The 54771-nt window shown below is 62.1% G+C and carries 57 protein-coding genes (1 of these 57 only partly in view); 35 read left to right on the forward strand and 22 right to left on the reverse strand.

The genetic code is table 11. The features are described from left to right. The first annotated feature begins 237 nt into the window (after nt 1-237). On the forward strand, nt 238-414 hold the full coding sequence (locus RYZ20_RS11740; protein ID WP_317673694.1) for a hypothetical protein: 177 nt from the start codon (nt 238-240) through the stop codon (nt 412-414). Between the two features lie 84 nt (nt 415-498). Here the strand turns inward: RYZ20_RS11740 and cysN are convergent, their stop codons facing one another. Next, the gene (gene cysN, locus RYZ20_RS11745) at nt 499-2415 is read right to left on the reverse strand and encodes a sulfate adenylyltransferase subunit CysN (protein ID WP_317673696.1); all 1917 of its coding nucleotides are present in this window, start codon (nt 2413-2415) and stop codon (nt 499-501) included. Continuing rightward, nucleotides 2415-3341: a sulfate adenylyltransferase subunit CysD gene (cysD, locus tag RYZ20_RS11750; protein WP_317673698.1), complete on the reverse strand. Its 927-nt coding sequence runs from the start codon at nt 3339-3341 to the stop codon at nt 2415-2417. Before cysD ends, cysN begins: the two co-directional genes overlap by 1 nt. 357 nt (nt 3342-3698) lie before the next feature. Here cysD and RYZ20_RS15870 point away from each other — a divergent pair, with 357 nt between their 5' ends. Both RYZ20_RS15870 and RYZ20_RS11755 read left to right on the forward strand, forming a co-directional pair. Further along, a complete protein-coding gene (locus RYZ20_RS15870) occupies nt 3699-4079 on the forward strand; it encodes a transposase (protein WP_411572352.1) in 381 nt (126 codons plus the stop codon). A gap of 58 nt (nt 4080-4137) precedes the next feature. After that, the gene (locus tag RYZ20_RS11755; protein ID WP_317673700.1) at nt 4138-4521 is read left to right on the forward strand and encodes a hypothetical protein; all 384 of its coding nucleotides are present in this window, start codon (nt 4138-4140) and stop codon (nt 4519-4521) included. A 57-nt stretch (nt 4522-4578) separates the two neighbouring features. Here RYZ20_RS11755 and RYZ20_RS11760 read toward each other — a convergent pair whose 3' ends face one another. Further along, nucleotides 4579-5919 carry an NAD(P)H-dependent oxidoreductase gene (locus RYZ20_RS11760; protein WP_317673702.1) on the reverse strand — a complete coding sequence of 447 codons (1341 nt, stop codon included), beginning with the start codon at nt 5917-5919 and terminating at the stop codon, nt 4579-4581. Between the two features lie 264 nt (nt 5920-6183). Here RYZ20_RS11760 and RYZ20_RS11765 point away from each other — a divergent pair, with 264 nt between their 5' ends. Genes RYZ20_RS11765 through RYZ20_RS11780 form a run of 4 tightly spaced genes read left to right on the forward strand, consistent with a single transcriptional unit; the run spans nt 6184 to nt 9681 of the window. Next, entirely contained in the window at nt 6184-6954 is a 771-nt protein-coding gene (locus RYZ20_RS11765) for a transketolase (protein ID WP_317674134.1), read from the forward strand. Continuing rightward, nucleotides 6951-8003: a transketolase family protein gene (locus RYZ20_RS11770; RefSeq protein WP_317673704.1), complete on the forward strand. Its 1053-nt coding sequence runs from the start codon at nt 6951-6953 to the stop codon at nt 8001-8003. Before RYZ20_RS11765 ends, RYZ20_RS11770 begins: the two co-directional genes overlap by 4 nt. Before the next feature lie 2 nt (nt 8004-8005). Continuing rightward, the gene (locus RYZ20_RS11775) at nt 8006-8896 is read left to right on the forward strand and encodes an NAD(P)-dependent oxidoreductase (protein ID WP_317673706.1); all 891 of its coding nucleotides are present in this window, start codon (nt 8006-8008) and stop codon (nt 8894-8896) included. Between the two features lie 32 nt (nt 8897-8928). Beyond that, nucleotides 8929-9681 (forward strand): SDR family NAD(P)-dependent oxidoreductase, encoded by a 753-nt coding sequence (locus RYZ20_RS11780; RefSeq protein ID WP_317673708.1) that lies wholly within the window; start codon nt 8929-8931, stop codon nt 9679-9681. A 31-nt stretch (nt 9682-9712) separates the two neighbouring features. On the opposite strand, the gene RYZ20_RS11785 is transcribed toward RYZ20_RS11780, so the two are convergent. From RYZ20_RS11785 to RYZ20_RS11795, 3 genes are read right to left on the reverse strand one after another with little or no spacing between them, the layout of a single operon-like run. Beyond that, nucleotides 9713-10693 (reverse strand): LysR substrate-binding domain-containing protein, encoded by a 981-nt coding sequence (locus tag RYZ20_RS11785; RefSeq protein ID WP_317673710.1) that lies wholly within the window; start codon nt 10691-10693, stop codon nt 9713-9715. A gap of 51 nt (nt 10694-10744) precedes the next feature. After that, complete coding sequence (locus RYZ20_RS11790) at nt 10745-11590, reverse strand: fumarylacetoacetate hydrolase family protein (protein ID WP_317673712.1); 846 nt, start codon at nt 11588-11590, stop codon at nt 10745-10747. Beyond that, complete coding sequence (locus RYZ20_RS11795) at nt 11587-12276, reverse strand: GntR family transcriptional regulator (protein WP_317673714.1); 690 nt, start codon at nt 12274-12276, stop codon at nt 11587-11589. The genes RYZ20_RS11790 and RYZ20_RS11795 overlap by 4 nt, the downstream gene beginning before the upstream one ends. A gap of 217 nt (nt 12277-12493) precedes the next feature. Here RYZ20_RS11795 and RYZ20_RS11800 point away from each other — a divergent pair, with 217 nt between their 5' ends. The 7 genes from RYZ20_RS11800 to RYZ20_RS11830 all read left to right on the forward strand — a co-directional run bounded on the left by RYZ20_RS11800 (nt 12494) and on the right by RYZ20_RS11830 (nt 20180). Next, nucleotides 12494-13507: a TRAP transporter substrate-binding protein gene (locus RYZ20_RS11800; protein ID WP_317673716.1), complete on the forward strand. Its 1014-nt coding sequence runs from the start codon at nt 12494-12496 to the stop codon at nt 13505-13507. Between the two features lie 98 nt (nt 13508-13605). Beyond that, nucleotides 13606-14409, forward strand: coding sequence for a TRAP transporter small permease subunit (locus RYZ20_RS11805; RefSeq protein WP_317673718.1), 804 nt, complete (start codon nt 13606-13608; stop codon nt 14407-14409). Between the two features lies 1 nt (nt 14410). Next, the gene (locus RYZ20_RS11810) at nt 14411-16039 is read left to right on the forward strand and encodes a TRAP transporter large permease (RefSeq protein WP_317673720.1); all 1629 of its coding nucleotides are present in this window, start codon (nt 14411-14413) and stop codon (nt 16037-16039) included. 75 nt (nt 16040-16114) lie between these two features. Then, nucleotides 16115-17605: a UxaA family hydrolase gene (locus tag RYZ20_RS11815; RefSeq protein WP_317673722.1), complete on the forward strand. Its 1491-nt coding sequence runs from the start codon at nt 16115-16117 to the stop codon at nt 17603-17605. A 73-nt stretch (nt 17606-17678) separates the two neighbouring features. Then, entirely contained in the window at nt 17679-18572 is an 894-nt protein-coding gene (locus tag RYZ20_RS11820) for an NAD(P)-dependent oxidoreductase (protein WP_317673724.1), read from the forward strand. Then, nucleotides 18569-19291, forward strand: a complete 723-nt coding sequence (locus RYZ20_RS11825) for an SDR family oxidoreductase (protein WP_317673726.1) — start codon at nt 18569-18571, stop codon at nt 19289-19291. The genes RYZ20_RS11820 and RYZ20_RS11825 overlap by 4 nt, the downstream gene beginning before the upstream one ends. Nucleotides 19292-19301: 10 nt before the next feature. Beyond that, nucleotides 19302-20180 (forward strand): DMT family transporter, encoded by an 879-nt coding sequence (locus tag RYZ20_RS11830; RefSeq protein ID WP_317673728.1) that lies wholly within the window; start codon nt 19302-19304, stop codon nt 20178-20180. 45 nt (nt 20181-20225) lie between these two features. On the opposite strand, the gene RYZ20_RS11835 is transcribed toward RYZ20_RS11830, so the two are convergent. Further along, nucleotides 20226-20963, reverse strand: coding sequence for an SDR family oxidoreductase (locus tag RYZ20_RS11835; RefSeq protein WP_317673730.1), 738 nt, complete (start codon nt 20961-20963; stop codon nt 20226-20228). 36 nt (nt 20964-20999) lie between these two features. Beyond that, nucleotides 21000-22781, reverse strand: a complete 1782-nt coding sequence (locus tag RYZ20_RS11840; protein ID WP_317673732.1) for an IlvD/Edd family dehydratase — start codon at nt 22779-22781, stop codon at nt 21000-21002. A 153-nt stretch (nt 22782-22934) separates the two neighbouring features. On the opposite strand from RYZ20_RS11840, the gene RYZ20_RS11845 reads away from it, so the two are divergent. The 5 genes from RYZ20_RS11845 to RYZ20_RS11865 are packed head-to-tail and all read left to right on the forward strand — an operon-like array spanning nt 22935 to nt 25928. After that, nucleotides 22935-23378, forward strand: coding sequence for a hypothetical protein (locus RYZ20_RS11845; RefSeq protein WP_317673734.1), 444 nt, complete (start codon nt 22935-22937; stop codon nt 23376-23378). Continuing rightward, nucleotides 23375-24088 carry an AzlC family ABC transporter permease gene (locus tag RYZ20_RS11850; protein ID WP_317673736.1) on the forward strand — a complete coding sequence of 238 codons (714 nt, stop codon included), beginning with the start codon at nt 23375-23377 and terminating at the stop codon, nt 24086-24088. Before RYZ20_RS11845 ends, RYZ20_RS11850 begins: the two co-directional genes overlap by 4 nt. Next, complete coding sequence (locus tag RYZ20_RS11855; protein ID WP_317673738.1) at nt 24085-24414, forward strand: AzlD domain-containing protein; 330 nt, start codon at nt 24085-24087, stop codon at nt 24412-24414. The genes RYZ20_RS11850 and RYZ20_RS11855 overlap by 4 nt, the downstream gene beginning before the upstream one ends. Before the next feature lie 14 nt (nt 24415-24428). Further along, nucleotides 24429-25130, forward strand: a complete 702-nt coding sequence (locus tag RYZ20_RS11860; protein WP_317673740.1) for an RraA family protein — start codon at nt 24429-24431, stop codon at nt 25128-25130. Between the two features lie 33 nt (nt 25131-25163). Continuing rightward, nucleotides 25164-25928 carry an SDR family NAD(P)-dependent oxidoreductase gene (locus RYZ20_RS11865; RefSeq protein WP_317673742.1) on the forward strand — a complete coding sequence of 255 codons (765 nt, stop codon included), beginning with the start codon at nt 25164-25166 and terminating at the stop codon, nt 25926-25928. 75 nt (nt 25929-26003) lie between these two features. Here RYZ20_RS11865 and RYZ20_RS11870 read toward each other — a convergent pair whose 3' ends face one another. After that, complete coding sequence (locus RYZ20_RS11870) at nt 26004-26927, reverse strand: NAD(P)-dependent oxidoreductase (protein WP_317673744.1); 924 nt, start codon at nt 26925-26927, stop codon at nt 26004-26006. A gap of 10 nt (nt 26928-26937) precedes the next feature. After that, a complete protein-coding gene (locus RYZ20_RS11875) occupies nt 26938-27699 on the reverse strand; it encodes an SDR family oxidoreductase (protein ID WP_317673746.1) in 762 nt (253 codons plus the stop codon). 87 nt (nt 27700-27786) lie between these two features. On the opposite strand from RYZ20_RS11875, the gene RYZ20_RS11880 reads away from it, so the two are divergent. The 8 genes from RYZ20_RS11880 to denD are packed head-to-tail and all read left to right on the forward strand — an operon-like array spanning nt 27787 to nt 35982. Further along, nucleotides 27787-28857, forward strand: coding sequence for an L-idonate 5-dehydrogenase (locus tag RYZ20_RS11880; RefSeq protein ID WP_317673748.1), 1071 nt, complete (start codon nt 27787-27789; stop codon nt 28855-28857). Then, nucleotides 28851-29453, forward strand: coding sequence for a LysE family translocator (locus tag RYZ20_RS11885; RefSeq protein ID WP_317673750.1), 603 nt, complete (start codon nt 28851-28853; stop codon nt 29451-29453). Before RYZ20_RS11880 ends, RYZ20_RS11885 begins: the two co-directional genes overlap by 7 nt. Then, nucleotides 29450-30652 (forward strand): mandelate racemase/muconate lactonizing enzyme family protein, encoded by a 1203-nt coding sequence (locus RYZ20_RS11890; protein WP_317673752.1) that lies wholly within the window; start codon nt 29450-29452, stop codon nt 30650-30652. The genes RYZ20_RS11885 and RYZ20_RS11890 overlap by 4 nt, the downstream gene beginning before the upstream one ends. After that, nucleotides 30637-31566 (forward strand): dihydrodipicolinate synthase family protein, encoded by a 930-nt coding sequence (locus tag RYZ20_RS11895; protein ID WP_317673754.1) that lies wholly within the window; start codon nt 30637-30639, stop codon nt 31564-31566. Before RYZ20_RS11890 ends, RYZ20_RS11895 begins: the two co-directional genes overlap by 16 nt. Continuing rightward, complete coding sequence (locus RYZ20_RS11900) at nt 31566-32942, forward strand: FAD-binding oxidoreductase (protein ID WP_317673756.1); 1377 nt, start codon at nt 31566-31568, stop codon at nt 32940-32942. The genes RYZ20_RS11895 and RYZ20_RS11900 overlap by 1 nt, the downstream gene beginning before the upstream one ends. 9 nt (nt 32943-32951) lie before the next feature. Beyond that, entirely contained in the window at nt 32952-34103 is a 1152-nt protein-coding gene (locus tag RYZ20_RS11905; RefSeq protein WP_317673760.1) for a fumarylacetoacetate hydrolase family protein, read from the forward strand. Beyond that, nucleotides 34100-35017 (forward strand): sugar kinase, encoded by a 918-nt coding sequence (locus RYZ20_RS11910; RefSeq protein WP_317673762.1) that lies wholly within the window; start codon nt 34100-34102, stop codon nt 35015-35017. Before RYZ20_RS11905 ends, RYZ20_RS11910 begins: the two co-directional genes overlap by 4 nt. Then, entirely contained in the window at nt 35014-35982 is a 969-nt protein-coding gene (gene denD / locus RYZ20_RS11915) for a D-erythronate dehydrogenase (RefSeq protein WP_317673764.1), read from the forward strand. The genes RYZ20_RS11910 and denD overlap by 4 nt, the downstream gene beginning before the upstream one ends. Nucleotides 35983-36037: 55 nt before the next feature. Here denD and RYZ20_RS11920 read toward each other — a convergent pair whose 3' ends face one another. The 8 genes from RYZ20_RS11920 to ltnD all read right to left on the reverse strand — a co-directional run bounded on the left by RYZ20_RS11920 (nt 36038) and on the right by ltnD (nt 43695). After that, nucleotides 36038-36976: a 2-hydroxyacid dehydrogenase gene (locus RYZ20_RS11920; RefSeq protein WP_317673766.1), complete on the reverse strand. Its 939-nt coding sequence runs from the start codon at nt 36974-36976 to the stop codon at nt 36038-36040. A gap of 147 nt (nt 36977-37123) precedes the next feature. Then, nucleotides 37124-37963: a phosphogluconate dehydrogenase C-terminal domain-containing protein gene (locus RYZ20_RS11925; protein WP_317673768.1), complete on the reverse strand. Its 840-nt coding sequence runs from the start codon at nt 37961-37963 to the stop codon at nt 37124-37126. A 3-nt stretch (nt 37964-37966) separates the two neighbouring features. Further along, nucleotides 37967-39337, reverse strand: a complete 1371-nt coding sequence (locus RYZ20_RS11930) for a four-carbon acid sugar kinase family protein (protein ID WP_317673770.1) — start codon at nt 39335-39337, stop codon at nt 37967-37969. Then, complete coding sequence (gene nanR, locus RYZ20_RS11935) at nt 39334-40047, reverse strand: transcriptional regulator NanR (RefSeq protein ID WP_317673772.1); 714 nt, start codon at nt 40045-40047, stop codon at nt 39334-39336. The genes RYZ20_RS11930 and nanR overlap by 4 nt, the downstream gene beginning before the upstream one ends. Nucleotides 40048-40110: 63 nt before the next feature. Continuing rightward, nucleotides 40111-40872, reverse strand: coding sequence for a hydroxypyruvate isomerase family protein (locus RYZ20_RS11940; RefSeq protein ID WP_317673774.1), 762 nt, complete (start codon nt 40870-40872; stop codon nt 40111-40113). Further along, a complete protein-coding gene (gene otnC / locus RYZ20_RS11945; protein ID WP_317673775.1) occupies nt 40872-41519 on the reverse strand; it encodes a 3-oxo-tetronate 4-phosphate decarboxylase in 648 nt (215 codons plus the stop codon). Before otnC ends, RYZ20_RS11940 begins: the two co-directional genes overlap by 1 nt. Next, nucleotides 41516-42787 carry a 3-oxo-tetronate kinase gene (gene otnK / locus RYZ20_RS11950; protein WP_317673777.1) on the reverse strand — a complete coding sequence of 424 codons (1272 nt, stop codon included), beginning with the start codon at nt 42785-42787 and terminating at the stop codon, nt 41516-41518. Before otnK ends, otnC begins: the two co-directional genes overlap by 4 nt. Then, nucleotides 42787-43695, reverse strand: a complete 909-nt coding sequence (ltnD, locus tag RYZ20_RS11955; protein ID WP_317673779.1) for an L-threonate dehydrogenase — start codon at nt 43693-43695, stop codon at nt 42787-42789. Before ltnD ends, otnK begins: the two co-directional genes overlap by 1 nt. Before the next feature lie 147 nt (nt 43696-43842). Between ltnD and RYZ20_RS11960 the strand changes: the two genes are divergently transcribed. Beyond that, entirely contained in the window at nt 43843-45012 is a 1170-nt protein-coding gene (locus RYZ20_RS11960) for a pyridoxal phosphate-dependent aminotransferase (RefSeq protein ID WP_317673781.1), read from the forward strand. A 7-nt stretch (nt 45013-45019) separates the two neighbouring features. Here the strand turns inward: RYZ20_RS11960 and RYZ20_RS11965 are convergent, their stop codons facing one another. Next, nucleotides 45020-46075 (reverse strand): Ldh family oxidoreductase, encoded by a 1056-nt coding sequence (locus RYZ20_RS11965; protein ID WP_317673783.1) that lies wholly within the window; start codon nt 46073-46075, stop codon nt 45020-45022. 138 nt (nt 46076-46213) lie between these two features. On the opposite strand from RYZ20_RS11965, the gene oiaX reads away from it, so the two are divergent. Next, on the forward strand, nt 46214-47461 hold the full coding sequence (gene oiaX, locus RYZ20_RS11970) for a 3-oxo-isoapionate-4-phosphate decarboxylase OiaX (RefSeq protein ID WP_317673785.1): 1248 nt from the start codon (nt 46214-46216) through the stop codon (nt 47459-47461). Here the strand turns inward: oiaX and RYZ20_RS11975 are convergent. Then, nucleotides 47458-48261 (reverse strand): IclR family transcriptional regulator, encoded by an 804-nt coding sequence (locus RYZ20_RS11975; protein WP_317673787.1) that lies wholly within the window; start codon nt 48259-48261, stop codon nt 47458-47460. The genes oiaX and RYZ20_RS11975 overlap by 4 nt on opposite strands. A 120-nt stretch (nt 48262-48381) precedes the next feature. Between RYZ20_RS11975 and RYZ20_RS11980 the strand changes: the two genes are divergently transcribed. From RYZ20_RS11980 to RYZ20_RS12005, 6 genes are all read left to right on the forward strand, one after another. Further along, entirely contained in the window at nt 48382-49032 is a 651-nt protein-coding gene (locus RYZ20_RS11980; RefSeq protein WP_317673789.1) for an RraA family protein, read from the forward strand. Beyond that, the gene (locus tag RYZ20_RS11985) at nt 49032-49364 is read left to right on the forward strand and encodes a UxaA family hydrolase (protein ID WP_317673791.1); all 333 of its coding nucleotides are present in this window, start codon (nt 49032-49034) and stop codon (nt 49362-49364) included. The genes RYZ20_RS11980 and RYZ20_RS11985 overlap by 1 nt, the downstream gene beginning before the upstream one ends. Next, nucleotides 49357-50544 (forward strand): UxaA family hydrolase, encoded by a 1188-nt coding sequence (locus tag RYZ20_RS11990; protein WP_317673793.1) that lies wholly within the window; start codon nt 49357-49359, stop codon nt 50542-50544. Before RYZ20_RS11985 ends, RYZ20_RS11990 begins: the two co-directional genes overlap by 8 nt. Before the next feature lie 90 nt (nt 50545-50634). After that, entirely contained in the window at nt 50635-51612 is a 978-nt protein-coding gene (locus RYZ20_RS11995) for a sialic acid TRAP transporter substrate-binding protein SiaP (RefSeq protein WP_317673795.1), read from the forward strand. Nucleotides 51613-51666: 54 nt separating this feature from the next. Beyond that, nucleotides 51667-52149, forward strand: coding sequence for a TRAP transporter small permease (locus RYZ20_RS12000; protein ID WP_317673797.1), 483 nt, complete (start codon nt 51667-51669; stop codon nt 52147-52149). A gap of 12 nt (nt 52150-52161) precedes the next feature. Continuing rightward, on the forward strand, nt 52162-53442 hold the full coding sequence (locus tag RYZ20_RS12005) for a TRAP transporter large permease (protein WP_317673799.1): 1281 nt from the start codon (nt 52162-52164) through the stop codon (nt 53440-53442). Here RYZ20_RS12005 and kynU read toward each other — a convergent pair. Continuing rightward, nucleotides 53439-54632 carry a kynureninase gene (gene kynU, locus RYZ20_RS12010; RefSeq protein ID WP_317673801.1) on the reverse strand — a complete coding sequence of 398 codons (1194 nt, stop codon included), beginning with the start codon at nt 54630-54632 and terminating at the stop codon, nt 53439-53441. The two genes, RYZ20_RS12005 and kynU, sit on opposite strands and share 4 nt — an antisense overlap. A 22-nt stretch (nt 54633-54654) precedes the next feature. Then, nucleotides 54655-54771, reverse strand: partial view of a hypothetical protein gene (locus RYZ20_RS12015; RefSeq protein ID WP_317673803.1) — the 3' portion only. Its footprint extends 141 nt past the window's final position; 117 of the gene's 258 nt are visible here — the last part of the coding sequence; its start codon lies beyond the right edge, outside the window; the stop codon is at nt 54655-54657.

Genomic DNA, 54771 nt, shown 5'->3' on the forward strand with positions numbered 1-54771 from the left:
TGGTGCTCCTTCAGGATGCCAATGATTTGCACTTCGCTGAAACGGCTTCTCTTCATCGTCTGTCTCCTCAGTTGGAGAACAGCCTAACCTCAAATCGAGGACTTTTCAGGGGAGCACGTCAGGAACAAGAAGCCTGGGAAGCGTGAATACGAGGTGCTCAGAGAGGCGTTTTCTCACATTCTCGGGGGAAGCCCAGTCACCACGAGAGACATTCAAGATCTCTATGAGGACACAAAGGTGACAACACCTGCTGGCTTTCAAAAGTTAGTTGGTGGAATCAAAACTCATCACAGCGAGCAGGCAGTCATGTTTGCTACAGTTTGCCGTAAGCTCGTGAAGGTGAAAGCTAACCCAAATTTTGCTGATGAAGCAGCCTTGAGCTATGTGTTGAGCAAGATCCCATTGAAGGATTGAGTTAGCTTCGAATGTTGATGCCCACCGAAAGGATGGGCATCAACATTTATCACTAGGGGCTTGGGAAATTCCCGCCCCTTTTTATTAGCGCACCAGAAGCGCCGCGACGATCTTATCCGCCGCTTCTTCCGCCGTCAGATCGACCGTATTGACCGTGATCTCCGGCTCTTCGGGCGCCTCATAGGGGCTGTCGATGCCGGTAAAGTTCTTCAACTGACCCGCGCGAGCCTTCTTATAAAGCCCCTTCACGTCGCGCTCTTCGGCAACTTCCAGAGGCGTATTGACGAAGACTTCGATGAACTCGCCATCCGCGATCAGCTCGCGCACCATGCGGCGCTCGGAGCGGAAGGGCGAGATGAAGGCCGTCAGCACGATCAGGCCCGCATCCGTCATCAGCTTGGCGACCTCGCCCACGCGGCGGATGTTCTCCACCCGGTCGGCATCGGTAAAGCCAAGGTCACGGTTCAGGCCGTGGCGCACGTTATCCCCATCCAGCAGGAAGGTGTGCTTGCCCATCGCGTGCAGCTTCTTCTCGACAAGGTTCGCAATCGTTGATTTTCCCGAACCGGAAAGGCCGGTGAACCAGACGACTGCGGCCTTCTGGTGCTTCAGCTCGGCATGGGCCTCGCGGTTCACATCGACGGCCTGCCAATGGATGTTCTGGCTACGACGCAGCGCAAAGTGGATCATGCCAGCCGCGACAGTCGCGTTGCTCAGGCGGTCGATCAGGATGAAACCACCCAGATCGGGGTTCTGGGCATAAGCCTCGAACGGGATCGGCCGGTCGGTCGAGATATTCACTACGCCGATTGCATTCAGCCCCAGCGTCTTGGAGGCCGAATGCTCCAGCGTATTGACGTTCACCTCGTATTTCGGCTCGGTCACGGTGGCTGTAACGGTCTGCGTCCCGATCTTGAGCAGATAGGGGCGGCCCGGCAGCATCTCTTGCTCGGCCATCCAGACGAGGGTCGCCTCGAACTGGTCGGCAACCTCGCAGGGGCTATCGGCGGTGACGATCACATCGCCTCGCGAACAGTCGATCTCATCCGCGAAGGTCAGCGTGACCGATTGGCCCGCGACCGCCTCGGGCAGGTCGCCGTCAAAGCTGACAATGGATTTGACCGTCGTCGTCCGTCCCGAGGGCAGAACGCGGATCGCATCACCCGGACGCACCGTGCCCGACCCGATCTGCCCCGCAAACCCGCGGAAATCGAGGTTCGGACGGTTTACCCACTGCACCGGCATACGGAAATCACGCTCTTGCATCCGGGTCGAGTTGACCGGTGCATCTTCCAGATGCGCCAGCAGCGACGGCCCCTGATACCACGACATATTCGGGCTGTGGCTGACGATATTGTCGCCTTGCAGCCCCGAGATCGGAATCGGCAAGAAGCTGTCCATGCCGATCTGCTGCGCGAAATGCGAGTAATCCTTGACGATCTCGTAGAACCGCTCGGCCGAATAGCCGACCAGATCCATCTTGTTGATCGCCAGAACCACGTTCTTGATGCCCAGCAGGTTCACCAGATACGAGTGGCGCCGCGTCTGCGTCAGAACGCCCTGGCGCGCGTCGATCAGGATCACCGCAAGGTCAGCCGTCGAAGCGCCCGTCACCATGTTGCGGGTGTATTGCTCGTGTCCCGGCGTATCGGCCACGATGAACTTGCGCTTGTCGGTCGCGAAGAAGCGGTAAGCAACGTCGATGGTGATGCCCTGCTCGCGCTCGGCGGCGAGGCCATCAACCAAGAGCGCAAAGTCGATCTCGCCCGCCTGCGTGCCGACGGATTTCGAATCCCGCTCAAGGCTGGCAAGCTGATCTTCGAAGATCATCTTCGAGTCATACAACAGCCGCCCGATCAGGGTCGATTTGCCATCGTCCACCGAGCCGCAGGTGATGAAGCGCAGCATGGTCTTGTGCTGGTGCTTAAGAAGGTAGGCGTCGATGTCATCCGCGATAAGCTGATCGGTGACGTAGACGGGATCTTTGATTTCGCTGGTCATCAGAAATACCCCTCCTGCTTTTTCTTCTCCATGCTGGCTGACTGATCGTGGTCAATCGCGCGGCCTTGCCGTTCCGATGTGGTGGTCAAGAGCATCTCCTGAATCACCTCGGGCAGCGTTTTCGCCTCGGATTCAACGGCGCCGGTCAGCGGGTAGCAGCCAAGCGTGCGGAACCGGATCGAGCGCATCTGCGGCACCTCACCGGGGTTCAGCGGGAAACGGTCATCATCGACCATCAGCAGCAGGCCATCGCGTTCGACAACCGGACGCTGCTCGCTGAAATACAAAGGCACGATCTCGATGTTCTCAAGATGGATGTATTGCCAGATGTCCAGCTCGGTCCAGTTCGACAGCGGGAACACACGGATGCTTTCGCCCTTGGCCTTGCGGGTGTTGTATTGCTTCCACAACTCGGGGCGCTGGTTTTTCGGATCCCAGCGATGGTTGGCCGAGCGGAACGAGAACACACGCTCTTTCGCGCGCGATTTCTCTTCGTCGCGGCGCGCGCCACCAAAGGCCACATCGAAATTATACTTGCTCAGCGCCTGTTTCAGCCCCTCGGTCTTCCACATATCGGTGTGCAGCGAGCCGTGGTCGAACGGGTTGATACCCTGCGCCATCGCCTCGGGGTTATGATAGACGATCAGGTCCATGCCCGCGTCTTTCGCCGCCTTGTCGCGCAGGTCATACATCGCGCGGAACTTCCACGTCGTATCGACATGCAACAGCGGGAAGGGCGGCGGCGCCGGATAGAACGCCTTTTTCGCCAGATGCAGCATACAGGCCGAGTCTTTCCCCACCGAATAAAGCATCACCGGATTTTCCGCATTCGCCACCACTTCACGCATGATGTGGATGCTTTCTGCCTCGAGACGCTGCAAATGCGTCAGGTTCACCGGTGGAGGAAACTGTTCTGAATTTGTCATCTTGCTCTACTCTGCGTCGATCGTCCAATCCTGCGCCTGCAATTGCAGATTTTGCCATATGATCCAATTCGAATCGCACAAATCAGCAAATAAAGGATGTCTTTTCACGTCAGTGATCCCCGAAAGACGCATCCCTCGCCCTTGGGCGCGCATCACAAATTTCATCCGCCACCACCCCTTCTAAACGGGAAAATTTCCTGCCGAAGCATCCTGCGGGTGTTGTCACATTAACGGGTCAAAGATTGGCGGTGTAGTGAAGTCGGCATAGGTGGTGCTGATGAAAATTCAGAACATCAGTTACAAGGTAAGCCTGCGCGAAAGGCCGTCTGGCGGCTGCTGTTGGCGAAGGTTTATCGAGTGTCCTTATGGACGCACACGAGGACCCCCCCCCGCATTCAGGTATTGTTGGTCTGTGATACCGGTCGTCGCCGCCGCTGGACGGATGACGAGAAACTTCGGATTATTGAGGAAAGCTATGGCGACGGCGTAACGTTGGCCGAAGTGGCGCGCCGCCATAGTGTTTCACGGTCCCAGCTTTACGATTGGCGCTATCGGCATAAGCATGGGCTGCTTGGTTCTGCCCCGCAGTTTTCGCGCGTTCTCCCGCCCGAGGATGCATCTGGCGGCTCCGATGACGCACCTGCATCGACCGCGCCAGTATTGACAATTGGGATGACGGAGAAACCGGAACAGCCGAGCCTGTTCTGCCTTTGCAAGCCGGAGCCCAGATGGGGATGACCTTCCAAGCCGGAAAATACTCGACAGCCTTTCGGTTGTGTTATTTTCTCTACGTCGCTTGGAGCTTGCTTTTGGTCGTCACATTCTTGCTTCGGGATGCGGGCCAGATGCACGGATCACCGGACTTCCAGTTGGTGTTGTCAAACGCCGTATTCAGTCGGGATCAGATCTTCACGGCGATTGCCGCAAGTTTCACGACGATACTTCTGTTTTGCACAAACCTTTTCTGGGGAAATGGCTGCTTTTCGTCGCGGCATGGATGTGGGCGGTTTATCTGGATGATTTTCTGGCGCTGGACCGGGTTCTTGCTGTGCCTGATGGCGATGGGCCTCATACGGTTATGGCCGCCCGCCCGATGGTTTTGCTGGCGGTAAGCTGGATGGCATTCGAGGCGTTTTCCCGTTGCCGCGCGCAGCGCTCTCCGACGCCTTCATTCGCATAAACAATAGCTTGCGGGCAGAGACCCTTTGGCCTCGCCCACAAGTCGTTTTGCGCGCCCTTACCCTTCGACGAGGCGCTTTTGCTCGGCGCGCATGGCGAAGATGTCCTGATCTGCTGCTATCTCGACATCATCCAGCGAGATCACCTGATCGCGCTTCACGGGGCGCTTGAGCTTGATGTGATGGGCCAGCCCGATGGGCAGCGCGTCAATCGCGGCAGCCTTGGTGGCGGGGATCGCCTTTGCCCAGACCTTGAAGCCGCCTTCGCCGTCCAGATAGTCTCCGGCTGCGAAATCACCTTTGGCGGTGGCGACCGCATCGGCGCGGTAGCGGGTGGAGGACCCTGTCGGCTCGCCGCGCAACACAGCGGACAGCACCGAGACCGAGGTCTCCAGCCCGATCAGGTGGAAGGGCCGCCACATCGAACCATACCACCCCGATGTATCCGTCAGCAGGCCGTATTGTTGAAAACAGGCGCGGGTATATTCGTCGGGCGCACGGAAGGTCACGAACATGCCGTATTGGATGTTGTTCAGCACGACGCGCCCGTCGGGCTCGCGGCTGGCGGCAATATCGACAAGCCCCGCGCGCGCCAGTTGCCCGCCCTCGGATTGCGGCTTGAAGACATTGGCAAGGTCTTGCAGCCCCGAAGGGTGGAACGCCAGCCCGTCATCAGGGCAATCCAGCCCCGTCGCATTGGCAACGGCGGCCATCTCGATCGCGGCCTTGGTGCCATCGGTGAAGGAGTTATACATCTTCGGGTTAAAGTCGCCCGCGCGGACCTCTTCTTCGCTCCAGCCGAAGAAGCCCCAGACGGTATCGGGCGTGGAATAGCGGTAATGCGGGCAAAAGTTCATACCCTTGCCCGCCGCGACAAGCTCAAACCCGCTGGCCTGGACCCAATCGACAAGCTCGCAAATCGCGGCGGGCTGGTCGCCATAGGCCATCGAATAGACGACGCCCTTTTCGCGCGCCTTCTGGGCCAGCCAGGCGCCGCACAGAACATCCGCCTCGACGTTGACCATAATGACGTGCTTGCCCGCCTCGATCGCGGCAAGGGCGTGGCGGATACCGGCAATCGGGTGGCCCGTCGCCTCGATCACACATTCGATCCCGTCAAAGGCAAACAGCTCGGCCGCGTCGTCTGTGATATAGGTCGTGCCCGAGGCATAGGCGTCAGAGACCGATTTCGCCGCGAAACGTTCGTCCTCCCAATGCACGCGCTTAAAGGACTCGCGCGCTTTGGCGGGGTTCAGATCGGCGACGCCGACAACATGATAGCCCGCGATATGCTTGGCTTGCGCAAGGATCATCGACCCGAATTTTCCCGCGCCGATCAGCCCCACACGAACGGGTTTGTTCTGGGCATTGCGGGCGGCAAGCATGGAAGAAAGGTTCATCGCGGCGTTCCTTTTGGCCAGTGGATAAAGCCGACCCTAGCTAGCGCGCGGCCCGAAACTATCATCTTTTTTAACATTACCTTTCTGTTTTACTTAAACGTTGTGCACGAATTGACGCTTGTTCCGGTGCCGCCTGCGCGGGCAATTTATGGCCTGATTTGGCATAGGAAACAGGAGCTGGGGTTGAGCACATTACCCGACAAACCCGGATCGAACGTCAGCCTTGAGGGGCGCGCCTGGGCTATCCGCCGCAATGCGCTGTTGATGGGCGAGGTGCAGGGGCAAGGCTATATCGGGCAGGCGCTTGGCGTGGCCGATGTGCTGGCCGTGTCCTATTTCCACGCGATGACCTACCGCCCCGATGATACCGAATGGGAGGGGCGCGACCGCTTTTACCTGTCCATCGGGCATTACGCGATTGCGCTTTATGCGGCGCTGATCGAAGCGGGAATTCTGCCCGAGGACGAGATCGGCACCTACGGCATGGACGACAGCCGGATGCCGATGTCGGGCATGGCGGCCTATACGCCGGGGATGGAGATTACCGGCGGCTCGCTGGGTCATGGTCTGGGGATCGCGGTCGGTGCGGCGCTTGGCCTGAAGCGCAAGAAGAACCCCGCGTTTGTCTATAACATGCTCTCGGATGGCGAGTTGGGCGAAGGCTCGACCTGGGAGGCGGTGATGTCCGCGGTCCAGTGGAAGCTGGATAACCTGATCGCCATCGTCGATTTCAACAACCAGCAGGCCGATGGCCCGACGCGTGATGCGTTGGCGGTGGGGGCAGAGGCTCCGAAATGGGCGGCCTTTGGCTGGTATGCGCAAGAGGTGGACGGCAACGATCTGGCCGCTTTGGTCGAGGCGTTCGACAATGCGCGCAACCATACAGGCGCGCAGCCCCGCGTCATCATCTGCAATACCAAGATGTGTAAGGGCATCCCCTTCCTTGAAGCGCGCGAGAGCACGCATTTCATCCGCGTCGAAGCCGACGAATGGGCCAAGGCGCTGGCAATTCTTGATGAGGACAAACCGCTATGACCATTCCCGCGATGTCCCGCCGCAAATCCAAATTCACCCCGCGCAGCGTGCCTGTGGCCGAGAATGGCGAGCGCCTGACGACCTCTGCGATGATTGCGTCCCTTGATGCCGAGGGGCGTCAGACGATTGCAGCGCCCTTCGGGAACGCGCTGATTGATCTGGCCTGCACGCGCGATGATATTGTCGGCCTGTCGGCGGATCTGTCGAAATACACCGACCTGCATGTGTTCGCCAAAGCGCACCCTGATCGCTTTTATCAGATGGGCATGGCCGAGGGGCTTCTGATGTCAGCCGCCGCTGGCATGGCGCGCGAGGGGTTCACGCCGTTTGCGACGACCTATGCGGTGTTTGCCGCGCGCCGCGCCTATGACTTTATTGCCATGGCGATCGCCGAGGAAAACCTGCCGGTGAAAATCGTCTGCGCTTTGCCGGGCCTGACCACGGGCTACGGCCCAAGCCATCAGGCGACCGAGGATCTGGCGATCATGCGCGGTATGCCGAACCTGACGGTGATCGACCCCTGTGACGCGGTCGAGACGGATCAGGCGACGCGGGTTATCGCGGACACGCCCGGCCCGGTCTATATGCGGCTTCTGCGCGGGCAGGTGCCCGACGTTCTGGGCGAGTATGGCTATCGCTTTGAACTGGGTAAGGCCAAGGTTTTGCGCGATGGGGCGGATGTTCTGTTTATCTCGTCGGGGATCATGACGATGCGCGCGCTGGATGCGGCGGCGCGGCTGGCGAAAGATGGTGTGTCTTGCGCGGTTCTGCACTCGCCCACCATCAAGCCGCTGGACGCCGAAACCATCGTGGCCGAGGCCGCGAAGGGCGGGCGGCTTGTCGTCACCGCCGAGAACCACTCGGTCACGGGAGGTCTGGGCGAGGCGGTCGCAGGGGCGCTGATGCGGGCGAATGTGCATGTGCCGTTCCGCCAGATCGGCCTGCCGGACGAGTTTCTGGACGCAGGCGCGCTGCCCACGCTGCACGACCAATACGGGATTACCGTTGATCGGATGACCGCGCAGGTCAAAGCCTGGCTGGAGGACTAATCATGGGAAAGACCGCCATTATCGGTTTGGGCATGATGGGGCAGGGCATGGCCCGCAACATCATCGCCGCCGGAATTGATCTTCATGGGTTCGACCTGTCCGAGGCCGCGCGTGCGGGATTTGCGCAGGCGGGTGGCAAGGTCGCGGCATCGGCGGCCGAAGCCGCTGCCGGTGCCGATCTTCTGCTGGTGATGGTGCAGACCCCCGCGCAGGCGCATGCGGTTCTGTTTGGCGCGGGCGTGGCCGATGCGCTGGCGCCGCGCGCGACGGTTATGCTGTGCTCGACCGTGGCGCCCTCTGATGCGCGCGCGCTGGCGGCGGCCTTGGCCGAGGCGGGGCATATCATGCTTGATGCGCCGGTTTCGGGTGGTCAGACGGGTGCGGACGCAGGCACGCTGACGATCATGGCGGCGGGGCCGGAGGCGGCCTTTGCCCGTGCCGAGGGTGTTCTGGCGGCGATCTCGAAAAAGGTGCACCGCTTGGGCAATGAGGCGGGCATGGGTGCGACCTATAAGGTCGTTCACCAGCTTGCGGCGGGTGTCCATCTGGTTGCCGCAGCCGAGCTGATGGCGCTTGGCGTCAAGGCGGGCTGCGATCCGCGCGCGCTTTATGACATCGTGTCGAATTCGGCGGGGCAAAGCTGGTTCTTCGATGACCGCGCCCCGCGCATGATGGAGGCGGACCCTGCGCGGACCTCCTCGGTCGATATTTTCATTAAGGACGTCGGGCTGGTTTTGCAGACCGGCAAGGAAAACAACGTGCCTCTGCCGCTGGCGGCCGCGGCGCACCAGATGCTTCTGGCCTCTGCCGCGCTTGGCAATGGCCCCGAGGACGATAGCACAGTGGTCAGAGCCTATGAGGCGCTGATCGGTCTGAAAATACACGAGAGTTAACGCGGGGACTTCCCGTTTATATCGGAGCTGACATGGGACTTCTTAAAGGACAAACCGCCATCATCACCGGCGCAGCAAGCCCGCGCGGGCTTGGCAAGGCGACGGCGAAACTCTTTGCCGAGCATGGCGCACGCATCGCGATCCTCGACCTGAACGCGGATCACGCCGCCGAGGCCGCCGCCGATCTGGGCGAAGGTCATATCGGCCTTGCCTGCGACGTGACGCGCAAAGCCGATTGCGACGCAGCCGTCGCGGTGGTGCTGGAGGCATTCGGCCAGATCGACATTCTGGTGAATAACGCGGGCATCACGCAGCCGCTGAAGATCATGGACATTTCGCATGAGAACTATGACGCGGTGCTGGATGTGAACCTGCTTGGCACGCTGAACATGAGCCAGGCCGTGATCCCGCATATGCGCGGGCGCAAGACCGGCAAGCTGGTGAATATGTCGTCGGTTTCCGCGCAGCGCGGCGGCGGTATCTTTGGCGGGCCGCATTACTCGGCTGCGAAGGCCGGTGTGCTGGGTCTGACCAAGGCGATGGCGCGCGAGCTGGCGCCCGATGGTATCCGCTCGAACGCGATCTGCCCGGGCTTCATCGCAACCGACATCACGCAGGGCAAGCTGACGCCCGAGATGAAGGTGCAGATCCTTGAGGGTATCCCGATGGGTCGCGCCGGTGAGGCGTCTGACGTGGCGGGCTGTGCGCTGTTCCTTGCCTCCGATCTGTCGGCCTATGTGACGGGGTCCGAAGTGGACGTGAACGGCGGGTCGCTGATCCACTAAGCGTTGAAAGGTGCGTCCCTTCGGGGGCGCACTACCTGTCGCGATGCAGAAAATGCGCGTCGAGTTTGATTTCGGTCTCGCGTAGCCCGTGGGTTTTATAAATCGCGGCGACATCGGTCTCGTAATTGCGCGATTGTTCCTCAAGCCAGCTTAGGAAAAGCTGCACGGCGCGGCGTTTCAGATACCGTGGCGGACAAATTGCCCAATAGGACGGAAATTTCAGCACCGGAATTTCGGGCAGCACTGGCACCAGCTTGCCCTCGGCAATCTCGGGCATTGCCAGCGCCATCGAATCCAGCACGATCCCCACACCGTCCACCGCCAGTTGCAGCGCCATCGACGAGCGGTCCATCAGGATCGACATGTTGCGTAGCTTCAGGTCGATGTTGTTATGGATCAGCCAGTGGTCCCATTGGCACAGCGCGCGCGGCGTGCCGATCAGCCGCGCTTGTGCCAGAAAATCGCTGACGCTTGGCTTGGCCTCAAGCGAGGCAAGATAGGCAGGGCTGCAAAGCGGCAGCACCCGATCTTCGAACACAGGCTCATTATGATGCCCCGGCCAGTTGCCAAAGCCGTAACGGATGTCCAGCTCCATCATCTCGCGGTCGAAATCGGTCGGGTCGGGGGCGGCATCAATGCGCAGATCCCAGTTCGGGTGACGATTGACGAAATCCGACAGGCGCGGGCCAAGCCAGCGCACTCCGAAACTGGGCGTTACGCGCATATTCAGCTGATAGGTCTCGCGGGTTTTGCCGAACTGGCGCTGCGCATCGCGCAGCATCCGAAGCGCGGTGTTCGAGGTCTGGAAAAGCTGCTCGCCCTCAAGCGTGAGGCTTAGCAAACGCCCCTGCCGACGAAACAGTTTGACCCCAAGCTGTTGTTCAAGCCGCTTGATCTGCTGACTGACGCCCGAGGGCGAAACCGACAATTCCTCGGCGGCGCGGGACACCGATCCCCGCCGCGCGACGGTTTCAAAATACAGAAAGCCGTTCAGGTTCGGGGTGCGTGTCATCGGGGTCTGCCCTGAAAGGAAACGGGCGCGCCAAAGCGCGCCCGAGGGTGTTTATTCAGCGGCAACAGCGATCTGGCGCTGATTGCCCAGACCCTCGATGCCAAGTTCCATCACATCGCCCGGACGCAGGAATCGCTGCGGCTTCATGCCCATGCCGACGCCCGAGGGCGTGCCGGTGGCGATGATGTCGCCGGGCAGCAGCTTCATGAAGCGGCTCATATACGAGACGATTTTCGCAACGCCGAAGATCATGTCATCGGTATTCGAATCCTGCACAACCTCGTCGTTGAGCGACAGGCTCAGGCGCAGGTTTTGCGGGTTCGGAACCTCGTCAGCAGTGACCATCCACGGGCCGATCGGGCCGAAGGTCGGGGCAGATTTGCCCTTGATCCACTGGCCGCCCATCTCGATCTGGAAGGCGCGTTCCGACACGTCGTTGATCGTGCAATAGCCCGCAACGTGGTCAAGCGCGTCCTCTTCGCTGACATAGAGCGTCTCGCGCCCGATAATCACGCCAAGTTCGACCTCCCAGTCGGTCTTGAGCGATTCGCGCGGGATGATGACCGGATCGTTCGGACCCGATACAACCGAGGTGCTTTTCGAGAAGATGATCGGCTCTTTCGGCGGCTCGGCGCCGGTCTCGGCGGCGTGCTTGGCGTAGTTCAGGCCGATGCAATAGAAGTTCGGCACCGAGGCGAGGCACGAGCCGATGCGGCCCGGATTCGCCACAACCGGCAGGCTGTTGACGTCAATTGCGCGAATCTGGTCAAGCGCTGCGAGAGACACGCCCGCGCCTGCGAAATCGGCCACTTTGCCCGACAGGTCGCGGACGTTCCCCTCGGCATCAAGGATGCCCGGCTTTTCTTCGCCTACAGGCCCGAAGCGCAACAGTTTCATGAATGTTCTCCCGTGGTTTCCATCGCAGACGATTCTGCGTCTTGTTGGTCTTTGATGAGCGCGCGGATGTCCTCGGCCAGATGCCAGAGGTGCTGGTCGATGGCATTTCGTGCCGCCTCGACGTCATGCGCGCGCATCGCGTTCAGAATATGCGTGTGTTCGGTTACGACCCGCTGGCGATTCCTGCGCTGGCTGGCGGCAAGGTAGCGCGCGTGCCAAAGCCGCTGAAGGAAGCTCTGGTGGGTCTCGGCCAGCGCATCGTTATGCGAGGCTTTGGCGATGGCCGTATGGAAGGACATGTCGATCTCGAACATATCAAGGGGGTCGGTCTCATAGAATTTCTCTTCCATGAAATCGACGATCTCGCCGATATGCTTCAGATCCTCCTCGGTAGCGTATTTGCACGCCAGTTCGGCCGAAAGTTTCTCAAGCGCGATAAGGACTTCGGCCTGATCGGAGATTTCCTTGAAATCCAGCGGAGCGACAATCGGACTGCGCGAGGGGCGCAGGTGAATCAGCCCTTCTTTTGCAAGAATCCGGATCGCCTCGCGCATTGGCGTGCGGCTGACGCCCATCTCGGCGGCATTGTCACGCTCTTTAATAGACGTGCCGGGAGGAAGCTGCCCGCGCAGGATGTTCCGCCGCAGTTGATTGGCGATATTTTCGGCTAAAGTATCATCCGCCATAAGTTTTTGTTCCGTTTTTGCCCAATATCTAGAGGTATTGCGCCTTCGCCACCGATTGCAATCAGAAAATTTCGGATTTGGTATACCAAAATGTGTTGATTGTCGAGTAACGACTCTGTAGCGTCTCCCTGGATGGTATACCATCTGCCACGGCGCATGTTGAGGAGTGCGCCATAATGAGGCGGCGGTGTTTACGCATCGCCAAGGGAGGAATAAAATGAAACTTACATCCTTTATGATTGCTGCTGGCGCGACCGCCCTGATGGCGACGACCGCTCTTGCAGACCCGGTCCACCTGCGCATCCAGACGCACTACGCGACCGAGCACCCCACGGGGAAAATGCTCGCGCAGTGGGTTGATGACGTGCAAACCATGTCGGGCGGCGAAATCTCGATCGAGATGTTCTACTCGTCCTCGGTTGTTGCCACGACCGAAACCTTCGACGCCGCGATCAACGGTATTCTGGATTGCGACGCGACCGGCGGCGCCTACCAGACCGGCAAGAACCCGGCGTTCCAGTTCGTCGGCGACATCATGGGTGGCTATGACACCCCGTGGCAGCAGTATTCGTGGCTTTACTACGGTGACGGCTATGCCGCCGCACAAGAGCTGTATAACGCCCAGAACATGCAGCTGATCGGCTGGTCGATCTACGGTCAGGAATCGCTGTCGTCCTCCAAGCCGATCCGTGGCTTCGAAGACCTCAAGGGCTGGAAGTTCCGCTCCCCGCCCGGCATGGAGACCGAAATCTTCCAGGAACTCGGCGCTTCGCCGATCGTGATGGACTTCACCGAGATCTTCACCGCACTTGAAACCGGCATCATCGACGGCGCCGACGCTTCGGGTCTGGCGAACAACGTGGGTCTGGGCCTTTATGACATCGTGAAGCACGCATCCTATCCGGGCTTCCACTCGATGCCGTCTGACCACCTCGCGTGTAACCTTGATGTGTGGAACGGCCTGAGCGATCAGCAGCGTCGCATCATCGACACCGCATGGCAGAAGCTCTCGTTCCAGATTGCTCTGTCGAACGAAAAGGCAAACGCAGAAGCCGCAGCCAAGCTGCAAGCCGAAGGCGTGACCCTGTATGACTGGTCGGCTGAAGACCGCGCTGCCTTCCGTAAGGCTGCTCAGGTTGCATGGGCTGACTGGGGCACCCGTTCGCCCGAGGCTGGCAAGATCCTTGAGAGCCACAAGACCTACCTCAAGGCTCTTGGCCTGATTAACTAAACCCGTTCGCCTTACGGCTTTAGCGTAAGTGACTACAGGCGGGCCCGCCCAGGGCCCGCCATTCCGGGCTAAAGCAAAGTTTCCTTGGGAGGATGGGCATGGAAAACGAAAGTGTTTGGCTAGGGTCCATGCGTGGGCCGGTCAAAATGGCGATGATCGGCTTTTGCGCGATTACCGGCCTTATTTATCTCTGGCTGATCCTGGGCCAATTCATCTTTGATGATGCAATCGGGATGCACGAAATGATCCGCCCCGCAGGGCGTCCGATCGTTTCGGTTATGCTGTATTCAATGCTGGGCGCACTGGTCGCGGCGGGGGTTTACCTCTCCGATTCAATCGGTGCGATCGAGCAACGTCCCGATGGGGTTTTCGACACGCTCTCGCTTGTGACCTCGCGGATCGCGATGATCCTGACGGCTGTCACTGTTTTGGTAATGTTCTATGAAGTCGTGTCGCGCTACGTCTTTTCGCGCCCGACGCTTTGGGCGAACGAATTGTCGCTCTGGATTGCGGCTTTTGTGTTCCTGTTCGCGGGGCAATACGCCATGCAACAGCGCAGCCACATCCGGATCTACGTGATCTATGACATGATGCCGCGCTGGATGCAGAAGGCGGCCGATGTGATCTCGTTGCTTCTGCTGCTTGGCTTCACCTTCTCTCTGGTCTGGGGCGGCTATGCCGATGCCAAGACGCGCCTCCTGCGGATGGAGACCTTTGGCACCGCGTGGGACCCGCCAATTCCGGGCATCGTCAAACCGGCGATCCTTCTGATTATCGTGCTGGTTGCGATTCAGGCGGTCTCGAACCTGATTGCTGACTGGAACAAGCTGCCAGAGCATCACGGCCACGACGATATCGACGAGACCGAGATCGAAAACATCCGCCGGACGCTGGAGAACTGATATGGAATTCCTTGAACTCTTTGCGTGGATGAAGGTCTCGGACGTTGCCACGCTTAGTATTGTGCTGCTTCTCGGGATGTTTGCGCTTTTGGCAATTGGCATGCCGCTTGGCTTTGCTTCGGCCTTCTTGGCGGTGGCTGTGCTGGTGATGAAATTCGGCCCCGAACTGCTGTATGGCAACTTCGGGAAAGGGCCGCTGTCTGTGCTCGGGCAGGCGGTCTACCGACAGATGACGAACTATGTTCTGATATCGGTGCCACTCTTTATCTTTATGGCGTCACTGCTGGAGCGTTCGGGTATCGCGCGCGATATGTATAGCTCGCTCAACCGCTGGCTCAGCGGCGTGCGCGGCGGGATCGCGATTGTTACCTCGGTGATGGCGGTGATTATGGCGGCGATGTCGGGCATCATCGGGGGCGAGGTTGTGCTTCTGGGCCTGATCGCGCTGCCGCAGATGTTGCGCCTTGGATATAACCAGAACCTCGCTATCGGCACGATCTGTGCGTCCGGTTCGCTTGGCACCATGATCCCGCCGTCGATCGTTCTGATCTTCTACGGGCTTGTGACCGAGACCTCGATCAAGGCGCTGTTTACCGCCTCGTTCCTGCCGGGCTTCATGCTGGCGTCGTTCTTCATCCTCTACATCATCATCCGGACCAACCTGAACCCGTCGATGGCGCCACTGCCCGAGGTTGACCCCTCGGAACCGCAGGGCCGCGAGAAGTTCCTGCGCTTTGTGGGCTTCGTGTCGCGCTTTACGCTGTGGATCACCGGCGCGCTGCTGATCCGTGCGGTGTTCTTCACCATCACCGGCGATAACAAAGTCGTCGAAGGGGTCGATCCGATTGCTCTCGGGATGGTTTCGGACATTCCCTATATCATTGGCGCGGGCGTGGTTGCGGCTGTTCTGATCCAGTTCGTCGTCGGGCGCGAGCGCACCGCCGAAGGCTGGGAGATGGGCAAAGGCCTGATTGCGCCGACCATCGTGATCGGTGTGGTTCTTGGCTCGATCTACATGGGCATCACCGGCATCACCGAAGCGGCGGGCATGGGTGTTGTTGCGGTGTTCACCATCGGCCTGATCCGTCGCGAGATGACCTTCGACATCGTCTGGGATAGCCTGATGCGCACCCTCAAATCGACCGGCACCATCATCTGGGTGACGATCGGTGCGGCGGCACTGGCGGCGGCCTATACCCTTGCGGGTGGCCCGACCTATGTGGCGAATATGATCGTTGCATCCGAACTGCCGACGATGGGCGTCATTCTGGTGATGATGGTGATCTTCCTCATCATGGGGATGTTCATGGACTGGGTCGGCATTGTGCTGCTGATTATGCCGGTGTTCCTGCCGATCGTGCTTAAGCTGCCGGTCGAGGAGATTGGCTTCCTTGGCGGGCTTGAGCCGAAACACGTCGCGATCTGGTTCGGTGTGGTGTTCTGTATGAACATGCAGGTGAGCTTCCTTTCACCGCCGTTCGGCCCTGCGGCCTTCTACCTGAAGTCCGTGGCGCCGCCGCAGATCTCGCTGACCGCAATCTTCCGTGGGTTCCTGCCGTTCATCGCACTCCAGTTGCTCGCCCTGTCGGTTCTTCTGATCTATCCGCCGATTGTGACGATGTTCCTCTGAGAGAGGCGAACTCCCTGAGCGGGGCGGCTTGCCCGCCCCGTTCCTCTTTTCCGAACATTCATGGACAGTCTTTCGATGAGCACCTTGCGTCTTTCCGATGCCGATAATGTCGTGACCGCTGTAACCGCGCTGGCCGTGGGCGACGAGGGGGCAATCCAGCCGATCCCGCGCGGCCACAAGATCGCGACGCGGTCTATCGCCAAGGGCGAGGCGGTTCTCAAATACGCGCAGATCATCGGCTATGCGGCCGAAGACATCGCCGCGGGCGAGCATGTCCACACGCATAACCTCGAGTTTCGCAATGTCGACGCCGAGTATGAATTTTCGACCAACCTGCGCCCTGTGACGCCGGTCGATGTGCCCGATACCTTCATGGGCTATCGGCGCGCGACGGGCCGCGTTGGCACGCGCAACTATATCGCCGTTCTGACCAGCGTGAATTGCTCGGCCACGGCGGCGCGGATGATTGCGCAGCATTTCACCCCCGAGATTCTGGCCGATTATCCGAACATCGACGGTGTGGTCGCCTTTGTTCACGGCACCGGCTGTGCGATGGGCGGCGACGGCACGGGGTTTGAATTCTTGCAGCGCACGCTTTGGGGCTATGCCCGCAACCCGAATGTGGGCGGTGTGCTGCTGGCCGGCCTTGGCTGCGAGATGATGCAGATCGACTGGCTGATCGAGGCTTACGGCCTGACGCCTGGCCCGCTGTTCCAGACGATGAATATTCAAGACGTCGGTGGCTTGCGCAAAACCGTTGATCTGGGGATCGCCAAGATCACGGCGATGCTGCCCGAGGTGAACAAGGCCAAGCGCGAGGAATGTCCCGCAAGCGAGCTGATGGTTGCGCTGCAATGTGGCGGCTCGGATGCGTGGTCGGGGATCACGGCAAACCCGGCTGTGGGCTATGCCTGTGACCTGCTGGTTGCGCAGGGCGGCACCGGCGTTCTGGCCGAAACTCCCGAGATTTACGGCGCCGAGCACCTGCTGACCGCGCGCGCCGCCAATCGCGAAGTGGGCGACAAGCTGGTTGATCTGATCCGCTGGTGGGAAGACTACACCGAGCGCAACCGCGGCAGCATGGACAACAACCCCTCGCCGGGGAACAAGAAGGGTGGCCTGACCACCATTCTTGAGAAATCCTTGGGCGCTGCGGCAAAGGGCGGCACGACGCCCCTGAATGGTGTGTATCGCTATGCCGAGCAGGTCACGGCCAAAGGGTTCACCTTTATGGACAGCCCCGGTTACGATCCGGCCTCGGTCACGGGGCAAATCGCGAGCGGTTGCAACCTTGTCGTGTTCACCACGGGGCGCGGCTCGGCCTTTGGGTCAAAACCTTCGCCCACGCTGAAGGTCGCCACCAACACCGAGATGTATAACCGCATGGTTGACGACATGGACGTCAACGCGGGCCGCATCCTGACCGATGGTGCCAGCGTCGAAGAGGTTGGCCGCGAGATTTATCAGGCATGGTTGCGCATGGCCTCGGGCGAGCAATCGAAATCCGAAGCGCAAGGCTTGGGCGATTATGAATTCGTTCCCTGGCAGGTCGGCGCGGTGATGTAACGGGCAGGGCCATGCGGCCTGCCCGAACCCGAAACGCGCCGTTCGGGGGCGCATGTCTGTTAGGGAGGACAGCATGGGAAAACCTGTCATCGGATTTATCGGTCTGGGCCTGATGGGCCGCGCGATGGTCGAGTGTCTGCAAAAGGCGGGCTACGATCTGATCGTCATGGGCAACCGCGATCGCTCGGGCGTTGAAGAGGCGATTGCGCGTGGCGCGCATGAGGCCGCTACCGCGCGCGACCTTGCGGCGGGGTCGGATATTGTGATGCTGTGCATGGGCACCTCGGCGCAGGTCGAGGGGCGCATCTATGGCGATGATGGCGTTCTTGCTGGCGTCAAAGCGGGGCAGGTCGTGATCGACTTTGGCACCTCTTTGCCTGCGTCTACCCTGAAAATCTGTGCCGATATAGAGGCGAAGGGCGCCAGCTATCTGGATGCGCCGCTTGGCCGGACGCCAGCCCACGCCAAGGATGGTCTGCTGAATATCATGTGCGCGGGCGACGAGGCGGCTTTCGCCAAGGTCCGCGCCGAGCTGGATGTGCTGGGGGAAAACGTGTTCCATCTTGGGCCGTCGGGCAGCGGGCATACGATCAAGCTGATCAACAACTACTTCGCCATGACCACCGCCTGCGCCATGTCCGAGGCTTTCGCCGCCGCCGATGCGGCAGGTATCGCGCGCGACAAGCTGTATAGCGTGATGGCGGCGGGGCCGCTGCGTTCGGGGATGATGGATTTCATCCGCAATTACGCGGTGGAGGGGAAAATTGATCTGGCGTTTTCCGTCGCCAATGCCTCGAAAGACGTGGGCTATTACCGCGAGATGGCGCAGGCACTTGGCCTGAGCAGCCGGATGTCGGGCGCGGCCGATGCAACGCTGCGCGAGATTAATGCAGGCGGCGACGGGGCGCTGATGGTCCCCGAAGTCGTTGATTGGATGAGCAAACATCTTGGGAGTGAACCGAAATGAGACTTCAGGGCAAACGCGCCTTTGTAACAGCGGCTGGTCAGGGGATCGGTCGTGCCAGCGCCGAGGCTCTGGCGCGTGAGGGGGCACATGTCATCGCGACCGACCTGAAGGGCGACCTTCTGGCGGGGCTGGACGTGGCGGAAACCTTTGCGCTGAACGCGCTGGATAAGGCCGCTCTGATGGAGGCCGTGACGGTCGCGCAGCCCGACATTCTGGTCAATTGCACCGGCGTTGTTCATGCCGGAACGATCATGGACGCGAATGACGCCGAGTTCGATTTCGCGATGAACCTGAATGTGCGCGCGCATTTCCACTCGATCCAGGCGGCGCTGCCGGGGATGCTGGAGCGTGGCCACGGCGCGATTGTGAATATCGCCTCGGTCTGTTCGAACCTGCGCGGGCTGCCGAACCGCTTTATCTATGGCACCTCGAAGGCCGCGACGATTGGCCTGACGAAACAGGTTGCCGCCGATTACATCACGCGCGGTATCCGCTGTAACTGCATCGCGCCGGGCACCGTTGACAGCCCCAGCCTGCATGAGCGTCTGCGCGCCACCGGTGACTATGACGCCGCGATGAAAGCCTTTGTCGCGCGTCAGCCGATGGGCCGTCTTGGCGAGGCGCAGGAGATTGCCGATCTGGTGGTCTATCTGTCCTCGGACGAGAGCCGCTACATGACGGGCCAGTGCGTCGCGATTGACGGGGGCATGACACTGTAAAGGTGGCCCAATGAGCGTCAAACCACGCGAAAACCGGACTGCGGCCGGCATCCTGATGATGCTTCTGGCCGTGGTTCTGTTCACCTGCATCGACACCTCGGCCAAATGGTTAAGCCTGTCGGGTCTGCCGGTAATCCAGATCGTGTTCGTGCGCTATGCGGGGCATCTGGTCTATTCCGCGCTGATTTATGCGCCGCAAGAGGGGCTGAGGGTGCTGCGCTCGAACGCGCCCGCCAAGCAGTTCTTGCGCTCGTTGTTCCTGTTTTCCAGCACGATCTGCAACTTTATGGCGCTGAAGTTCCTGCCGATCACGGTGACGACCTCGATCAGCTTTGCCCAACCCATCGTGATTACGCTTCTGGCGATCCCGCTTTTGGGCGAAAGGGTCGGGTTGAGGCGGATCATTGCGGTTTGTGTGGGCTTTCTGGGGGTTCTGGTCGTGGTGCAGCCGTGGGGGGCCGAGATCCACCCCGCGATGGGGTTTTCCCTTGCGGCGCTGTGCATTGCCTCGATGTATTTCATTATGACGCGGATGCTGGCGGGGATCGAAAGCAACGCAACGCAGCAGATCTGGGCAAGCGGGCTGGCGACGCTGGCGCTGGCCCCGTTCGCGGCGATGGACTGGGTCTGGCCCGAGACCACGACGCAATGGATCGTGCTTTTCGCGATTGGCGGATTTGGTGGCTTTGGCCATATCGCAGCGACGACGGCGCATCGGTGGGCAGATGCCTCGATCCTGGCGCCGATGATCTATTCGCAGATCTTTCTGGCGGCGGTGGCAGGGATTTTGGTGTTCAGCACATGGCCGACGGTGTGGACCCTTGGCGGCGGGCTGATCATCATCGGATCAGGGCTGTATATCTGGCAGCGCGAGCGCCGCGCGCAATAAAAACGGCCCCGTAACGGGGCCGTTTGGTCGCGCGATAGGGGAGGGTCAGCCGCGCCCGATAAAGGGCATATTCGTCGCCATCACCGTCATGAACTGCACATTTGCCTCAAGCGGCAGGTTCGCCATATGCAGCACCGACGAGGCAACATGCGCCACATCCATCACCGGCTCAATGGCGATCGAGCCATCGGCCTGCGGCACGCCTTGGGTCATCGCATGCGCCATATCGGTCAGCGCGTTGCCGATGTCGATCTGGCCGCAGGCGATGCTATAGGGCCGCCCGTCAAGGCTGAGCGTGCGGGTCAGCCCCGTGATCGCGTGTTTCGAGGCGGTATAGGGCGCAGACCCCCACCGCGGCACATAGGCAGACACCGAGCCGTTGTTGATGATGCGCCCGCCTTGGGGCGACTGATGGCGCATGATACCAAAGGCAGCGCGGGCGGCGATAAAGCTGCCGGTGACGTTCACGTCAATCAGGTTGCGCCAGTCCGCGACCGAAAGCTCATCGACAGGGGCACCCTTCATCGCGACGCCCGCATTGTTGAACAGCGCGTCCAGATGACCCCAGGCGGTCTTGGCCTGACCGAAGGCCTTATCGACCTGCGCTTCATCCGTCACATCACAGGGCAGGATCAGCGCGCCGTCATGGCCGCGCGCGGTCTCTTCCAGCGGCTCGGGGCGACGCCCGACCAGCCCGACGCGCCATCCCGCATCCAGAAAAGCCCGCGCGGTGGCCCGTCCGACACCGCCACCCGCGCCCGTAATGATAATCGTCTTCCCCATTCGCGTTTCCTTTCGTTCGGCTGTCCGGTGCGGGCGTTAGTGGTTGTCGCGGGGCAGGTCGCGCCCGATGCGTTGATAGGCGGTGGCCAGTTCAAGGCACGCGCCTTCGGCCAGTTGCCCGACATGCTTGCGGTAAAGCTCTTGCCACGGCGTCTGGTGGCGCAATTCGGGCGGCGTCCATGCGTCGATACGGGCCTGCCATTCGGCATCGTCCACCAGCGCATTCATCGTTGAATCGTTCAGGTCAAGCCGCACTATGTCGCCGGTTTTCAGATAGGCCAGCCCGCCGCCGACAACTGCCTCGGGCGAGGCGTTCAGGATCGAGGGGCTTTCCGATGTGCCCGACTGGCGCCCGTCGCCCACGGTCGGCAAATGGTTGATCCCCTCGCGGATAATGGCGTCCGGCGGCTGCATGTTCACCACCTCGGCCGAGCCGGGATAGCCCACCGCGCCCACGCCTCGGATAAACAGGATCGTGCGTTCGTCGATTCCAAGCGCGGGGTCGTTGATCCGGTCGTGGTAATCCTCGGGGCCTTCAAAGACCACGGCGCGGGCCTCGTAAACACCCTCGTTGCCGGGGGTCGAGAGGAACCGCTTGCGGAAGTCCTCGGAGATCACACTGGTTTTCATCAGCGCCGAGTCGAACAGGTTGCCCGACAGCACCTTGAAGCCCGCGTTTTTGCGCAAGGGCGTCTCATAGGTGGTGATGACGTCCAGATCGGTGCTGTGCCAGCCCTCGAGGTTGTCGCCCATCGTCTTGCCGGTCGCGGTCATCGCGGTTTTGTGGATGCGTCCGGCCTTCATCAGCTCTCCCATGATCGCCGGAACACCGCCTGCGCGGAAGAAGCTTTCGCCCAGATATTCGCCCGCAGGCTGCATGTTCAGCATTAGCGGGATGTCATAACCAATGGCCTCCCAATCCTTCACATCCAGCTCGACGCCAGCATGGCGCGCGATGGCCTGCAAATGCGGCGGCGCATTGGTCGAGCCGCCAATGGCGGCGTTAATAACAATTGCGTTTTCAAAGGCTTCGCGCGTCAGAATGGCCGAGGGCTTCAGGTCTTCGTAGACCATTTCAACGATCCGCTTGCCGGTTTCATAGGCCATCGCCATCCGCTCGCGGAAGGGGGCGGGGATCGCGGAATTTCCGGTCAGCGTCATGCCAAGCGCCTCGGCCATCGCGTTCATCGTCGAGGCGGTGCCCATCGTGTTGCAATGCCCCAAAGACGGCGCCGAGGAGCACACGCGATCCATGAATTCTTCGTAGTCGATGGTGCCTTCGCTATAGAGCCTGCGGCTCTCCCACAGCACCGTGCCCGAGCCTGCGCGCTTGCCCTTCCACCAGCCATCCAGCATCGGCCCGCCATTCAGCGCAATTGCGGGAATATCCATCGTTGCCGCGCCCATCAGCATCGCGGGCGTGGTCTTGTCGCAGCCGGTGGTCAGCACAACCCCGTCAATCGGATAGCCGAACAGCACTTCGACCAGCCCGAGATAGGAAAGGTTCCGGTCCAGTGCGGCGGTCGGGCGCTTGGCGTTTTCGAAAATCGGATGCACCGGAAATTCCATCGGCACGCCGCCCGCATCGCGGATACCGGCTTTGATGCGATCCATCAGGAAGACGTGGATTTTGTTGCACGGCACAAGGTCTGACCCCGTTTGCGCGATGCCGATGATCGGGCGTTCGCTTTGCAACTCTTCGCGCGTGAAGGCCTGATTCAAGTATCGCTCGACGTATAGCGCCGTCATCCCGGGGTTGTTCGGGTTGTCGAACCACTCCTGCGAGCGGAACCGCTTGTTCGCGCGGGTATCAGACATTTTTACCTCCGGTAGATCGGGCGGCCGAATTCGGTTCGCCTCTCGTGTTTATAGGTTTGCCATTTGGTATACCAAATGCAAGAGTAAACACGCAGCAAAGGGAGAGAAGGCTTCATGTTATTGCGTGGCGGCATCGTTTTTTCTGTATTTTCCGTGGCTTTTATGGCCGCGCCCGCGATGGCCGGAGTTGATCTGGCTGCGGCGGATGCGTGTATTCAGGGACGAATCGAGGCTGGAAAGCCCGTGTTGGAGTGTATCGAAGCGGCCAGCGCAGACTGTGCGGCAAATGGCCCCGAGGCCTCCTCGACCGCGGCGGTGTGCTTTCGCGAGGTGAGGGACGGCTGGTCGGCGGGGATCAAGGGGCTTCTGGATAAGGTCGGAGCGACAGGGAGCGACGACATCGCCACCATCGCTGCGATCGAGGTGAAATACGACATCCTCACGGGTCTGCTGCAATGCGACCGGATGGAGGAGCTGGCAAAGGCGGTCTCGGACCAGTCAGCCGAGGTCATCCTGCGCCAGAAATCGCAATGCGAGGCTGCGGCCTCGGGTAATGCCTATGCGCGGCTGTTCTGGCGCAGCCGTGACGTGAAATGACCCCGCGCGCCGCCTTTCTGCGTGGGTATCTGGATTGTGCGCCCTTCATCCTGATTGTGGTGCCCTATTCGACGTTGTTCGGCGTGGTGGCGCGCGACGCGGGGCTGGATCTGTTGCAAACGATGTCGATGACCGTGCTGGTTATCGCGGGGGCGTCGCAATTTACCGCTTTGGCGCTTTTGCAAGATCAAGCACCTGTTTTCATTGCGCTTCTGGCGGGGTTGGCGGTGAACCTGCGGATGGCGATGTATTCCGCCGCGCTGGTGCCACATGTCGGGCACGCGCGCTTTGGGGTGCGGGCGCTGATGGCGTATCTGATGGTCGATCAGGCCTTTGCCGTTGCAGTGCGCACCTATGAGGACAACCCCACCATGCCACCCGCGATCAAGGTGGCCTATTACTTTGGCTGCATGGCGCTGATTTGCCCGTTCTGGTATGGCTGCACGCTATTTGGCGCTTTGGTCGGGCAGGCGATCCCGCCCGAATATTCGCTCGATTTCGCGGTGCCAGTCTGCTTTATCGCGCTGACCGCGCCTTTGCTGCGCACCGCACCGCATCTGGTGGCGGCTTTGGTTTCGGTTCTGGCGGCTATCGTGTTCGCCTGGGTGCCGTGGTCCTTCGGGCTGATCCTTGCGGCGATTTGCGGGATCGTTGCAGGCGCGCAATCCGAGCTGTTTTTGGCGCGCCGCGTTGCGAGGGTGGGCGGATGATCGACGACCGCTCGTTCTGGATACTGACCGTTGCGCTTGGCATCGGCACCTATCTGATCCGGTTTTCCTTTCTGGGCCTGTTGGGCGGGCGAACCCTGCCGGACTGGGCCATTCTGCATCTGAAATATGTGGGTGTGGCGGTGTTTCCGGCGCTGTTCACCCCGCTTGTGCTTTGGCCCGAAGCGACCGGAGGCTCCCCCGATCTGCCGCGCATTCTGGCGGCGGTCGCGGCTTTCGTCGCGGGGCTTCGGCTGGGCGTAATCTGGGCCATCATCGCCGGAATGGGCACGCTTTACGCCGCCCAATATCTTGAGAAATTTATCTGACACGGAGTTGAAACATGATCGAAGAACCCCCCGTTCTGACCATCCGTCAGAACTTCCCGCGCCCGACGGCGGCGCAATTGGATGCGTTTCGCGGTGTGCCGACCGGCTTTATCTGCGACGCGATGAACGGGCAGGGCGCGCTGGCCAGCAGCATCCGCCCGCTTGGTTTCGGGCGCGACTTTGCCTCGTGCGAGATGGTCGGCGTGGCGCTGGTTGCTGACAACGGTCCGGCCGAGATTTTGGCGACGATGGCCGCGCTGCATATTCTGCAAGAAGGTGATGTTGTCGTCGCGGCAGTTCACGGGCATCGCAATTGCTCGGTCTCGGGGGATCAGTTCTGCGGGATGCTGAAAAACAAAGGCGCGGCGGGCTTTGTGACCGACGGCGAGATGCGCGATTACGAGGGCATCATCGAAACCGGTTTGCCGGTTTGGTGCGCGGGGCTTAGCCCGAATTCGCCCTATGCCAACGGTCCGGCGCGTGTGGGCTTTGGCGCGGTTGTTGGCGGGCGCCATGTTGCCAGCGGCGATATTATTGTGGCCGACCGCAACGGCGTGGTTGTTGTTCCCTATGCCGAGATCGACGCCGTTATCGCGCAGCTTCAGGTCATCAAATCGCTTGAGGATGCGCTGGAAGCCAAGGTCAAAGCGGGTTTCTGCCAGATGGGTGCAATCGCAGCGATGATCGCTGACGGGCGCGCCGTTGTGGTCGATTAAGGCCGGATTTCAGTCAGGAGGGAGGACGCCTGCATGAGTATACCGAAGAACACGATTAACCTGAACGGCCTGAGCGCAGTTGTCACGGGCGGCGCGCAGGGGATTGGCTTTGCCGTCGCCAAGCGGTTGCTTGAGTCGGGCGCGAGTGTCGCGCTTTGGGATATGAACGCCGATCTGAACCGGGCCGCGGCCAAGGCGCTGGCGCCGTTGGGCAAAGTTGTGCCTGTAAGCTGTAATATCGCTGATTGGGAGAGCGTTTGCGGCGCGCTTGCCGAAACCGAGGCCGCTTTGGACAAGGTTGATCTGCTGGTGAACAGCGCGGGTATCGCGGGGGCCAATGCCACCGTTGAAGATTATGACAACGCGGAATTCCGCCGCGTGGTCGAGATCAACCTGATGGGCACCTATTTCACCAATAAGGCGGTGGTGACGGGGATGAAGGCGCGCAATTTCGGGCGCATCGTCAATATCGCCTCGATCGCGGGGAAAGAGGGCAACCCGAACGCCAGCGCCTATAGCGCCTCAAAAGCGGCGGTGATCGGGTTTACCAAGTCGCTTGGCAAGGAACTCGCGGGCTGTGACGTGGCGGTGAATGCGGTTACGCCCGCCGCCGCGCGCACGGCGATATTCGACCAGCTTACCGAGGAGTTCATCGCCTATATGCTGTCGAAAATTCCGCGGAACCGCTTCCTGGAGGTCGAAGAGGCCGCCGCGATGATCGGCTGGCTGGTCAGCCCTGAAAACTCGTTCACGACGGGGGCGGTGTTCGATCTGTCGGGCGGGCGCGCAACCTATTAAAAGAAAAAGCCTTTGGCGTTTCTGGCGCCAAAGGCAGTTGGTCAGGCCGCAGGGAAACGGCCTTCTCAGGAAGCGTTACTTGCCGTGTTTCGCGATGACTGCGGCCATGTCCAGACCGTTCAGGCGGGCGACGTGATCGGACAGCATCGGCACGAAATCCCCTGCCGCGCCAATCGCCTCGGCATGGGTGAAATAGTGCCGCGCGGCCGAGGCCATGACATTCATCACCCCCGCATCCGTCGCCATCGCGTTCACATAGCGCAGGTCTTTTGACAGGTTCTCGATGGTGAATTTATGCGCGTTCTCGTCGCGCTCGCAGACATATTGCATGAAGGTGTTGAAGAACCCGCTACCCAAGCGACTGGGACCAATCACATCGCGGAACGTCACCGGAGAGATCCCCGACTTCGCCGCAAGGCTGGAGGCTTCGGCGTAAAGCGCGGCATAGGCGCCGCCAAGGAAGTTCATCAACAGCTTCATTTTATGGCCCGTGCCAACCGGCCCGATGCGCGAGATCGACCCCGCCCAGCAGTCGATCACCGGATGGATCGTGGCAAAAACGTCTTCGTCACAGCCGACCATCGCATCCAGCATCCCTTCCTCGGCCTCTTTCGGGGTGCGGCCCAAGGGGGCGTCAACAAAGGTTACGCCGTGCTCGGCCATCTCGGCGGCAAGCGTCATAGTCGAGGTCGGGTCGGCGGTCGTGGTGTCGATCACGATCAGCCCCTTGCGCGCGCCCGCCAGAATGCCATCCGGCCCGCGGATCACCGCTTCGACTTGCGGGGAATTCGACAGGCAGATGTGGATGATGTCGCAGTTCTCGGCCATCTCTTTGGGCGAGGCCGCCTCTTGCGCACCCATGCCGACAAGGCTGTCGATGGGGGCGCGGTTCGAGCGGCCCTTGATCCACAGCTTATAGCCGCCTTTCAAGATGTTCTTGGCCATGCCGTGACCCATATAGCCCACGCCGATAAAGCCGATAACGGGTTTCTCGCTCATGTCTCTCTCCCTAAAGACTGGTGGATATGCCGCCGTCCACAAACAGGGTGTGGCCGTTGACGAAACTGGCCGCGTCCGAGGCCAGAAAAATGCACGCGCCGACCAGCTCTTCGACCTTGCCCCAGCGGCCCGCAGGGGTGCGCTTTTCCAGCCAGGCCGAGAAATCCGCATCAGCCACAAGCGCGGCGTTCAAAGGCGTATCGAAATAGCCCGGCGCGATGGCATTGCAGTTCAGCCCGTATTTCGCCCAGTCGGTAGACATGCCTTTGGTCAGGTTCGCGATGGCGCCTTTTGAGGCGGTATAGGGCGCGATGCCGGGTCGGGCGAGGGCGCTTTGCACGCTGGCGATATTGATGATCTTGCCCGATTTGCGCGCGATCATGTGCCGCGCAACCGCTTGGCCGACATAAAACGCCGAGTTCACGTTGGTTCGCATCAGCCGGTCGAACGCTTCGACGGGGAATTCCTCCAGCGGGGTGCGGTGCTGCATTCCGGCGTTGTTCACCAGAATGTCGATGGGGCCGATGTCAGCCTCGTATCCGTCAATCGCGGCGCGCGCGCCCTTGGCGTCGGTCGCGTCAAACACCAGCGTATCGACCTGCGCGCCCTCGTCGCGCAAACGTGCGGCGCTCTCCTCCAGCCGCGCCTGATCGCGGGCGTTCAGAATGATCTTTGCCCCCGCCTGCGCCATCCCGCGCGCCAGTGCAAAGCCGATGCCCATCGAAGAGCCGGTCACAAGGGCGGTTCGGCCCGTCAGGTCGAAGAGTTGCATTTTTCCTCCGTGGATTTGCCGATTGGCAGGCTTGACAAATACGGGCAAACCCGCCTTCATTGAAAATGGTATACCATTTCTCGGGCGATGCAAGCGAAAGCCCACGGGGAGGCACAATTGACAAAAGCGCTTTATGCTCACGCGGCGAAAGACCTGCGTTTATCTGGCTGCGAGCTTGACACTCCGAAGGCCGGAGAGGTGCTGGTGCGCCTTGAGCGCGGGGGCATCTGCGGCTCGGACCTGCATTATTTCAGCCACGGCGGATTCGGCGCGGTGCGCCTGAAAGAGCCGATGATCCTTGGCCACGAGGTCGCGGGTCGCGTGGCCGAACTGGGCGAGGGGGTCAGCGGTCTGGCGGTTGGCGATCTTGTGGCGATCTCGCCGTCGCGGCCCTGCGGGACGTGCTCGGAATGTGTGCGCGGGATGCAAAACCAATGCCTGAACATGCGCTTTTACGGGTCGGCCATGCCCTTCCCGCATATTCAGGGAGCCTTCCGCGAAGCCATCGTCGCGCAGGCGCAAAACTGTATTCCTGCCGATGGGCTAAGTGCGGGCGAGGCCGCGATGGCCGAGCCTTTGGCCGTTGTGCTCCATGCGGTGCGGCAGGCGGGCGAGATGCTGGGGCGGCGCGTGCTTGTCACCGGCTGCGGCCCGATTGGAATTCTGACGATCATGGTGGCGCGGCGTGCGGGTGCCGCCGAGATTATCGCCACCGACATCGCTGATGGCGCGATGAGCTATGCGCTTGCGGCGGGTGCGGATCAGGCGCTTAACACGCTGGCGAACCCTGATGCGCTGGCGCCTTTCGCGACGGGCAAGGGCACGTTTGATGTGCAGTTCGAATGTTCGGGCGCGGCCCCTGCGCTGGCGGCGGGGATCGGCGTTTTGCGTCCGCGCGGGCGGCTGGTGCAGCTTGGCATGTCGGGCGATATGACCCTGCCGATGACCCAGATCACCGCCAAAGAGATCGCGCTGGTCGGCTCGTTCCGCTTCCACGAGGAATTCGCCATCGCCGTGCAGATGATGCAGGCGGGGCTGATCGACGTGAAGCCGTTGATCACCCACAGCTTCCCGCTGGCTGATTACGAGGCGGCCTTTGCGACCGCATTGGACCGTGCGCAGGCAATGAAAGTGCAACTGGAGTTCGGCGCGTGCTGACCTATGTCGCCGCTGTTATCTTGCTGATTATCACGCCGGGTCCCGGCGTGCTGAGCACGGCTGGCTTTGGCGCGGCCTATGGGTTCCGGCCCTCGCTACGCTATGTGCTGGGGCTGTTTCTGGGCACGAATATGGTGATGTTCGCGGTCATCTCGGGGCTGGCGGCGGTGGTGCTGTCGGTGCCGTGGCTGCGGGTTGTGCTGATGGCTGGCTCGGTCGGGTATCTGCTGTATCTCGCGTCGAAAATCGCCTTCGCGGGCACCCGCATCGCCTTTATCGAGGCGAAATCTCCGCCCGGGATCATGGGGGGGATTTTGCTTCAGGCGATCAACCCCAAAGCCTATGCGGTGAATACCTCTCTGATGACGGGGTTCAGCTTTGCGCCCGATAATCTGCTGTTCGAGATCACCTCTAAGGTGCTGATTACAAACGCGATCTGGATACCCATCCACCTTGCGTGGCTGTGGGGTGGTGTGGTGCTGCACCGGCTTGATCTGCCCGAGGCGACGCATCGTAAAATCAACTATCTGATGGCGGCATCAATGCTGGGCGTGGTGGCGCTTGCACTTTGGTCGGCTGCACGGGGGGCCGCATGAAAATCACCGCGATTGAGACCATCCGCATCGCCGAGCGCCCGAACCTTATGTGGCTTCAGGTGCATACCGACGAGGGTGTCACGGGTCTGGGCGAGACCTTTTACGGCGCACGCGCGGTCGAGGCCTATGTGCATGAGACCCTTGCGCCCCTGATGCTGGGCGAAGACCCGCGCCGGATCGAATATCTGGCGCGCAAGGCCGAAGGCTATTTGGGCTGGCGCTCGACAGGGGCGGAAACGCGGGGCAATTCGGCCTTTGATATTGCGCTTTGGGATTTGTGGGGGCGGGCGACGGGCCAGCCTGTCGCGCAGCTTTTGGGCGGGTTCACGCGCCCCGCGATCCGCGCCTATAACACCTGCGCGGGCGTTGAATATATCAAGGATGACAGCGGCCAGCAGACCGGCAATTACGGGCTTGGCAAGGGCGGCGCCTATGACGATCTGAACGGGTTTTTGCACCGCGCGGACGAGCTGGCGCAATCGCTGCTGGAAGACGGCATCACGGCGATGAAAATCTGGCCCTTCGATGCTGCCGCCGAGGCGAACGAGGGCGCCTATATCTCGGCTGACCAGCTAAAGCGCGCGCTGGAGCCGTTCGAGAAAATCCGCAACGCCGTGGGCGACCAGATGGATATTATGGTCGAGTTCCACTCGATGTGGCAGCTTTCGCCCGCGATCAAAATCGCCCGCGCGCTGGAGCCGTTTGACACCTTCTGGCATGAAGACCCGATCCGGCTTGATAGCCTCGATCTGCTCAAACGCTATGCGGCGGCAAGCAAGGCTCCGGTCTGTGCCTCGGAGACGCTTGGCGGGATCGGGGCGTTCCGTGATCTGCTGGCGACGGGGACGGCGGGCGTCGTGATGCTGGACCTAAGCTGGTGCGGGGGGCTGAGTGCGGCGCGCAAGGTCGCCGCGATGGCCGAGGCCGAAAAGTTGCCCGTGGCCCCCCATGACTGCACGGGTCCGGTGGTTCTTGCGGCCTCGACGCACCTGTCTTTGGCCGCGCCCAATGCGCTTGTGCAAGAAAGCGTGCGCGCCTTCTACCGCACTTGGTATCGCGACCTTGTAACGGCGCTGCCAAGCGTCGAACGCGGCATGATTACCGTTCCCCCCGGTCCCGGCCTCGGGCTTGAGCTGAACCCCGATCTGGACCGTGCCTTCACCACATTCCGTAATGTTTCCAAATGGAAAGACCAATGACACACGCTACCTATTCGGGCATCTGGCCCGTCGCTCCGACCCCTTTCAACCCCGATGGGACCGTTGATTATGACGGCATGAAGCGGGTGCTGGATTGCATGATCGACCAAGGCGTTGATGGCATCTGTATTCTGGCGAATTTCTCGGAGCAGTTTCTGATTTCCGACGACGAGCGCGCGGCGCTGACGCGGCTTTGTCTTGAGCATGTCGCAGGCCGCGTGCCTGTGATCGTGACGATCAGCCACTTTGCGACCCCGATCGTGGTAGAGCGCGCGCGCTTTGCCAAGGATCTGGGCGCGGCGATTGTGATGATGATGCCCCCCTATCATGGCGCTCTGCTCAAAGGCACGGCCGAGCAGACGCTGGAGCAATTCCGCGCGGTGGGCGAGGTCGGTATCCCGATCATGCTGCAAGATGCGCCCTTGTCGGGTGTTGATCTGCCGGTGCCGCTCTTGGTCAGGATGGCGAACGAGATCGAGATGCTCAAGCTGTTCAAGATCGAGTGCCCTCAGGCAGCGGCCAAGCTGCACGCGCTGATCGCCCAGGGCGGGGCGGCGATTGAAGGCCCGTTTGACGGCGAAGAGGCGATCACCCTTCTGGCGGACCTTGACGCGGGCGCGACCGGCACGATGACCTCGGCCATGATCCCCGATCTGATCGGCCCGATTGTGCGCGATTTCCATGCGGGCAAGCGGCAGGCGGCTTTCGATGGCTATGCCCGCGTGCTTCCGGCGGTGAACCACGAGAACCGCCAGTGCGGCTTCCGATCGGCCAAGGCGGCGATGGTCGAAGGGGGCGTGATCAAATCTGATTTCTGCCGCCACCCGATTGCACCGCTGCACCCCGATACCCGTTCGATGCTGTTCGAGCTGCTGCGGCCGCTTGATCCGGTCGTTCTGAAATGGGGTAAATAATGGCACATGAGGCAGCAATTGCAGAGCTTCGCGCTTTGCTGGGCGAGCGGCTGGTGACAACCCGCGCCGATCTTGATCTGCATGGCCAGAACGAGACCTACTACCCGTTCACCCCCCCCGACGCGGTGGCCTACCCCGAGACCACCGAAGAGGTCTCGGGCATTGTAAAAATCTGCAACGCGCATCGCTGCCCGATTGTTCCCTATGGCGCGGCGAGTTCTCTGGAAGGGCAGCATCTGGCGGTTCAGGGCGGCATCAGCCTTGATATGAACCGGATGAATAAGGTTCTGGCCGTGAATGGCGAAGACCTGAATGTTGTCGTGCAGCCGGGGATCACGCGGATCGCACTGAACGAGGAATTGCGCGCGACGGGGCTGTTTTTCTCGGTCGATCCGGGCGCGAATGCTTCGGTCGGCGGGATGGCGGCGACGCGCGCGAGCGGCACGACCGCGGTGCGCTATGGCACGATGCGCGACAATGTTCTGGCGCTTGAGGCGGTGATGGCGGATGGCACGGTTATTCGCTGTGGCTCGGGGGCGCGGAAATCCTCGACCGGCTATGATCTGGCGCATCTGCTGATTGGGTCCGAGGGCACGCTTGGGATCATCACCGAACTGACGTTGCGCCTGCATGGCATCCCCGAGGCCGTTGCCGCCGCGACCTGCCGTTTCCCGACTGTTGAAGATGCGGTGAATTGCGTGATCCTGACGATCCAGTCGGGGCTGCCGATGGCGCGGATCGAATTGCTTGATGAAATGATGGTGCGCGCGTTCAAATCTTACGCCAAGGCCGATCTGCCCGAGGTGCCGCATCTGTTTCTGGAGTTCCACGGTTCGGAAGCGGGCGTGGCCGAGCAGATGGAAGTCTTTGGCGAACTGGCCCGCGATTTCGGCGCAGAGGGTTGGAAAACCGCCACCAGCACCGAGGAACGCAACGCGCTATGGGCGATGCGGCACAAGTCCCATTACGCCAGCGCGGCCTTTGGGAAGGGCGGTCACACCTGGCCGACGGATGTCTGCGTGCCGATCTCGCGACTGGCCGAAGCCGTGCATCAGGCACAGCGTGATGCACAAGAGCTTGGGCTGACCTCGACGATTGTCGGCCATGTGGGTGATGGTAATTTCCATGTGGCGCTTAGCGTGAACCCCGATAATGCAGACGAGATGGAGCGGGCTGAAAAGTTCACCTCCGCCTTGGCCGAGACCGGCCTCCGGCTTGGCGGGACGGTCTCGGGTGAGCATGGCATCGGCCTTGGAAAACAGAAATTCATGGCGGCCGAGCACGGCCCCGCTTTGCACTTCATGCGGGCGATCAAAACTGCCTTCGATCCGAATAACATTCTCAATCCGGGCAAGATTTTGCCGCCGATGAACTAGGAGAACCCCATGCTGCCTTATGCAAATCCGTTTCCCGCCGCGACGTTTGTTGGTCGGGTCTGGCTGCCGGGTGTTGGCCCCGCGCTTGTGCGCCTTGACGGTGACGACGTGATCGACATCACCAGCCGCGATCTACCGACGATGCAGGCGCTTCTGGAGGCTGACGCTCCGGCGGCGGTGGCGTGCGGTGCGGATGGGCGCAAGGTCTGCACGCTGGCGGAACTGGTCGCCGCCTCGACGGAAGGTGCGGGGGCGGATGATTTGCGCCTTCTGGCTCCGCCCGATTTTCAGGCGATCAAGGCCTCGGGTGTGACCTTCGCGGAAAGCATGGTCGAGCGCGTGATCGAAGAGCGTGCCGCAGGGGACGCCGACCGCGCCGAGGAAATCCGCGCCCGTGTCAAAGCCGTGATCGGCGAAAGCCTGTCGGGGATTGAGCCGGGGTCTGAACAGGCAATGCGCGTCAAGCAGGTGCTTCAGGAAGAAGGCCTCTGGTCGCAATACCTTGAAGTCGGGATCGGCCCCGATGCCGAGGTGTTCACCAAAAGCCAGCCGATGGCGGCGGTGGGCTGGGGTGCGGCGGTGGGGATTCACCCGATCTCGAACTGGAACAACCCCGAGCCGGAGATCGTTCTGGCGATCAACTCGCGCGGGGTTATCGTCGGCGCGACGCTTGGCAATGACGTCAATCTGCGCGACGTCGAGGGGCGCTCGGCCCTTCTGCTGGGCAAGGCTAAGGACAACAACGCGTCGTGCTCGATCGGGCCGTTTGTGCGGCTGTTTGACGAGGGCTTCTCGCTGGATACGATCCGCGTGGCGGAACTGTCGATGAACGTCACCGGCGAGGACGGGTTTACCCTTGATGGCCATTCCTCGATGACCAAAATCAGCCGCGATCCGGCCTCGCTGGTCAGCCAGACAATCGGGCGTCATCACCAGTATCCCGACGGGTTCTTCCTGTTTCTCGGCACGATGTTCGCGCCGGTCAAGGACCGCGACGCCAAGGGGCAGGGCTTCACCCATCACGCGGGCGATGTGGTCACGATCTCCGAGTCCAATCTGGGCGCTCTTTGCAATACCGTGCGGCTGTCGACAGAATGCCCCGCGTGGACCTTTGGCACCACGGCCCTGATGCGCAACCTCGCGGGGCGGGGGCTGCTATGAGGCAAAGCATCCTGTGCCTTGGCGAGTGCATGATCGAGATGGCCGATGCGGGCGGTGGGCTTTATCGGCGCGGCTTTGCGGGGGACACGTTCAACACCGCCTGGTATGCGCGCCGGATGCTGCCCGCCGATTGGTCGGTGTCTTACGGCAGTTGCATCGGCACGGATGCAGCCTCGGCAGAGATGGCGGCGTTTATGGAGGGCGAGGGGGTTGATACGGCCTCGCTCCGGCGGGTCAAAGACCGGACGGTCGGGCTTTATATGATCAGCCTTGAGAACGGAGAGCGCAGCTTTTCCTACTGGCGCGGGCAATCGGCGGCAAAAACGCTGGCCGATGATCCGGCATGGCTGGAGGCTGTGCTGAAAGACCGCGCCTATATCTATTTCTCGGGGATCACGCTGGCCATTCTGGCACCCACTGCGCGTGAGGCGCTTTGCGCGGCCTTGGCGCGGGCGCGGGCGGCGGGATCGGTGATTGCGTTTGACACCAACCTGCGTCCGGCCCTTTGGGACGATCAGGACACGATGCGCAAGGGGATGCTGGCGGGGGCTGCGGTTGCCGATATTGTGCTGCCGTCCTTTGATGAAGAGGTTGTCCTGTTTGGCGACGCAACGCCGGACGAGACCATCGCGCGTTATAGCGGCCTTGGGGCCAGGATCATTCCGGTCAAGAACGGCGGCGGCGCGCTGACGCTTTGGGACGCGCAAGGCATCCGCCCATTCGCCGCCGAAGCAGTTGCAACGGTTGTCGATACCACCGCCGCCGGAGACAGCTTTGGCGCGGCCTTCCTTGCAGGGCTGGCCACAGGACAATCCACCGATACGGCCGCACAGGGCGCAATGGCGCTGGCGGCGAAAGTCATCCAGTCACGGGGCGCGCTGGTGCCCGCAATATTCGAAGGGGAAACACAATGAATATCCTGATTATCGGCGGCGGCGGCGTTGTCGGTCAAAAGCTGGCCCGCGCGCTGGTGGCTCGCGGCACGCTGCGCGGCCAGTCCATCGACAAGATCACGCTGGCCGATATCGTCGATCCGGCGCCGATAGCGGATGCGCCGATGCCGGTCGCCACGATGGCGTGCAACATCGCTGATCCGGCCTCGGTCGCGCAATGTGTGACGGCGGATGTCGATGTGATCTATCTGCTGGCCGCGATTGTGTCGGCCCATGCCGAAGAGGATTTCGACGCGGGCATGAACATCAACATGATGGGCACGCTGAATGTGCTGGAGCGCGCCCGCGCCCTTGGCACCAAGCCGGTGATGGTGTTCACCTCGTCGATCGCGGTTTACGGCGGCGAGGTTCCCGACCCGATCGTGGATCACACTTTCCTGAACCCGCAAACCTCGTATGGCGCGCAAAAGGCCATCGGTGAACTGCTGCTGAATGACTATAGCCGCAAGGGCTTTGTCGACGGGCGCGGGTTCCGGCTTCCGACGATCTCGGTCCGTCCGGGTAAGCCCAACCGCGCGGCGTCAAGCTTTATGTCCTCGATCCTGCGCGAGCCGCTGAACGGGCAAGAGGCGGTCTGCCCTGTGGATGACGACTTCCCGCATTACTATCTGTCGCCGCGCAAATGCGTGGAGAACCTGATCAAAGGGGCCGAACTCGCCGCCGAGGATCTGGGCCAGAACCGCTGCATGATGATGCCGGGCCGGATGTGGACCATTCGCCAGTTGATCGACGCAATGACCGCAGTCGCGGGGCCGGAGCCAGCCAAGCTGATCAAGTGGGAGGCGCAGCCCGACATTCAGGCGATCGTCAAAGGCTGGCGCTTTGATCTGCGCCCCGAAAAGGCGATCAAGCTGGGGCTGTCGGCGGATGACTCGTTTGAAGACAACATCCGCTATTATCTTGAGGACGACAAACCCTCGGCCTGAACGAACAAGGGCGCCCTGCGGGGCGCCCTTTGCTTTAAGGCGAGGCGGTTTTGGCTTAGTTGACCGGCGTCAGAAGCGCGCTTCCGGCCAGAAACGCCGCGACGTTGTCACGCTGCAATTGCCCCATCGCGGCACGGGTCTCGACGGTGCCCGAGCCTTGGTGCGGCTGGATCACCACGTTTTCCAGCGCGTAGAAGCGCGGGTCGATATGCGGCTCGTTGCGGAACACATCCAGACCCGCGCCGCCAAGGGTGCCTTGCTCCAGCGCATCCAGAAGGGCGGCCTCGTCCACGGTGCTCCCGCGCGAGATATTGACCAGGATGCCTCGCGGCCCGAGGGCGGCAAGCATCTCTTTTGTCACGAAATTTTCGGTGTCCGGCCCGCCGACAAGGGCAACGACCAGATAATCCACCTCTTGCGCCAGCGCGACCGGATCGGCGTGATAGGTCCAGTCGGGTGTGTCCTTTTCCGAGCGGGCGAAATAGTGGATGTCCATCTTGAATGCGGCCAGACGGTTGGCGATTTCGCGCCCGATCCGCCCCAGTCCGACGATCCCCGCTTTCGCCCCCGAGGCCTTGCGGTTCAGCCGGTATTCGCCCTTGTCCTTCCACGAGCCCGAGCGCGCCCAGGCTGACGCCTTCTCCATCTCGCGCAGTTGCATCAGCAGCATCCCGACCGCAATATCGGCAACGTCATCGTTCAGCACATCGGGGGTGTTCGTGACCTTGATCCCGCGCGCCGAGGCCGCCACGACATCAATCGCGTCATAGCCCACACCGAAATTCGCGATCAGCCCGAGCTTTGGCAGAAGGTCCATGACCGCCCCGTCAAACGGCGCATGACCCTTGAAGGCGACGGTCGTGATGCCTGCGCGCGTGGTCTCGTCCAGCGTGGCCAGATCGGCGGGGCCAGCGATGAACACCGGATCGAAAGAGGAAATCAGCGCGGCTTTGTCGGTGTCGCTATAGCTGCCGATGGCAATCGTGGCGGTCATGGGTGGCTCCTGTTCGGGCAAATGGTATACCAAAAGATGAAGCCCGCAGTCGCAACTGTCAATCATATAAAAGCGGGCAGTGACCAGCACTGCCCGCTTCACGCGGCGCGACCACCGGGAGGTCAAATCGCGCCTATCGTCAAAGGCTTAGCCTTCGCAGATTTCCTTGACCGACTTCTTCACGGCCTCAAGGCTGAACACGCGGTCAAGCCAGTCGGGCTGGAAGATCACCGATTTCGCCTTGTCGATGGCCATCAGCGCGCCATCCGAGAATTTCCCCTCGGGGAAGATGCCGAACGCGATCGCCAGTTCGATCTTGAGGTGGCCAAGCACGAAGTCATGCGCGGCGGCCTCGGGAACGCCCATCGACACGGCGCGGTCGGTTGCATCACGCAGCGCGAGCGACAGTGTCGCGGCGACGGTTTCCGACAGGGCAGGCTCCATCACGGCGATGTTTTCCAGCGTGCAGCGATGCGAGCGGGCAACCGGCGCGTAGATGATTTTCGCGATCTCTTCGCACAGCGCATAATGCTCTTCCGGGCCTTGGATCAGGGCGCAGACAATGCCCTGCGGCGCGGCGATGCCGCCGAAATAGTCGGCCTGAGCCTCTTTGGTGTCCTGCACCTCAAGGATATGCGGGTGGCACGGATGGGTGCAGAAATAGGTGACGTCGTCACGCTCGGGCATCTCGCCGGCATAGGGTGCGGCGGCGTCCAGCACGATCACAGCAGCGCCGGGTTTCAGCTTGTCGATGAAGGTATGCGCAATCTTGCCGATCAGACGGTCCGGCACGGCCATCAGCACGACATCGGCATTCGCCAGCGCGGTATCCTGATCGACCGTATCAAGGCCGGTTTCTGCCTTCAGGCGTGCGCGGCCCTCTTCGGAAATCTCGACCGGAACCACCTCGAAGGGCGACGCCTTAAGGTTGCGGGCCAGCCGGACGCCCATTTTCCCGCCTGCACCAAGCAGAGCAACTTTCGTCATGTCTTATCCTTTCTGTGCGGCGCCACCGCCGCGTTTGATCCAACTGAAGTAATCAGGGCTTCCCATTTGCCCGCCCTTCAGCGCGAGTTGCAGTCCGGCCAGCGCCGGATCATCCGAATGAGCCTCCAGCAGCGCAGCCCCCGGAGTGGCGGGGCTGAGCGCGGTAAAGGCGAACAGATCAAGCTGCCGCGAGGCATAGCCCGAGGTATCCCCCCCCGAGATCACCGCACGCCGCAGGCCGGTTTCGCGTAGCAGCCGCGAGAGCAGCCGCCCGAGCGTCGCGCCGATCCGCGCGTTGGCGTCATCTTCGCGCACACCTGCGGCCTGCACCGCCGCGCGCATCCGCGCGACCGCCGGATCATCCGGCCCGCGGGCGGAGTAAATCAGTGGCGAGCCGCCCTTGGCCAGCACGCCCAAAGCGGCCTGATAGGTGGCGTCTTCGGCGCTGGTGTCGCCCGTCACAAGGGCCGCCGCGTCCAGCGCAATTCCGGTAAACCCGTCCGCCTCGGCCAGTGCAATTTGCTGCGCCGTGATGGGCGAGACCGAGCCGGAGACGACGATCAGTTGATCGACCGCGCCCGCGCCGGTCTGCACCTCTGCGCAGGGGATCAGCCCCGCCTTGCGCCAGCAATCCACCAGCGCATATTCCACGCCCTGCGAGCCGATGACAAAGGTCTGATGCGTGCGCGCGGCCTGCCAGATCAGGTCTCCGGTCGTGGCCATATGCGGCGCGGTCATGGTATCAAGGCTGACAACCTCGGCCCCTTGCGCCAGTTCGCGCGACAGCCCCGCCGCCGCATCGGTCTCAAGGTCTTCGACGGTGACAAGGCCAAAGGGGCGCTTGGTCTGCTGGCCCAGATGGCGGGCGACATCGGCCTCTGCCATCGGGGTGACGGGATGACGCGCCATAACGGGGTGCCGGTCCAGCCGGAACACACCTTGCGGGCTACCCGCGAAAAGGTGACCGAACGCCTGATAGCGGCGCTGCGGCGGTGAGGCGATCAGGCACGGCACCCATGCCCCCCCGATCAGCGGCGCGCCAATATCCAGCGCCGCCCCGATCGAGCCGACATGCGGCGCGCTATCCAGCGTCGAGCACACCTTGTAATGCACCACGGGCGCGCCGGTGTCTTTGAGGAAGGCAAAGGCAGGCGGCAGGTGGTCGCGCATCCACTCGGGGGAGTGGCTGCGCGCGGTGCTGGCAATGCCGATCCCGCGCATTTGCGGGAAGCGGGCCATCTGTTCGGCGGTGGGAATATCAAGGAACAGGACCGAGGGGACACCCGCAAAGGCCAGCGCCTCCATCGTGGTCGCCGATCCGGTGAAGTCGTCGCCAAGCCACGCGACCAAAGCGCCGTCGGGCAAAGTATTCATGTCGCGTTTTCCTGATGATACAAGGCGTTAGCGCGTTCCAGATGCACCCGCATCGCATTGGCGGCCCCTGCGGCATCGCCCTGAATGATTGCCTCGACGATGGCGCGATGTTCGGCCAGCGTCAGGGACTCCAGCCCGCGTTTGCGCACCTGCTCTGTGTGGAAGGTGCGCAGCCACGAGAAAATCCCAAAGGCGAGGGTTTCGAAAATCGGGTTGCCAGACATCGCGGCGATGCGGCGGTGGAATTGCCCGTCGCTTTCCATGAAGGCCTCGCTATCGGCGCGCAGGCTGTCTTGCTCGTCCAGAAGGGTCTGAAGCTCTGCGATGTCGGCTTCGGTCCGGCGGGTGGCGGCCATGCGGGCCATTTCGGCTTCAAGCAGGACGCGGGCCTCTTTCAGATGGTCGAGTGAGGATTGCGAGTGCGTCAGCAGGTGGCGCATCGAGGGGCCAAGCACATCCAGCAACCCGTCCAGCGAGGGCGAGGCAATCCGCGGCCGCCCTCCGTGGCGGATCTCGATCACGCCCGAATGTTGCAGGCTTTGCATCGCCTCGCGGATCGCGGGCCGCCCGACCTGATAGCGCACCATCAGTTCGCGTTCCGAGGGCAGGGCGTCACCCGGTGCCAGACGGTCGTCACGGATCAGATGCAAAAGACGCTCTTGCACCTGATCGGAGAGTTTTCTGGGGCGGATCGAATCTGGACTACTCATGATACCAGTTTAGCGGCAGATAAAATGGTATACCAGATTAAATCCGGTCCGAATTCGAAAAAATCAGCGCAGTGCGGTCAGCCAGCCAAGCGTGGCATCCGTGTCGCCGCCCGGTTTGTATTCAGCGCCAAGCGGGGTTTGCCAGCCAAGAGCCGCGATCTTGTCAAAGATGAACGGGTAATTCACCTCGCCATGATCGGGCGCGCCGCGATCGGGGACCGAGGCGAACTGGATATGGCCGATCAGGGGCAGCAGGCGCTCAAGCCGGTGCGAGAGATCCCCCTCCATCAACTGCACATGATAGCAATCGAACATCAGCCGCAGGTTCGGGGCGCCGACCTCGGCCATAATCACCTCGGCCTGCGCGGTGGTGGCCAGAAAATACCCCGGCGCGTCGTAGTGATTGAGCGGCTCGATCAGGATCGTGATCCCCGCATCGGCGGCCCGTTCGCAGGCATAGCGCAGATTGGCGACAAAGCAGGCGTGGGCCGCATCACCCGAGGCAAAACCCGCCATGACGTGAATGTTGCGCGTGCCGATTTCGGTCGCATAAGCAATCGCCTCGTCAATCGCGGCGCGGGCGTCCGCTTCGCGCCCGACAAGCGCCGAAAGCCCGTTCTCGCCGCCCGCCACATCGCCGCGCCGGGTATTCAGGCCCAGCATCGCAAGGCCGGTTTCAGCCAAGGCCGCGCTGACGTCGGCCGCAGGGGTATCATAGGGCCAGTGACATTCGACCGCGCCAAACCCCGCCGCCTTGGCCGCGCGGATCGCGTCGGGCAGGGGCCGGTCATTCCACAGAAACCCGAGGTTCGCCGAAAACTGCATCAGTCCCACTCCACGTTGAATTCGGTGACGACCGCGCGCACTTGCTCGGGTGTCAGTTGTTTGGCGTCATAGCCGCGCATCAGGATGGCAAGGCGCGCGGTGTCCTCAAGCTCTTCGATGGCGTTGCAGGCGGCCTCGACATCCTTGCCCGCGACGACCGGCCCGTGATTGGCGAGCATCACCGCCGAGCGTTTGCCCGCCAGACCGCGCACGGCCTGACCCATCGCCGGATCGCCCGGCAGGAAAAACGGCAAAAGCTGCACCTTGCCCAGTTTCATGATCGAGTAGGGGGTGAGGGGGGGCAGAAAGTTGCCGGGGTCCACCTCGGGCATCAGCGACCACGCGACCGAGTGGCACGCGTGCAGGTGAACCACCGCGCCGGTCGTCGCGCGCGTTTCGTAAAAGGCCGAATGGAGTGGCATTTCCTTGGTCGGTTTATCGCCGTCGATCAGCCGCCCCGTCGCGTCAAAGCGCGACAGCCGCGCGGGGTCCAGCCGCCCGAACGAGGTGCCTGTGGGCGAAACCAGCAGCCCGCCGTCAGGCGTGCGCGCCGAGATATTTCCGGTCGATCCTCCGGTCAGGCCACGGTCGAACATCGACTTCGCCAAAAGGCAAATCTGCTCGCGCAGGCGGGTTTCCTCGGTCATAGAGCCTCCAGCTTTTGCAGCGCTTCCGAGAAGAAATTCTCGCTGCCAAAGTTGCCCGATTTCAGCGTCAGCGCAATCGGGTGTCCGGCGGATTGGCAGAAACACCACGGCACGCCCGGCGCGATTTCGGGGCCGATCTCAAGGCGATCAACGCCAAGCGCCTGTGTCACCGCGCCCGAGGTCTCGCCCCCCGCCACAACGATGCGGCGCGCGCCACGGTCGCGGGCGGCAATGACGCAGGCCGACAGGGCTTCTTCGACGATCTCGCCCGCGCGGGCGACGCCAAGCTTGGCCTGTGCGGCGCGCACCGATGCAGGATCGGCGGTGGCGTAGATCAGGGGCGCTTTGCTCAGGTCTTGGGTGGCCAGCCAGTCCAGCGCCGCGCGCGGGCCGTTTTCCGCCAGATCCAGCGGGTCCAGACGGAAGCCCTCGGCCCCCGTCGCCAGATAGGCCGCGACCTGTTTGTTAGTCATCGCCGAGCAACTGCCCGAGAGCACAATCGCCTCGGGCGCGAGGTTTGGCACCTCTAGGGCGGGGGCGTCTTGCGCGAGTGTCCCATCGGCCAGATACAGCGCGGGCAGCGGCATCGCCACCGCCGAGCCGCCCGTCATCAGCGCCATATCGCGGCACGCGCCGGCGATCTCTTCTAGGTCGCTGTTCGCCACGGCATCCATCACGACATGGACAATCCCTTCGTCCGCAAGGCGCGCCAGTTCCGCGCGGATCGCCTTGGCCCCGCGCGCAACCGTCAGCCGGTCGATGAGGCCGACCGTGCCCTGCACCTGCGGCTCCAATAGGCGCATCAGGTTGCTGTCGCGCATCGGCGTCAGCGGGTGATCCTTCATCGGGCTTTCGGCCAGCGGCTGACGCCCGACAAACAGGTTGCCCATGAAAATCGCGCGCCCGTTCTCGGGGAAGGCGGGGCAATAGATGGTCTGGGCCGTGCCAAGCCGCGCCATCAGCGCTTCGGCGACGGGGCCGATGTTGCCTTCCGCCGTAGAATCGAAGGTCGAACAGTATTTCCAGAAGAACCGCTCCGCGCCCGCCGCGCGCAGCCAGTCCAGCGCCTCGCCCGCGCGTGAGGTGGCCTCGTCCACGGGGCTGGTGCGGATTTTCAGCGCGATCACCTCGAACGGGGCGGCGTCGGTCACTGGTCCTTGCGGCACGCCCATGCGCAGCGAAACCCGCACGCCCGAGCGCGCCAGAAGCCCCGCCAGATCGGTCGCGCCGGTGAAATCATCAGCGATACAGCCCAGAACGGTTGCCATTATTTGCCCTCCTCGCCCGGCAGGGTCAGCCCCGCGTTGCGGGCGTAGACCTTGGCCACGGCGGCATCGTCTTCCCGCCCAAGCCCCATGCCAGCCGCGGCCAGAAACTGTTGCAAAGCCGCCGCCGTAATCGGGGCGCTGAACTGCGCGGAGCGGGCAATATCCAGAACGATTCCAAGATCCTTGGGCCAGATATTGACCGAGCTTTTCGGCGTGTAATCCCCGTCCACAATATGCGGCGCGCGGTTCTCCAGCATCCAGCTTGTGCCCGCGCTTTGCGAGATCACCTCAAGGAATTTCTCGGGCGCGATGCCCTGCGTCATACCGAAGGTCAGCGCCTCGGCCATTGTGGCGATATGCACCCCCGCCAAAAGCTGGTTGGTGGCCTTCATCGCGGACCCGGCCCCTGCGCTATCGCCCAGTTCAAACACTGTCGCGGCGATGGCATCCAGCACGGGGCGCGCAGCGGCAAAGGCCGCACCCGTCCCCGACGCCATGATCGTCAGATCGCCGCTTGCCGCCTTGGCCGCGCCGCCCGAGATCGGGGCATCCAGATAAAGCACGCCTTTCTCCGCGCAGCGGGCTTCCATTGCGCGGGCAAACTCGGGCGGGACCGTGGCGCATGATAGAACAACCGCGCCCTTGCGCAACTGCCCGACGATGCCGGTCTTTCCAAACAGAACCGCCTCGGTCTGGTCTGCGTTCAGCACCACCACAACCACCGCATCCAGCGTCGCGGCGACATCGGACAAGGCACCGGCCTCGCCGCCCTCAGAGCGGAGTTTCGCGGCCTGAGCGGGGTTCACATCCGCGCCCCAGACCCTAAGTCCGCCGCGCAAGGCCGAGGCCGCCATGCCATATCCCATCGAGCCAAGCCCGATAACTGCGACCTTACGGGTATTCGCCATCGCCTGCGTCCTTTCGCTGATGGGGTAGGGGCTTGTTGCTTACCCAAGCCGTTCCATCTTTTCATAATCGGTTTCTTTGAGTATCACAAGTTTGGTATACCAAAATCAACTCCGGTTTTGCGCCGGAAACAGCCTCGGGGAAACGTCATGTCTGAATTGCAATTCGCCCAAAGCCTGTCGCGCCTTGGCACGGAATCCGCCTTTGTTGTGCTGGCGCGCGCGCAGCAGCTTGCGGCGCAGGGGAAGGACATCATTAACCTCGGGATTGGCCAGCCCGATTTCCGCACCCCCGATCATATCGTCGAGGCGGGCATAAAGGCGCTGCGCGACGGGCATCACGGCTATACGCCCGCGAATGGCCTGCCTGTTCTGCGCGAGGCTGTCGCCGCCGATCTGCACCGTCGTCACGGCGTCGAGGTGAACCCCGATCATATTGTCGTCGTGCCTGGCGGCAAGCCGACGATGTTCTTTGCGGTGATGATGTTTGGCGAGCCGGGTGCCGAGATCATGTATCCGAACCCCGGTTTCCCGATCTATGAATCGGTGATCCGGTATTCTGGCGCGACGCCGGTTCCGATTGCGCTGCGTGAAGAGAACAGCTTTGCCTTCTCTGCCGAAGAGGTGCTGGCCCAGATCACCCCGCGCACGCGACTGATCATCATCAACAGCCCCGCCAACCCGACCGGCGGCGTGACCCCCAAGGCCGAGATCGACAAGCTTGTTGCGGGGCTGATGGAGCACCCGCATGTCGCGTTGATGTCGGACGAGATTTATTCGAACATGCTTTATGGCGGGCGCGAGCATGTCTCGCTTCTGCAATACCCCGAGATCCGCGACCGGCTGATTATGCTGGACGGCTGGTCTAAAACCTACGCGATGACGGGCTGGCGCTTGGGCTATGCGGTCTGGCCCGAGGCGGCGGTGCCGCATGTGACGCGGCTGTGCATCAACGACCATTCCTGCGTGAATGCGGCGGCGCAATTCGCGGGGCTGGCGGCGCTGACCGGCCCGCAAGACGCGGTGCAAGATATGGTTGCGCAGTTTGACGCGCGCCGTCAGGTGATCGTGCGCGAGCTGAACACGCTGCCCGGTGTAACCTGCACCGATGCGGCGGGGGCGTTCTATGCCTTCCCGAATATCGCTGGCACGGGGCTGACCTCGATGGAGGCGCAGAACAAGTTTCTGGACGAAGCAGGTGTCGCGACGGTCGCAGGCACCAGCTTTGGCAAATGGGGCGAGGGCTATTTGCGCTTTTCCTACGCCAACTCGACCGCGAACATCCTTGAGGCCCTGCGCCGCATCCGCGAAATCCTGTAACCGGCGTTTAGCCGGAAACAGGAAGGTCAACGCCAAGCGCCTCGGCGCTGGCGGCGACGCGGGTCCAGACTTCGTCGGGCAGGGCAACGGTGCCAGCGCGCGATTGCGCCAGCCGGTCATAGGCGCGGTCACCCGGCACGCGCACGCGCGACACACCTTCGGCGGGGCGGTTGTTGCGGCACAGATCGTTCAGGTAGGACACCTCGGTCGTGAAGGCATCGTTGCCGCCAAAAGCCTCGGGGTCGGTGACCTGCACAAAGACGTTGCCGCCCCAGCGGGTCGGCTCGGACGAGCGGCCATGCCCTGACAGCGCCTGCGTCTGCATCTCGATCATCAGGGCCAGCGCAAAGCCTTTGTGCCCGTGATCCATCCCGCCCACCGGAAGGATCGTGCCTTTCGGATCGGCGTTCACGACATTCGGGTCGCGGGTTGCGCGGCCTTGCGCGTCCAGCATCCACGGATTAGCGAATTGCGTGCCCGAGTTGATATGTTCGCGCACCTTGGAGACGGTCGTGATCGACGCGCAGGTGTCGATCAGCACCGGATGGTCTTTGGACGGATAGCCGATCGCCCAGGGGTTCGGGGTGAGCGTCGGCTCGGTCCCGCCAAAGGGCGCAACCCATCTCCCCGACGGGTCCGAGGTCGAGATATAGCACACCAGCCCTTGCTCGGCGGCAATCCGCGTCAGCGTCGAAAGGCAGCCGATATGGTGGCTGCGCCGCATCGACAGGGCCGCCATGCCATAGTCGCGCGCCCGCGCTATGCAGGTGTCCAGCGCATGTGTCATCAGCCAGTGACCGGGCAGGTAATTGCCGTCCCAGACCATCGTTACGCCCTTGTCGCGCACGACCTCCCAACTGCCCTCCGAGGTCATATTCCCCGAGGCCAGCTCGGGCAGGTAGTAAGGCACCATCGAAATACCGTGCGTGGTCACGCCGATCTCGTCGGTGCGCACCAGCAGCTCGGCCACGGTCTCGGCCTTGTCCGCCGCCAGCCCGCCTTTGGTCAGCAGGTTCAGGGCAAGGGTTTTCAGGTCGTCGCGGTGGAAATGGTGCTGTGTCATGCTGGGGTCCGTTTTGTGTTCGGTGCGAATTACAGGCTGTTGGTCACAGGCATAGCACAGGGCTTGCAAAATGGTATACCATATTGTTTGTTGCGGCAGGTGCATCGGCGCGCCGCTTGGCCGAAAGGGAAGAATGTGATGTCAGGGCAATTCATTCGGGTAACGTATCGGCTTGAAACCGAAGGGGATATTGCCGCTTTGGCCGCGAAAATCGCCTCGGACCAATCCACCGGCACCTTTACCGAACTGCCCAACGAGACCGAGGCCGTGCGGGCCCGCTGCGCCGCAAAGGTCGAGGAAATCCGGCATTTGCCCGCCACTGATACCCCCGCGATCCCCTCCGAGGGGCGCGGCCCGTTCCGCCGTGCCGATGTGGTGATCGCTTTCCCGCTGGACGCTGTCGGCACCGATATTGCCGCGCTGATGACGATCACGGTGGGCGGGGTTTATGCCGTTCGGGGGTTAAGCGGTGTGCGCGTGATGGATATTGACCTGCCCGACGCATGGGCTTGCCATCCGGGGCCGCAGTTCGGCGTTTCGGGCTCGCGCCGCCTGATGGGGGTCGAAAGCGGGCCGATGATCGCCTCGATCATTAAGCCGTCGCTTGGCCTTTTGCCCGAGGAAACCGCGCCGGTTGTCGCGGATCTTTGCGCGGCGGGGGTCGATTTCATCAAGGACGACGAAAAGCTGATGAGCCCCGCCTATTCCTCGCTTGAGGCGCGGGTGCGGGCGATCATGCCGGTCATCAAGGCGCATGAGGACAAGACCGGCAAGCGGGTGATGTATGCCTTCGGGATTTCCTCGGCCGACCCCGACACGATGATGCGCAACCACGATATTGTGCGCGCGCATGGCGGGAGTGCCGCCGTTATCAACATCAACTCGATCGGCTATGGCGGCATGAGCTTTTTGCGCAAACGCTCGGAGCTGTGCCTGCACGCGCATCGCAACGGCTGGGACATCCTGACGCGGCATCCGGGCCTTGGGATGGAGTTCCGCGCCTATCAGAAAATCTGGCGCCTTCTGGGGGTGGACCAGTTCCAGATCAACGGCATCCGCGCGAAATACTGGGAACCGGACGAAAGCTTTGTGCGCGCTTTCCACGATGTCAGCGCGCCGATTTTCACGCCCGAGGATTGCGCGCTGCCGGTGGTGTGCTCGGGGCAATGGGGCGGGCAGGCGGTGGATACCTATCGCCGCACCGGAGGCTCGCTGGACCTGATGTATCTGGGCGGCGGCGGGGTGCATGGTCACCCGATGGGCATGGCCGCAGGGGTCCGCGCGATCCGGCAAGCGTGGGAGGCGGCGGCCTCTGGCGCGGAGCTGGCCGATTACGCGCAAGACCACCCTGAGCTGGCCGCAGCCCTCGCCAAATGGGGCGGTTAATCCGCTTCGGTTTGCGCGGGCGGGCCGAAAAGCTGGCTTGAGACTTCGGCGGCGATTTCCGCCAACAGACTGATGATGCGCTCGCGCTCGGGGGTGGTGTGGGCGTCGATCCGGCGCAGATAGGGGCAGGTCAGCACGGCCACGGCATTCCCCAGCGGGTCGAGGATCGGGAATGAGAAGTTATCCACCCCGCCCGCCGTCTGGCTTTGCCCGATGAAATGCCCACAGGCGCGAATTCCGGCGGCGGTTTCTTCGAACAGCTTGGCATCGGGGATGGTTTCGCCCGCGACAGGACGGTGCAGCCCCATCAGCTTGGCGCGGGTCTGGCGCGACTGAAAGGCCGCCAGAACAAGCCCCGATCCGGTGTTGAACAGGCCAACCACCGCGCCGATGCGTAACGACAGTTGCCAGTTGCCCGGCGCAGAGAAGGACGACGAAATCACAACGTCACCCTCTTCCAGCACCGCAAGGTGGATGGATTGCTCGGCCTTTTCCGCGAACAGCCGCATCAAAGGCTCGGCGGTGTCCAGCAGGCGGCGGCGCGGCGGGTGCATGTCGGCCAGCACCAGCAGGCGCAGACTTAGCAAGAACCGGTCCCCCTCGGGCGAGCGGGTCACATAGCCGCGCCGCACCAGCGTATCGAGCATCCGGTAAATCTCGTTCGGGCCGCGATTCAGCCCTTTTGCGATTTCCGCCTGCGTCAGCGCGACCGATGAGGCGGCCAGAAGCTCCAGAATATCCAGCCCCTTGTCCAAGGCGGGTGCCCGGTAACGCACTGTATCGTCTTTCGTTTCTGCCATCAGCCTTGCCTGCCTCCATATGTGAATAATGACTTCACTAGAAAATGATTGACGGCGCAACATGATTTATGTGTGAATGATGACATCAAATTTGAATTACCGATGAAGGGGAGGGTGCCAGTGGATGCCGAACTGACCGCGAAATTGGCCGGATGCTATACCGGCGTCGTGCATGACATCATGCGGGCGATGGGTCTGCGCAATTTCACGCTGCCCTCTGAAATCACGCCGCTGATGCCCGAGCGGACGCTGTGCGGCCCCGCCTTCACCATCGAGGGTCACCCCTCCGATGCCGCCGATCCGCATGAAACGCTGATGGCCTGGACGGGGCTTTTGTCGCAGGCGCCCTCGGGGCATATCTGGGTGTGCCAGCCGCATACGCATGATCTGGCGCAGATGGGCGAGCTGTCGGCCGAGACGCTTAAGAACAAGGGTGTTCTGGGCTGCGTGCTGGACGGGTTGGCGCGCGATACCGATTTCTTGCTGAAGATCGGCTTTGACACATGGCGGCGGGGTCACACGCCCAAAGACATCGTCGGGCGCTGGCTGCCGACCGCCACGGGTCACACGATCCATATCGGGGATGTCGCGATTGCGCAGGGGGATTACCTGCTGGGCGACCGCGACGGGATGGTGCGTGTGCCGCGCGCGCAAGCCGCCGAGATTGCCGAAAAATCGGTCGAGGCGATGCAGACCGAAAACAAGGTGCGCACGGCTATTCTGGCTGGGACGGACCCGCAGGAAGCCTATCTGACATACGGGAAATTCTGATGCGACCCGAGGGATCAAAACCATTGGCCGGTATGCTGCTACGGCTGACGCAGGCCGATAATGTTCTGGTCGCCACCGGACCGGCGGGGCCGGGGATCGTTGCGATCAACGGCGGCGGAGAGATTGTGCTCTCCGAAAGCGTGACGCTTGGCCACAAGGTCGCGGCGCAGGACATTCCGGCGGGCGCGAAGATCCTGAAATACGGCGTCTCCATCGGCTCGGCCACGCAGGATATTCCCGCGGGCGCGCATGTGCATGTGCATAATCTGCGCAGCGATTACACGCCGACAAATATCCTTGAAGAGACCGCGAAGGGGGCTGGAAATGCTTGAGGGCTATCTGCGCAGCGACGGGCGCAAGGGTATTCGCAACCATCTGGCCGTTGTCTATCTGGTGGAATGTGCCCATCACGTTGCGCGCGAGATTGCCTATCCGTTTCGCGAAGAGGGCGTGCATCTGATCGGCTTTCCGGGCTGTTTTCCGAACGATTACGCGCAGCGCATGATGGAGAGCCTCTGCACCCATCCGAATGTGGGGGCGGTGCTTTTGGTGTCCTTGGGCTGCGAAAGCTTTAACCGTTTCAAACTGGAGAAGGCGGTGGCGGAGACGGGCCGCCCTGTTGCGACGCTGGTGATTCAGCGCGAGGGCGGCACGCGCAAGACGATGGAGCGGGGGCATAGGTGGATCAGGGATACCCTGCCCATGTTGCAACAGGCGCAAAAGGTGCCGATGGAGGTGTCGGAACTGGTGATCGGCACGGTTTGCGGCGGCTCGGACGGGACCAGCGGGATTACCGGAAATCCTGCGGTGGGGCTGGCGTTTGACCGGCTGGTCTTGGCGGGTGCGACCTGCATTTTCGAAGAAACCGGAGAGCTGATCGGCTGCGAGGCGGTGATGAGCGCGCGCGCCAAAACGCCTGAGCTTGGGCGGGAACTCGCGGCCTCGGTGGAAAAGGCGGCGGCCTATTACGCGACGCTCGGCTTTGGCAGTTTCGCGGCGGGCAATGCCGAGGGCGGGCTGTCGACCATCGAAGAAAAATCGATGGGGGCTTATGCGAAATCGGGAAGCTCGCAGATCAGCGGGTTGATCAAACCGGGCGAAGTTCCTCCGCGCGGCGGGCTGTATCTGATGGATGTTGTCCCCGATGGCGAGGTGCGCTTCGGCTTTCCGAATATCTCGGACAATGCCGAGATCGTCGAGATGATGGCCTCGGGCGCGCATATGACGCTGTTCGTGACCGCGCGCGGGTCGGTTGTCGGGTCGGCTTTGGGGCCGGTCATCAAGGTTTGCGCCAACCCCGAGACCTATGCGCGGATGGCGGGCGATATGGATGTGAATGCGGGGCGGGTGCTGTCTGGCACCGCGCTGGCCGAAGTGGGCAACGAGATTTTCGATCTCACGCTCAAGGTCGCGGCGGGGCGGCAAACCGCCTCGGAGGCGCTTGGCCATGCCGAGTTCATCCTGACCTACAAGAGTTTCGAACCGGCAGGTCCCGCCTGTCTGCCGACCTGAGTTGTAGACCGCTGCCTGTCGGGGAGGCGGCAGCGGATACTTGCCGGACCCGCGCAAGCGAAGGCCCGGTTCATCCTGGAGGAGGAAAAGATGAAACTGAGTGCTTTTATCAAGACCGCGCTAACGGCTGCGGCGATTGGTGTGATCGGCTTGTCGGCTGCGGCAGAGGAATGGAAGCTCGGGCATGTTCTGCCGCCCGATCACCCGTCCAGCCGCGCGCTGGAAAAGGCGGCCGCCGAAATTGCGGCCCGCACCGATGGCCGGATCGACATCAAGGTGTTTCCGGCGGGGCAGCTTGGCGGCGCGAAAGAAGTGCTGACGGGGATGACCATCGGCACGCACCAGATGGCCTTTGATGGCGCGGGGATACTCAGCCAGTGGACCAAGGAACTGGGCGTTCTGGAAGCCCCGTATCTGGCCAAGGATTTCGCCCATCTTGAGCGCCTTGTCGCAAGTGATGCCGGACAGGCGCTGCTGGACAAGCTGCGCGCGGATCACGGGCTGCGTGTGCTGGACATATGGTATTACGGCACCCGCCACATGACCAATAACGCCCATGCGATTGAAACGCCTGCCGATGTGGCGGGGCTGAAGCTGCGTGTGCCCGAGGTCAAGCTGAGCCTTGAGTTCATCAAGTCGCTTGGAGGACGGCCCACGCCGATGGCCTTCTCGGAACTGTATCTGGGGATGCAGACCGGCGTTGTGGACGGCCAGGAAAACCCGCTGCCTACGATCAATGCCGCCAAGTTCTACGAGGTGCAAAAGCATCTCGCGCTGACCGGGCATCTGGTGCAATTCGTCGCGCCGATCGTGTCGGAAAGCGTGTGGCAGGCGGCCTCGGAAGGGGATCGCCAGATCGTGTCGGATGTGCTCCAGTCGGTGGGCGACGCCTATAACGCCTCGGTCGTCGAGAGCGAGGCTGCGCTGGTTGCGACGCTGGAAGGCAAGGGGATGCAGGTCTCGCACCCCGACCGCGCGGCCTTCTCGAAGGCGGTCCAGCCGATCTTTGCCCAGTTCGAGGACGTCTGGGGCAAGGGCGCCTATGACGCGTTGGCCGCGATCGACTAAGCTACCACAGTGCCCCGGCGATAATGTCGGGGCGCTGCCATTCGGGAGGGGAAGATGCGTTTCATTCACAAGGCCGAAGAGGGATTCCTGATCACCCTGTTCCTGCTTGCGCTTGGAGCGCTAAGCGCACAGCTTGCCAGCCGATATTTCCTGAATGCACAATTCCCTTGGACCGAAGAACTGGCGCGGTTCGCCTTTACCTGGATCGTGTTTTTCGGGGCAGCCTATGCGATGCGGACCGGAGGGCTGATCGCGGTGTCGCTGTTCGTTGACCGCTTGCCCGACCGGCTGCGCAGCGCGGTGGCGCTGATGATGCATCTGGCCTCGGCGCTGTTCTTTGCGGTGGTGGCCTGGGTTGGCGCGGTGGTCGCACTTAAGGTCAGTGGCCTGCCGACCATTGCGATGGGGGTTTCGTCAACCTTCGAATATGCGGCGGTGCCTGCGGCCTCGGTGCTGATGGCGGGGCGCGCACTTCTGGCGGCGTGGACGGTCTGGCGCAAGGGCCAGCCCCGCCATGATGCCGAAACGCTGATCTGAGTGGAAAGCGATATGGCCTTTTTGCTGATCCTCTGGCTGCTGCTTCTGGCGCTTGGCATGAGTGTCGCGCTGACGCTTGGCGTGTCCTCGCTGGCTCAGCTTTGGCTGGATGGCACGCCGCTGGCGGTGATCGCGCAGCGGATGACCAAGTCGATTTCGGATTCCTTCCCGCTTTTGGCCGTGCCGTTTTTCATCTTTGCGGGCAATCTGATGAACACCGGCGGGATTACCGAGCGCATCTTCGGTTTTGCCCGCGTGCTGGTCGGGCATATGCGCGGCGGGCTGGGTCATGTGAATGTGCTGGCCTCGGTAGTGTTTTCGGGGATGTCCGGTTCGGCGCTGGCGGATGCGGGCGGGCTTGGCAATATGGAGATCCGCGCGATGCGCAGCGCGGGCTATGACGCGGGGTTTGCGGGCGCGGTCACGGTGGCCTCGTGCATCATCGGGCCAATGATCCCGCCCTCGATCCCGATGGTGCTGTATGGCGTGCTGGCGGATGTCTCGATCGGGCGGCTGTTTCTGGGCGGCGTGATCCCCGGTCTTCTGACGGCGGGAGCGCTGATGGCGCTGATCGCGATCTACGCAAAACGCCGCGACTATCCGCGCGATCCGGTCCCGACCTTCGGCGATGTCGGGCGCGCCTTTGCCCGTGCGGCCCTGCCGATGCTGACGCCCGCCATTATCATCGCGGGGATTGCGTTCGGCTTTTTCTCACCGACCGAGGCCGCGGTTGTCGCCTCGCTTTACGCGCTGGTGCTCTCGGTCGGGGTTTACCGCGAAATGAGCCTGCGCGATCTGGGGCGCGTCATTCTGGACACGATCCGCATGTCCGCGATGGTCTGCCTGATCGTCGCGACGGCAAGCGTGTTCGCGTGGATACTGGCCGCGCATCAGGCGCCGATGCGGCTGGCGGCGTGGCTGCTGACGCTGTCGGATGACCCGCTGGTGCTGCTGGTGGTGATCAATCTGGCGGTGCTGGTGGCCGGTTTCTTTATCGAGGGGCTGGCGATCATGATCCTGATCGTGCCGGTGCTGGCGCCGACGCTGATGTCGGCGGGGATTGATCCGGTGCATTTTGGCGTCGTGTTCATCTTCAACCTGATGATCGGGCTGATGACGCCGCCGATGGGGGTGGGGCTGTTTGTGGTGTCGGGGGTCTCGGGGATCAGTCTGGAGACGCTGATCCGCGCGACGATCCCGTTTCTGGTGCCTCTGGTTATTGTGCTGGCGGCTTTGATCCTGTTTCCGGCGCTGGTGACGTGGCTGCCGAACCTGCTGCTTGGCGCGCCCTAAGTTACCGCCGCGCGGGTCTGATATTGCGGATCGCGCCACAGCTCGCGCGCCATGACATCGGCCAATATTTCGACCGCGCGGTCAATGTCGTCGCGGGTCAGATAGAGCGGCGCAAAGCCGAAGCGCATGATGTCGGGGGCGCGGAAATCCCCGATCACACCGCGCGCGATCAAGGCTTGCATCGCCGCGTATCCATGGGCGAAGGCGAACGAAACCTGCGAGCCGCGCACCAGCGGGTCGCGCGGTGAGACAAGGGTCAGCGCGGGGCAATGCTTTTTCACCCCCGCGATGAACCGCTCGGAGAGCGTGATCGAGGCCGCTCGCAGCGCCTCCATATCCACCCCGTCCCAGACGCGCAGCGCTTGTTCCAGCGCGGCAAGCTGGATCACCGGAGGCGTGCCGACGCGGAACCGCTCGGTCGACATATGGGGGCGGTAGGTCAGGTCCATCGCGAAAGGCGCTTCGTGGCCCATCCATCCGGCCAGCGCGGGGTCGACGTGCTTTACAATGTCGGGGCGGGCATACAGGAACGCGGGCGCCCCCGGCCCGCCGTTGAGATATTTATAGGTGCAGCCCACCGCGAATTCCGCACCGCTTTGCCCGATATGCAGCGGCACCGCGCCCGCGCTATGTGCCAGATCCCAGATCATCACCGCGTCCGCCGCATGGGCGCGCCGCGTCACCTCGGCTATGTCATGCATCCGGCCCGTGCGGTAATCGACCTGCGTCAGAAGCACGGCGGCAACTTCGTCGGTGATGGCGTCGGTCACATCTTCAGGCGCGGGGGTGCGTAGTTCATAGCCCCGATCAAGCAACCCCATAAGTCCCTGCGCGATATACAAATCAGTCGGAAAATTGCCGCTATCCGACAGGATCACCCGCCGGTCGGGGCGCATCCGCAGAGCCGCCGCCAAAGCCTGAAACACCTTGATCGAGAGCGTATCCCCCGTTGCCACCGACCCTTCGGGCGCGCCGATCAGACCCGCAATCGCATCGCCAACACGGCGCGGAAGCGAAATCCAGCCCGCCGTATTCCACGCGCGGATCAGGTCTTTGCCCCATTCGTCCTGCATCACCTTTTGCGCGCGTTCGGCGCAGCCGCGCGGCAGCGGGCCAAGAGAGTTTCCGTTAAGGTAAACCACACCTTCGGGCAGGTCGAACAGCGCGCGGGTCGCGGTGAAATCACTCATTTCGGCTCCTGTCTGGCGCGCGTTAGTCGGCGCGTTCGATGGCGGTCAGCAAATACTCGGCGCGGGAGATGTGCTCTTGCGTGACTTGCAGCTTTTGCTGCAAATGCGCGCGCTTTTCATCGGTTTCGGCGCGCGCCAG

The organism is Pseudothioclava alba (assembly GCF_033100795.1).
Classification (GTDB): Bacteria; Pseudomonadota; Alphaproteobacteria; order Rhodobacterales; family Rhodobacteraceae; genus Pseudothioclava.

Excerpts from the sequence above, each read along its gene's own strand:
- cysN (WP_317673696.1), bottom strand. The coding sequence starts at position 2,415 with ATGACCAGCGAAATCAAAGATCCCGTCTACGTCACCGATCAGCTTATC.
- cysD (WP_317673698.1), bottom strand. The coding sequence starts at position 3,341 with ATGACAAATTCAGAACAGTTTCCTCCACCGGTGAACCTGACGCATTTG.
- RYZ20_RS11760 (WP_317673702.1), bottom strand. The coding sequence starts at position 5,919 with ATGAACCTTTCTTCCATGCTTGCCGCCCGCAATGCCCAGAACAAACCC.
- RYZ20_RS11765 (WP_317674134.1), top strand. The coding sequence starts at position 6,184 with ATGGGCGAGGTGCAGGGGCAAGGCTATATCGGGCAGGCGCTTGGCGTG.
- RYZ20_RS11770 (WP_317673704.1), top strand. The coding sequence starts at position 6,951 with ATGACCATTCCCGCGATGTCCCGCCGCAAATCCAAATTCACCCCGCGC.
- RYZ20_RS11775 (WP_317673706.1), top strand. The coding sequence starts at position 8,006 with ATGGGAAAGACCGCCATTATCGGTTTGGGCATGATGGGGCAGGGCATG.
- RYZ20_RS11780 (WP_317673708.1), top strand. The coding sequence starts at position 8,929 with ATGGGACTTCTTAAAGGACAAACCGCCATCATCACCGGCGCAGCAAGC.
- RYZ20_RS11785 (WP_317673710.1), bottom strand. The coding sequence starts at position 10,693 with ATGACACGCACCCCGAACCTGAACGGCTTTCTGTATTTTGAAACCGTC.
- RYZ20_RS11790 (WP_317673712.1), bottom strand. The coding sequence starts at position 11,590 with ATGAAACTGTTGCGCTTCGGGCCTGTAGGCGAAGAAAAGCCGGGCATC.
- RYZ20_RS11795 (WP_317673714.1), bottom strand. The coding sequence starts at position 12,276 with ATGGCGGATGATACTTTAGCCGAAAATATCGCCAATCAACTGCGGCGG.
- RYZ20_RS11800 (WP_317673716.1), top strand. The coding sequence starts at position 12,494 with ATGAAACTTACATCCTTTATGATTGCTGCTGGCGCGACCGCCCTGATG.
- RYZ20_RS11805 (WP_317673718.1), top strand. The coding sequence starts at position 13,606 with ATGGAAAACGAAAGTGTTTGGCTAGGGTCCATGCGTGGGCCGGTCAAA.
- RYZ20_RS11810 (WP_317673720.1), top strand. The coding sequence starts at position 14,411 with ATGGAATTCCTTGAACTCTTTGCGTGGATGAAGGTCTCGGACGTTGCC.
- RYZ20_RS11815 (WP_317673722.1), top strand. The coding sequence starts at position 16,115 with ATGAGCACCTTGCGTCTTTCCGATGCCGATAATGTCGTGACCGCTGTA.
- RYZ20_RS11820 (WP_317673724.1), top strand. The coding sequence starts at position 17,679 with ATGGGAAAACCTGTCATCGGATTTATCGGTCTGGGCCTGATGGGCCGC.
- RYZ20_RS11825 (WP_317673726.1), top strand. The coding sequence starts at position 18,569 with ATGAGACTTCAGGGCAAACGCGCCTTTGTAACAGCGGCTGGTCAGGGG.
- RYZ20_RS11830 (WP_317673728.1), top strand. The coding sequence starts at position 19,302 with ATGAGCGTCAAACCACGCGAAAACCGGACTGCGGCCGGCATCCTGATG.
- RYZ20_RS11835 (WP_317673730.1), bottom strand. The coding sequence starts at position 20,963 with ATGGGGAAGACGATTATCATTACGGGCGCGGGTGGCGGTGTCGGACGG.
- RYZ20_RS11840 (WP_317673732.1), bottom strand. The coding sequence starts at position 22,781 with ATGTCTGATACCCGCGCGAACAAGCGGTTCCGCTCGCAGGAGTGGTTC.
- RYZ20_RS11850 (WP_317673736.1), top strand. The coding sequence starts at position 23,375 with ATGACCCCGCGCGCCGCCTTTCTGCGTGGGTATCTGGATTGTGCGCCC.
- RYZ20_RS11855 (WP_317673738.1), top strand. The coding sequence starts at position 24,085 with ATGATCGACGACCGCTCGTTCTGGATACTGACCGTTGCGCTTGGCATC.
- RYZ20_RS11860 (WP_317673740.1), top strand. The coding sequence starts at position 24,429 with ATGATCGAAGAACCCCCCGTTCTGACCATCCGTCAGAACTTCCCGCGC.
- RYZ20_RS11865 (WP_317673742.1), top strand. The coding sequence starts at position 25,164 with ATGAGTATACCGAAGAACACGATTAACCTGAACGGCCTGAGCGCAGTT.
- RYZ20_RS11870 (WP_317673744.1), bottom strand. The coding sequence starts at position 26,927 with ATGAGCGAGAAACCCGTTATCGGCTTTATCGGCGTGGGCTATATGGGT.
- RYZ20_RS11875 (WP_317673746.1), bottom strand. The coding sequence starts at position 27,699 with ATGCAACTCTTCGACCTGACGGGCCGAACCGCCCTTGTGACCGGCTCT.
- RYZ20_RS11880 (WP_317673748.1), top strand. The coding sequence starts at position 27,787 with ATGCAAGCGAAAGCCCACGGGGAGGCACAATTGACAAAAGCGCTTTAT.
- RYZ20_RS11890 (WP_317673752.1), top strand. The coding sequence starts at position 29,450 with ATGAAAATCACCGCGATTGAGACCATCCGCATCGCCGAGCGCCCGAAC.
- RYZ20_RS11895 (WP_317673754.1), top strand. The coding sequence starts at position 30,637 with ATGGAAAGACCAATGACACACGCTACCTATTCGGGCATCTGGCCCGTC.
- RYZ20_RS11900 (WP_317673756.1), top strand. The coding sequence starts at position 31,566 with ATGGCACATGAGGCAGCAATTGCAGAGCTTCGCGCTTTGCTGGGCGAG.
- RYZ20_RS11905 (WP_317673760.1), top strand. The coding sequence starts at position 32,952 with ATGCTGCCTTATGCAAATCCGTTTCCCGCCGCGACGTTTGTTGGTCGG.
- RYZ20_RS11910 (WP_317673762.1), top strand. The coding sequence starts at position 34,100 with ATGAGGCAAAGCATCCTGTGCCTTGGCGAGTGCATGATCGAGATGGCC.
- denD (WP_317673764.1), top strand. The coding sequence starts at position 35,014 with ATGAATATCCTGATTATCGGCGGCGGCGGCGTTGTCGGTCAAAAGCTG.
- RYZ20_RS11920 (WP_317673766.1), bottom strand. The coding sequence starts at position 36,976 with ATGACCGCCACGATTGCCATCGGCAGCTATAGCGACACCGACAAAGCC.
- RYZ20_RS11925 (WP_317673768.1), bottom strand. The coding sequence starts at position 37,963 with ATGACGAAAGTTGCTCTGCTTGGTGCAGGCGGGAAAATGGGCGTCCGG.
- RYZ20_RS11930 (WP_317673770.1), bottom strand. The coding sequence starts at position 39,337 with ATGAATACTTTGCCCGACGGCGCTTTGGTCGCGTGGCTTGGCGACGAC.
- nanR (WP_317673772.1), bottom strand. The coding sequence starts at position 40,047 with ATGAGTAGTCCAGATTCGATCCGCCCCAGAAAACTCTCCGATCAGGTG.
- RYZ20_RS11940 (WP_317673774.1), bottom strand. The coding sequence starts at position 40,872 with ATGCAGTTTTCGGCGAACCTCGGGTTTCTGTGGAATGACCGGCCCCTG.
- otnC (WP_317673775.1), bottom strand. The coding sequence starts at position 41,519 with ATGACCGAGGAAACCCGCCTGCGCGAGCAGATTTGCCTTTTGGCGAAG.
- otnK (WP_317673777.1), bottom strand. The coding sequence starts at position 42,787 with ATGGCAACCGTTCTGGGCTGTATCGCTGATGATTTCACCGGCGCGACC.
- ltnD (WP_317673779.1), bottom strand. The coding sequence starts at position 43,695 with ATGGCGAATACCCGTAAGGTCGCAGTTATCGGGCTTGGCTCGATGGGA.
- RYZ20_RS11960 (WP_317673781.1), top strand. The coding sequence starts at position 43,843 with ATGTCTGAATTGCAATTCGCCCAAAGCCTGTCGCGCCTTGGCACGGAA.
- RYZ20_RS11965 (WP_317673783.1), bottom strand. The coding sequence starts at position 46,075 with ATGACACAGCACCATTTCCACCGCGACGACCTGAAAACCCTTGCCCTG.
- oiaX (WP_317673785.1), top strand. The coding sequence starts at position 46,214 with ATGTCAGGGCAATTCATTCGGGTAACGTATCGGCTTGAAACCGAAGGG.
- RYZ20_RS11975 (WP_317673787.1), bottom strand. The coding sequence starts at position 48,261 with ATGGCAGAAACGAAAGACGATACAGTGCGTTACCGGGCACCCGCCTTG.
- RYZ20_RS11985 (WP_317673791.1), top strand. The coding sequence starts at position 49,032 with ATGCGACCCGAGGGATCAAAACCATTGGCCGGTATGCTGCTACGGCTG.
- RYZ20_RS11990 (WP_317673793.1), top strand. The coding sequence starts at position 49,357 with ATGCTTGAGGGCTATCTGCGCAGCGACGGGCGCAAGGGTATTCGCAAC.
- RYZ20_RS11995 (WP_317673795.1), top strand. The coding sequence starts at position 50,635 with ATGAAACTGAGTGCTTTTATCAAGACCGCGCTAACGGCTGCGGCGATT.
- RYZ20_RS12000 (WP_317673797.1), top strand. The coding sequence starts at position 51,667 with ATGCGTTTCATTCACAAGGCCGAAGAGGGATTCCTGATCACCCTGTTC.
- RYZ20_RS12005 (WP_317673799.1), top strand. The coding sequence starts at position 52,162 with ATGGCCTTTTTGCTGATCCTCTGGCTGCTGCTTCTGGCGCTTGGCATG.
- kynU (WP_317673801.1), bottom strand. The coding sequence starts at position 54,632 with ATGAGTGATTTCACCGCGACCCGCGCGCTGTTCGACCTGCCCGAAGGT.